This is a genomic window from Xenorhabdus bharatensis (genome assembly GCF_037996705.1).
Lineage (GTDB): Bacteria > Pseudomonadota > Gammaproteobacteria > Enterobacterales > Enterobacteriaceae > Xenorhabdus > Xenorhabdus bharatensis.
This window is the reverse complement of sequence record NZ_JBBMXG010000018.1, coordinates 1-57,671: the sequence shown is the minus strand read 5'-3', so window position 1 is coordinate 57,671 and position 57,671 is coordinate 1. Positions and strand designations below refer to the sequence as shown.

Sequence of the window (57,671 nt, the reverse complement as noted above, 5' to 3'; positions counted from 1 at the left end):
AGTAATGCACCCGCCAGTGTCGGACCACATTCAGCCCAGACAGAGTTTACCTGACGTTTGCCAAGCTGCATCATCAACAGCACTAAATCAACACCTGTACCGTGTACCGGCAGTAATATTTTTTCTATGTTATCAGGCCATTGCTGTTCATTTTTATCAGCACTATCTGCGCTATCTGAACCCTCTATGTTAGCGTGTGCTAACCAACATTGACCGGTTTGTTGAACTACCTGATGCTGCGGTGTTACCCGGTTTTTACTATCCACAATGATGCGAACAGGCTGACGTAAAGATTCCTGCGGATAGGCCGCCTGTGTTTCTGCATCCAACTCATTCCAGCGGACTGTCAGTGACGGATCGTCTGCCAATACCGTCGCACTGGAGCTCAGGATGGCACTGCATTGTGCTCGCAGTTTCTGTACATCCTGCCGGGCGGCTGGTGAGGTGATCCACTTACTTTCACCTGATGCCAGTGCGGTACGCCCATCCAGTGATGCTCCCAGCTTCAGTTGCAGATAAGGAAACCCAGTGCGCATACGCTTGAGGAATCCTTTATTCAGCATTTCGGCCTGTTCCATCATCACGCCATGCTCAACCGAAATACCTGCCTGCTGCAATTTATATAAACCGCGTCCCGCTACCTGTGGATTCGGATCCTGCATTGCCACTACAACGCGGCTGATACCTGCTGCAATCAGAGCATCAGAACAAGGAGGGGTTTTACCGTGATGGCTGCATGGCTCAAGAGTCACATAAGCGGTTGCACCTTGTGCTTTTTCACCGGCCATACGAAGCGCATGAACTTCGGCATGGGGTTCACCGGCGCGTAAATGAAAACCTTCCCCGACTATCTGGTCATCTTTAACGATCACACAACCGACATTCGGATTCGGGGATGTGGTAAAACGCCCCTGATACGCCAATTCCAGCGCACGGGACATATATGTTTCATCAAGAGTCATATAGCAGCCTCTAGTCTTGTAGTCTGGCGATCTCTTCGCCAAATTCCCGGATATCTTCAAAACTACGGTAGACGGATGCAAAACGGATATAAGCTACTTTATCGAGCTTTTTCAGTGCATCCATCACAAAATTTCCAATCATTTTAGACGGGATTTCACGTTCTCCCGTTGCCCTAACCTGAGATTTAATGTGGCTAATGGCTATTTCCACATCATCGGAGCTGACAGGGCGCTTTTCCAGTGCTTTCTGCATACCACGACGCAATTTTTCTTCGTCGAAAGGCTCCCGAACATCATCACTTTTAATCACTCTGGGCATGACCAGTTCTGCAATTTCAAACGTGGTGAATCGTTCATGACATTCGAGACACTGACGGCGGCGGCGCACTTGTGAGCCATCCCCTACCAGACGGGAATCAATAACTTTTGTATCAACGGCTGCGCAAAATGGGCAATGCATATTGTTTCCTGACAGTTAACCGAACAGGAAGACAGTTTAACCTGAAGTGATAATGAAAAACACCCTGTAAGTGAGCACTCACAGGGCGTTTAAATTAGACTGCTTATGTTATTAAAAGCTATGTAATAACATACAGAAACATAATTAAGGAAGAATGGACGGCTGATCTGCCCCTTCTTTCTCTACTTTCTGCACAATCATATGCTCACGCTTCATACCCAGCTTTAACGCCAGTGCAGAAGCAACATAGATGGAAGATGCCGTACCAATGGAAACCCCGATTAACATCGCCAGTGAGAAGCCTTTCAGCATTTCGCCACCGAAGATATAAAGCATCACTACCACCAACAATGTTGTTGCAGAAGTCATGATCGTACGGCTCAGAGTCTGAGTCAGAGAAACGTTCGTAATTTCATACGACGTACCACGACGTATCTTACGGAAGTTCTCACGTATACGATCCGAAACCACAATACTGTCATTCAGTGAATAACCGATAACAGACATCAACGATGCGACAATAGTCAGGTCAATTTCAATGTGGAATAACGACAATACGCCCAAGGTAATGATGACGTCATGAGCCAGTGCGATAACAGCCCCTAGCGCCAGACGCCATTCGAAACGGAACCCGACATAAATCAGGATACAGATTAGCGCCACCAACAGAGCCATTGCCCCGGTCTGTGCTAATTCGCTACCCACGCTTGGGCCTACAAATTCAACTCGTTTAACAACCGCGTCTTTATCTATATCCGCGTTAATGACCGAGATGATTTTATTACCCAGTTCCTGACCCGCGTTACCTGTTGCCGGAGGCATACGAACCATCACATCACGGCTGCTGCCGAAGTTTTGCAGAAGTGGATCAGCAAAACCATTTTTCGCCAGACTCTCACGCATCTTGTCCAGATCTGCGGGCTTGCTCAGGTTGATTTCAATTACCGTACCGCCGGTAAAATCAAGCCCCCAGTTAAACCCACGCGTTGCCATCATAGCGATGGAAGCGACCAACAGCAGCAATGAAATAGTAAAAGCAACGTTGTCCCAGCGCATAAAGTCAATGACTTTACGCCCATAGTTTAATTGTTCAACAGTATAATCCTGTGCCACAACGTGCTCCTTAAATTGACAGCTTATTGATGCGCTTACCACCATACAGCAAGTTCACGATTGCACGTGTTCCTACAATGGCAGTGAACATTGATGTCGCGACACCAATACTGGTTGTGATTGCAAAGCCCTTGATGGAGCCTGTTCCCACAGCATACAAGATCACAGCGGTAATCAGCGTCGTCAGGTTGGCGTCGATAATACTGGAAAACGCACCTTTATAACCTTCATGTATCGCCTGCTGTACCGTACGCCCGTTACGTAGCTCTTCTTTAATTCGCTCGTTTATCAAAACGTTCGCATCGACGGCAACGGCCAGAGTCAGTACGATCCCTGCAATACCCGGCATCGTAAGTGTCGCCCCCGGCAGCAGAGACATAACACCGACAACCAGGACTAAGTTCGCCAACAGAGCGCTACTCGCGATCAGTCCGAATTTACGGTAGTAAACCACCATGAACAGTACGGAGGAAATCAGCCCCCACAAACAGGCTTCAAGCCCCTGTTCGATGTTCTGCAAACCAAGAGTTGGCCCGATTGTACGCTCTTCAACAATCTGAATGGGTGCAATCAGCGCACCTGCGCGCAACAATAACGATAGCTGACGGGCTTCGTTCGGGTTACTAATCCCTGTAATACGGAAACTATTCCCCAGACGAGACTGAATAGTCGCAACGTTGATGACTTCTTCATGTTTAGCCAAAAGCGCACGACCGTTAGCATCTTTCTTACCGCTGTCTTTATACTCCACAAACAGGGTAGCCATCGGCTTCTGTAAGTTATCTTTGGTGAAGTTAGACATCGCAGTACCACCGGCACTATCCAGTGAGATATTGACCTGCGGATAACCGTTCTCGTCAGTGCTTGAGGTTGAATCGGTAATATGGTCGCCTGTCAGGATCACGCGCTTATACAGCACCACAGGATTGCCATCGCGGGTATATTTCAGCTCTGAATCGCCCGGAATACGGCCCGATACAATGGCACTCTGATCGACATTGGTGTTGACCAGACGGAATTCCAGTGTTGCCGTTGCACCAAGGATTTCTTTCGCGCGGGCGGTATCCTGAATACCCGGTAACTCAACAACAATACGATCCGCACCCTGACGCTGTACCAGAGGCTCAGCAACGCCTAACTGGTTAACACGATTACGCAGGATGGTGATGTTCTGCTGAACGGCATAAGAGCGGGCTTCGCGCAGACGCTCATCCGTCATAACCACTTTCAGTGTACTGTTATTACCTGTAGAGAATACAAGGTCACGGTGACGAGGTTCGAGATAGTCTTCTGCTTTAGAACGGGCATCATTATCACGGAAACGGATTTCTACGCCGTAATTTTCTGCCTTGCGGATAGTGGAATAAGCAATGCCCTGTTCACGCAGTTCGGAACGCAGGCTATCAATATTCTGTTCCTGAAGCTTACTCAGGGCGGTGTCCATATCAACTTCCATCAGGAAGTGAACCCCACCACGCAAATCCAGCCCCAGTTTCATCGGCTCTGCGCCGATTTTACTTAACCAGACGGGTGTCGCAGGCGCAAGGTTTAATGCCACGACATATTGTTCGCCCAAAGCCGAAACCAGTGCTTCACGGGCGCGGAGCTGAACATCAGTACTATTGAAACGAGCAAGGATTGCCCCATTTTCCAGCGCAATGGACTTACTCTGAATATGATCTTTATCTAAAACATTACGGACTTGGTCCAGCGTTTTTTCACTGGCGGCGATACCTCGCGCGCCAGTGATTTGTACAGCCGGATCCTCACCATAAAGGTTGGGAAGTGCATAAAGCAGACCGATGAGGATCGCAGCGATCAGCATCAGATACTTCCACAAAGGATAACGGTTCAACACGGCAGTTCCCTTCGGGAAAATCGGAAAATTAAATAGCTTTCATCGTACCTTTCGGCAGAATGGCAGCAACGAAATCACGCTTGACAGTTATTTCTGTGGTGTCATTCAGGGCAATAACAACGTAACCCGTTTCAGACACTTTAGAGACACGACCAACCAAACCACCAGAAGTCAGCACTTCATCTCCTTTGGAGATGGAATCCATCAGTTTTTTATGTTCTTTGGTGCGTTTTTGTTGTGGACGCAGGATCATGAAATAGAAAATCAGGCCGAAAACAACCAGCATGATAATCAGAGAATATGGGCTTCCCTGAGCTTGTGCTGGCGCACCAGCAGCTGCCGCAGCTTCAGAAATAAAAAAACTCATCAAATATCCCTCATTGTTATCGAAAACACTTATTTTGCGAAAAAACAGTTTACAAACAAACAGATTACGAAAATTGGTTATCGAAAAAATTGCTATCGAAAATCGACAGTGGCTCGATCAAAAACCAGCCCAATATGCTACACACATTGAGGCTGGTTAGTCACGCCAAATTATACATTTAACGGTGGAACGGGTTTACCGATCCGCTGATAAAACGCTTCAACAAACTGTTCCAGTCTGTCTTCTTCAATGGCTTGACGAATTCCAGCCATCAGACGCTGATAATACCTTAAATTATGTATCGTATTCAGCCTTGCACCAAGAATTTCGTTACAACGATCAAGGTGATGCAGATACGCACGGCTATAATTCCGGCAAGTATAGCAGTCACAATGCTCATCTAATGGCGATGTGTCTTCTTTGTGTTTCGCATTGCGGATCTTGATCACACCTTCCGTCACAAAAAGATGGCCATTTCGGGCATTACGGGTCGGCATAACGCAGTCAAACATATCAATACCGCGACGAACACCTTCAACCAGATCTTCCGGCTTACCAACACCCATTAAATAGCGTGGCTTATCCTGTGGAATTTGTGGGCAGACATGTTCCAAAATGCGATGCATGTCTTCTTTTGGTTCGCCCACAGCCAGACCACCAACGGCGTAACCGTCAAAACCAATTTCCACCAGCCCTTTAACAGAGACATCACGCAAATCTTCGTAGACACTGCCCTGAATGATACCAAACAGTGCATTTTTATTGCCCAGCTCATCAAAACGCTGGCGGCTGCGGGCTGCCCAACGCAGTGACATTTCCATAGAACGTTTGGCATAATCCCAGTCCGCTGGGTATGGCGTACATTCATCAAAAATCATAACGATATCGGAACCCAGATCATGCTGGATTTCCATTGATTTTTCCGGGCTGAGGAAAACAGGCGTTCCATTGATAGGATTGCGGAAATGAACACCTTCTTCCTTAATCTTACGCATAGCCCCGAGGCTGAAGACCTGAAAACCGCCGGAATCAGTCAGAATTGGGCCGTGCCACTGCATAAAATCATGCAAATCGCCATGCAGCTTCATAATTTCCTGACCCGGACGCAACCAAAGATGGAAAGTATTTCCCAGCAGGATTTGTGCTCCTGTATCTTTAACCTCTTCCGGTGTCATACCTTTAACTGTGCCGTAAGTTCCCACAGGCATAAAGGCAGGAGTTTCCACGACACCACGATCAAAAATCAGACGGCCACGGCGGGCATGCCCATCCGTTTTTTGTAACTCAAATTTCACTTAACCTCCAGACATCAGAAAAACAGTCTGATGTTTGACATAAAATGATGCATTCTAAACACTAATGACGCCACTGTACACGCCAGCCTTGTGATATACGGTATGTCAATATTTGCCAATTTTTGCGTCATTCTTACTTCTTTGCGACATAATTTTGTCACCGTTGACACATCATTAAAAAAATTTGAAAACTTTTATGCACCAAGTCTGCCCCAGCTTTTAGCTAATCCACTGAGATAGTGTCGGTTCAAAGAATTTGAAAAAAGTCGCATTAAGCGGCTTATCTGAATTGATTGGTTTTAATCCAATGCCAATTGGATCGGTCTGCATTCACAAAGTACCACCAACTTTTCTAATAAAAAGCATCCATCAACTAAAGACCAATTTTTCACTAACCCCATCAGTTATTTGATAAATTTCATTAATTACCCGCCTGTCATTGTATGTCATCCTGCAACAAAACATACAACCTATCAAATATCGTTTAAGACAGTTATTTCAGTATCGATGAACCACGTTATTGATATTCACTGGCGAAGCAGTATTCCAACGCCTTTATGTTACTTGGCAATGTGTATTGTTGATTAAATGAGGGAATAACTATGCAAGATAAAAAGCCTGATATCCTTGTTTCAGAAGAAAGTCACCTCGCTGTCGTTACAACGCCGGAATATGTTAAAAAAACGATTGCAGAACACGCTCAAAGCCGAAACCACCCAGATGCTACGCTACAAGATAAAGGTTTTACTATTCTGAGTAATGATACTGGCAGTGATAGCGAGACGATGGCGGCAACACCAAAAGCGGTTAAAACGGCTTATGATTTGGCGAATACGGCAAACAATAACGCTAATGATGCGAACAATGCGGCTAATAGCGCAAATGATAATGCTAATACTCGCTTAGCAAAGGATCAGAACGGGGCTGACATACCGGATAAGAAAGAATTTGTTAAAAACCTTGGAATAGAAACAATCATGGAAGGATTATCTTTGCCTGCTGGTGTTCCGGTACCTTGGCCAACAGCAACACCACCGGAAGGGTGGCTGATATGTAACGGTGACTCATTTGATACCGCAAGATATCCGCAACTTGCACTTGCTTATCCATCGGGTGTGCTACCCGATTTACGAGGAGAGTTTATTCGCGGTTGGGATAATAGCCGAGGAGTGGATACTGGCCGACATTTGCTTTCTCATCAAGCAGCCGATATTGCGCCACATAACCACAGAATTCACCGCATGTGGTCTAGATCCACTGCCGGAGCTGAGAATTTAGGGACAGGGAACGCCATTTTTAATAGCGTTCAAAAAAACATTAACTATGGTGCTGATCCCAGAGGATTAGGCATTGCCATAGGAATGGGGTCTGGTGGTTATGGTTATATGGATAATGCGGTGGCTAACTCAACAGGAAAAGAAACTCGCCCCCGTAACATAGCCTTTAATTATATAGTCAGAGCTGCTTAATTATGAGTCACCATTTAACCCGCAATTTTCTGCGGGTTAATCAATAGACTGATGCAATGTTTAAAATCGTTCAAACCAGCGGAACTGGAGTTACGCTATTTTTTCTTCAGCCACCCTCTCTTGTGCAGCCATTGAGTTGCGATTAATAAACATCGCATCACCATAACTAAAGAAGCGATACTTTTCAGTTACCGCTTCTTTGTAAGCGCTCATGGTATTTTTATAACCCGCAAATGCAGAAACCAGCATGATCAGAGTGGATTCCGGCAAATGGAAATTGGTAATCAGGGTGTCCACAACCTGATATTCAAATCCCGGATAGATAAAAATTTGGGTATCATCAAAAAACGGCGCAATAAGCCCATCCTGACAAGCTCGGGCAGCACTCTCCAATGAACGGACGGATGTTGTCCCCACCGCCACAACTTTATTGCCACGGGACTTACATGCCAGTACTGCATCAACAACATTCTGCGGCACTTCTGCATATTCAGCATGCATGATATGGTCTTCGATGGTATCTACACGGACTGGCTGAAAAGTTCCCGCCCCGACATGCAACGTGACAAACGCCATTTCGACACCTTTTTCACGTAAGGCAGCCAAAAGCGGCTCATCAAAGTGTAACCCGGCCGTCGGTGCAGCAACTGCGCCCGGACGCTCATTGTATACCGTCTGGTATAATTCCTTATCTGATTCTTCATCAGGACGGGCAATATAAGGCGGCAATGGCATATGACCAATTTCATCCAGAATGGTCAATACATCACGCTCATCATCGAAGCGAATTTCAAATAAAGCATCGTGGCGGGCCAGCATGGTAGCCTTCACGATCTGATTACTACCAGATGCTTTATCTTCACCGAGGATCAGTTCAGCGCCCTCTTTTGGCGCCTTGGATGCACGAACGTGAGCGAGTACTCGCTTATCATCCAACATCCTTTCGACCAAAACTTCTAATTTGCCACCTGTTGCCTTACGACCAAACAGGCGGGCAGGAATAACCCGGGTGTTATTGAAAACCAGCAGATCCCCTGCTTCCAGTTTATTCAGCACATCAGTAAAAATACCGTGAGTCAGCTCCCCCGTTTCCCCATTAAGAGAGAGCAAGCGGCAGCCACTGCGCTGTGGTTGGGGATAATGAGCAATTAACTCTTCTGGCAGTTCAAATGTAAAATCAGCGACACGCATTTTATCAGTATCATTCAAAAAAACAGGCGGACTAGTCTAGTGCTGCACGGGCAAGGGTGCAAGAAAGAAGCATATTAGTTTAACTATTTGCGTTATACTCTCACCATGAATTTTCTCGCACACCTCCATTTGGCCACATTATCAGAAAGCTCTCTGCTAGGTAATTTAATGGCGGATTTTGTCCGTGGAGCCCCGGAAGGCCGGTTCGCTCCTGATGTTGTCTCGGGCATTCGTCTTCATCGCAGGATAGACAGCCTGACAGATAGTCATCCACTGGTCATCGAAGCCCGGACTCTCTTTCGTAGCGAATATCGCCGCGTAGCCCCTATAACCCTTGATATCATCTGGGATCATTTTCTATCCAAGCACTGGAATAAACTCGAAAAGAATTACTCCTTATCTGAGTTTATTCAGCTAGCACGCAATCAAATAGAGCCCCATCTCAGTGTTACGCCTGAAAAATTTCAGGAATTGAATCAATATCTCTGGTCACAAAATCTGCTTATCCGTTACGCTGATCTGACCTGTATTGCCAACGTGCTACAGGGTATGGCGCGAAGACGCCCTAAATTATCTGCACTGGCAGGTTCTTATCAGGATATCGAGAGGCATTACTCTGATTTTGAAACACTATTCTGGCAGTTTTACCCGCAAATGATGGATCTGGTGACCAACAACAGCCTACCCGGGCAGGAAATTTCGTCAGAACCTTGCACTTTTTCCAAATAGCTTTATCTTATGGTAGGCCAAAAGGAATTAAAAATAGTTTATTAATAGGTAAAACCTATTATATCAATTGGTAATTTATCCTTTATTGCTATAACTTAATTCCTTATGCTGTAACCCGTTTCTACAAACACCTACAGAATTTTTAGGAGTCAATTATGGTTTTAGTAACCCGCCAAGCCCCTGATTTTACAGCCTCTGCGGTTCTCGGTAACGGCGAAATCGTTAATAACTTCAACCTGAAAAAACACCTGAATGGTCGTCCAGCTGTTATCTTCTTCTGGCCAATGGACTTCACTTTCGTTTGTCCTTCTGAGCTGATTGCTTTCGACCATCGTTATGAAGAATTCCAAAAACGTGGTTTTGAAGTTATTGGCGTTTCTTTCGACTCTGAGTTCGTTCACAACGCATGGCGTAAAACTCCAATCAGCGAAGGCGGTATTGGCGAAGTTAAATACCCAATGGTTGCTGACATCAAACGTGACATCATGAAAGCATACGGCATTGAGCATCCAGAAGCAGGTGTTGCTCTGCGTGGTTCTTTCCTGATCGACAAAAACGGTGTTGTTCGTCATCAGGTTGTTAACGACCTGCCACTGGGCCGTAACATTGACGAAATGCTGCGTATGGTTGACGCGCTGCAATTCCACGAAGAACACGGCGAAGTTTGCCCTGCACAGTGGGCAAAAGGCCAAGAAGGTATGGGCGCTTCCCCTGAAGGCGTAGCAAAATACCTGACTAAAAATGCTGACAAACTGTAATCTTCGTCAGTATTCAATCCTTTAATAGCATCACATTGTTAATGGATTCTATAAACCAGCCGCATTGTCGGCTGGTTTTTTTATTTACCGCCGCAAAGTTACTTCAAATCCGAAGTATACAAATAAAGATTCATTATTAAATATTCCGAATTATTGACTGACACACAGAAAATCATCTTTCAAAAATCCTGAGCTTCCGATAATGTTATGTCACAAATAATTAACATAACCTTATAATCTTTTGGGTCTTCCCCTACCGCCCAAAAATCAGGAGGAAAGTATGTCCAAAACATGGAAAATTCCGTTCATCGTCGCCTCGCTATTCGTCTCATCCTCTCTTTACGCAGCCACCGGACTTGCAGTTGAAGCCAAGCAAGGCATGGTCGTCAGCGCACAACATCTGGCATCGCAGGTGGGCGTTGATATTCTCAAAATGGGAGGTAACGCTATTGATGCCGCTGTAGCTGTAGGCTACGCGGAAGCAGTCGTTAACCCCTGCTGCGGTAATATCGGTGGTGGTGGTTTTATGACCATACATTTGGCAGATGGTACAGATAAATTTATTAATTTCCGTGAAACCGCACCTGCGGCGGCTAGTGCCGATATGTATCTGGACAAAGACGGAAATGTGATCAAAGGCGCCAGCCTGTATGGGTACTACGCTGTTGGTGTACCGGGAACCGTTATGGGGCTGGATACCGCCCTGCAAAAATACGGCACATTAACCCGCGAGCAAGTCATGGCTCCGGCCATTAAGCTGGCGCGCGAAGGTTATACCCTGACCCGTGGTGATACCGATATCATGGATACTACAGTCAAACGTTTTGCTCAGGACCCGGAAGCTGCCCGAATTTTCCTGCGTAAAGACGGCACTCCATTCCAGCCCGGAGACAAATTAATTCAGACTGACTTAGCCAACACGCTGGAAATGATTGCCAAACAAGGGCCGGATGTTTTCTACCACGGTAAAATTCCTCAACTCATTGAGGAAACTTCAAAAAAATCAGGTGGGATCATCACAGCAGCTGATTTTGCCAATTATACGATTACCGAAACAACGCCCGTTACCTGTAGCTATCGCGGTTATAAATTTATCTCAGCCCCTCCTCCCAGTTCCGGTGGGGTCACGCTGTGTGAAATACTGAACATTGTTGAAGGTTATGACCTGAAATCGATGGGGTTCAACTCAGCAGCCTATATTCACACACTGACTGAAGCCATGCGCCATGCTTACATAGATAGAAACACCTATCTTGGTGATCCTGCATTTATTAAAAACCCACTTGATCGCCTGCTAAGCAAAAGTTATGCAGAATCCATCCGCAAAGAGATCCAGCCAAACAAAGCGACACCATCCAAGTTGGTACAACCCGGTATTGGCCCACATGAAAAACCAGAAACAACGCATTATTCTGTTGTAGATAAAGACGGTAACGCGGTATCGACAACTTATACCATTAATGGACGCTTTGGCGCTGTCGTTATTGCACCGGGAACCGGCTTTTTCCTCAATGATGAAATGGACGATTTCACGACGAAAATTGGCGCGAAGAACATGTATGGTCTGGTTCAGGGAGCAACCAACTCCATTGCCCCCGGTAAGCGCCCACTATCATCAATGAGCCCGACATTAGTGACCAAAGATAATAAAATTTTTCTGGTTTTAGGTTCTCCGGGTGGTTCAAGAATTATCTCCATTACTTTACAGGCTGCGCTGAATATCATTGACTTTGATATGCCACCACAAGAAGCCGTGAACAGCCCGCGTATTCATCACCAATGGCTGCCAGATGAAGTCTATTATGAGCAACGTGGTCTTTCGAAAGATACCTTAAATCTGCTGGAAAAAATGGGCTATAAAATGGTGGAGCAGACGCCATGGGGTGCAACTGAATTAATCATGATTGGTTTACCGGGTGCGGCGGGAGTTTCTCCGGTCAACTCATCAGGCAATGACTCTGCTGTTTCAGGCAAGGTTCGCGAAGGATATATCTATGGCGCCAATGATGTGCGGCGACCAGCCGGTGCAGCCATCGGCTATTAAGCACAATTCCTTCAGCTAAAAAATGCAGTTAAAAATAAGGGTGGGCATCAAATGCCCACCCTTATTTATTTTAGCTATTTTTCAAAATAGCCCAGATAGTGTATTAGCTAGGCATAAGGCCATGTACTAAAATCACCCCAATACATAATGGCCCGACATATCGCCATATAAACAGTAAACACTGGCGGCTCCGCGATGGCATATTCTCAGGTATTAAAGCATTAGCCTTATGTGACCAACCAAATACGAGGCAAATGACAATCCCGAACAGTGGCATCAGAACATTGGAAGTAATGAAATCCAGCATGTCAAAGATGGTTTTTCCACCTAATGTAACGTGACTTAGCGGGCCAAAAGATAAGGAAACCGGGATCCCCATTAACATAATCGATGCCGTAACGACTAAGCTTGCTTTACGACGCCGCCATTTAAAACGGCTCTGAACATAAGCAACAATATGCTCAAGTAATGAAATTGCTGAAGTCAGTGCAGCCATCAATAATAACAAAAAGAACGTGACGGCTAAGATTGAACCACCGGGCAGACTCGCAAAATAAATTGGCATTGTCATAAACGTTAACCCGGGGCCTGCATTGGGTTGTAAACCCGCCGCAGCCAACGCAGGAAAAATCATCAGACCAGCCAATACACAGACCAAACAAGAGAGGATAACAACCCAGATACTCGACCTACAAATACCTTTATTACTCGGTAAGTAGGAGCTATAAGTAATGTGGATACCCAAACCGATAGAGAGTGAGAAGAATGCTAACCCTAATGCATCTAAAACACCTTTTCCGGTCAAGCTGTGGAAGTCTGGGTATAAGAATAATTTTAGACCTTCTGATGAACCGGGTAAGCGGATACCGACAATAATCAGCATGATCATGATAAAAAATAGCATTGGCATCATGACCTTAACTGCTTTTTCCAAACCTCTTTGCACACCAGAGAGTACTACGTAACACGTCAGCCCTGAAAATACCAGATGTGCAATTATCGGCCACCATGGGTCACTGATAAAATTGGTGAAAATAGAGGTCAGTTGAGAGGTATCTGTAATATTTAACTGGCCTGTGCCCGCCATCACGGTATAGCCGATAGTCCAGCCACCAACAACACTGTAGAAGCTATAGATACACCATGAACTCAGTACACCTATAAAGCCAACCCATCCCCAGTGTTTACCAAGTAATTTTTTAAACGCATTAACAGCCACTTCACTCGTGCTACTACCCAGTATGTTTTCAGCTAACAGGACGGCTAATCCAATCACAAAGCTAAACAATAAAAATACAATCAGAAATGCACCACCACCATTTGTGGCTGAAACATAAGAGAATTTCCAAATGGCACCAATGCCAACAGCAGATCCGGTTGCTGCTAATATATGCCCCAAACGGGAAGTCCATTGTTGACTCATGCTAACCCCCGAACAGATACGGTGCCAGCACATGTATCCAGTTCCACAGCAGTCAGCAAAAGAGCCGCATCAGCGTTCCAAACTTGCTCACCTGCTTGCAGGTTAACCATAGACGTGGACATAATATATTCTGCCCCGCGGGATGGGGCAAAGGTCATAAAACCTGATGCCCAAATATCTTTAGATGATGAACAGTATGTCATAATAATTGTTAACTTATTGTTTTATATTCAATTACAGATAAGATGGTAACCAATGCAGTTAATTGAGTTCCACTCGCGAAACTGGACCCTGATCCAACAATCAGTGGTAGCATCATATTCACTAATCTCCGCAAGCTACAAAATGATAGTGCTAAAAACAGCCAGAATCGCCAATAACTACCTCTAGATAAAGTGCCACTCATCCAAACAGCGTTTAAGTGTCTCCATTATCTCGTCGATATTATTGTGTAATGAGCCTGTTAGTATCTCATTTATGCTCTGAATCTTCTTAATCCAGAATAGATATGACGGAGCAGTGGATTGCCGTAGATAATGCCACGATACACAGCCGGGTGCTACGTTTAGTGTTTTCACTTAACCTAATAGCCCCACGCTCGTTGCGATCAATTAAAACAGTGTAAACTCCACCACTTTCAGCACACCTCATGCCAGAAGCCATCAGAAGAAAACATCTCAATTCGTTAAAATAACTACCGATATATTACTTCGATACCTGAATATATATAATTTTTCGTTAAGACCAAAAATATGATAAGTATTATCACATTAATATTAAGGAAATTGACTCAAAACATATCATCGGAGTATACGTATAAAACCACCGGAATAATGACCCTGATTGAGCAGGCTCAGCGCCCTATCAAATCCGCTCAAGACAACCTTAACTAGCACGCTATTAATGCTATAAAACCTAAAATTGTCAATTCATTTCTCATATCGAACTATATTTGATAACTGTTTAATTTATATTGAAACCATGAATGATTTATCTATTTCGAAAAAATGATTCGCGTTAATTATCCCATAATGTTATCCAGCTCCATTTTTACACTCACCAAATAACTTTCAGAAAAATCGACAATAATTACTTTTCTTTCTAACTTCTGACTTACATTATCTTGGCGATTTATAATATCGCTTATCAAGTGAATCAAAGTTATATTTACTGTTCAATAACGCAATTATCTTTTAAAAAATAATAGATAACCCATAAAGGTAAAAAGCGGCACAAATTCGTGCCGCTTATCGTTTCTAAAAATAAAATTAACGAATAATAACCGCTTCTATTTCTGCTATACCTCGTGCTTTGGCATTTTTCTTTCTGCCACAATAAGGTCATAAATAGCAAAAATACCTACAGACGACAAAGTCGGAATTAGCCATGCCAGCCCTTGGTCTGCCAAGGGGAGATGTGTCGCCCATTCCGGCAAGAAATGAACAAGATAATTTGAAGCCTTAGCCGCATCCAGTATCCCAAACAGCAGACTCACCAGCATAGCCGGAGCCAGTATCCGGGAAAAGTTATTCCACAAACCACTTGTGAAACTCAATAGTACTAACACAATACAAGGTGGATAAATTGCTGTAAGCACCGGAATTGAAAACGTAATCAAATGGCTCAACCCCAGATTGGAAACCAGCATGGAGAAAAAAGCCAATAATAAAACCAGCGCACGATACGACAATGGCAGGTAACGGCTGAAGAACTCGGCACAAGAGCAAGTTAAGCCAATCGCAGTCGTCATACAGGCCATAAAAATCAATACAGCAAGCAGAAAACTGCCATAGTTGCCAAAAGTATTCTGAACGTAAGCGTGTAAGATCACTGCGCCATTCTCAGCATTAGGTACTAATGCACCGCTACCTTCACCCAATTTGAAAAAAGAGAGGTAGGCCAGCGTAAGAAAAAGCCCTGCGATTAAACCTGCATATATGGTGTAGCGAGTCAGTAATGACGAGGACTCAACCCCTCTGGAACGTACAGTATTCACAATCACAATACCAAAAACCATGGCTCCCAGAGTATCCATAGTCAGGTAACCATTCACAAAACCATTTGAGAATGGCATTTCCTGATAAGTCCCTGTCGCCGGAATCGGATCACCTGCCGGCCACAATATAGCTGCAATCCCCAGAATAACTAATGCAGACATCTTAATAGGCGCGAGTATACGCCCAACATTATCCAATAATTTACCGGGATAAAGTGATATCAGGATCATCAACAGGAAATAAATGACGCTGTAAATGAAAAGCGGAAGTTTGCCGCCTCCTGTTATTGGCGCAATACCGACTTCAAAAGAAACCGTTGCCGTTCTCGGTGTAGCAAACAAGGGGCCAACTGCCAAATAACAGACAGTCGCTAGTATCAAACCTGCCGTTTTCCCCATGGGAGAGCTCAGCGCTTCAATACCGCCTCCGACTTTTGCTAGCGCAATAACAGTGATAACAGGCAGGCCAACAGCGGTAAGCAAAAAGCCAGCAGCTGCAATCCAAACATTCTCTCCGGCCTGTAAGCCAACCATAGGCGGAAAGATAATATTTCCTGCCCCGACGAATAAGGCAAAGGTCATAAAGCCTAATGCCAAAATATCTTTAGATGATAAACGATGTGCCATAGTGATTGATAATATATTATTGTTTAAAATTACACATGAAATGATAAGTGCTATAGACGCAGTTACGGAATGTAAATAAAACAACCGCTGTAAGCACCGAATTTTTCATTGGTAAACTGAATTTTCACTTTAATTCTGAAAGGAGCCTACGCTCAGTGATAAGCGTATGCTACCCAATCAGAGTAACAACCAGAATCGCCAACAAACAAGCATAAGTAAAGCGTTTATGTCGCAAAAAGGCAAGTAGCAAACCAAAAAGCAGAATAATATTCTAAATTAAATTTCAAACATGGTGGTTACTATTATCTATAATTGAATGCTTAATATATGATTTTTATTTTCCCGTTATTTTTTACTAATAAGTCTGAATTTACAAAAAACACTTTCTAATAATTATTAAATTGATCAGCGTTTTTTTCATTAAGAGTAAAACTCCATTTTATATTAACTAATAGGCACAATTATTTTAGTGAAAAAATGAACAACAAAAACGCCACAGCATAAATCCATGCTGTGGCGTTTCATTTCCTTACTACTTAAAAAGCATCAAAATAGAATAATCAGCTTTGTCCCTGCTGCATTTCATGCTTTGGGAGTTTGGCTTCTCCCGCAATGCGATCATAAAAAGCAAATACAACCACTGACAGCAGAGTTGGTATTAACCATGCCAGACCTTTATCTGCCAAAGGCAGGTGAGTAGCCCACTCTGGCAGCAAATGTGACAAATAATGAGATGATTTTATCGCATCCAAAATCCCAAATATCAGGCTTACCAACATAGCAGGGGCCAGAATACGGGTAAAATTATGCCACCAGCGAATAGTAAAGCTCAGCAATATCAGGGCAATACAAGGCGGATAAATTGCTGTAAGTACCGGTATTGAAAACGTAATCAGATGGCTCAGCCCCAGATTGGAAACCAACATGGAAAAGAGACCCAACAGTAAGACCAGAGTGCGATAAGAAAGTGACAAATAACGGCTGAAAAATTCAGCACAGGCACAAGTTAAGCCAATCGCCGTTACCATACACGCAATAAAGATCAGTATCGCAAGGAAGAAACTGCCATAGTTGCCAAAGATATTCTGAACATAGGCATGCAGAATAGCCGCACCATTGTCAGCCGTTGGTACTAAGTCGCCACTTCCCTCTCCCAGTTTGAACAAAGAAAGGTAAACCAGAGTCAGACAAAGCCCAGCAATCAAACCTGCCCACATCGTATAACGCGTCAGTAATGAAGAAGACTCCACCCCTCTAGAACGTGCAGCATTGACAATAACAATACCAAATACCATCGCCGCCAGAGTATCCATTGTCAGATAGCCATTCACGAAACCATTTGAAAATGGAATCTCCTGATAAGTCTCAACGGCAGTAATAGGATGCCCCGCAGGCCAGAGTACCGCAGCCCCTCCAAGAATCACCAATGCCGCTATTTTGATTGGTGCCAGCACATGCCCGACGCTATCCAGTAATTTGCCCGGATAAAGTGAAACCAAAATCACCAGCAAAAAATAAATGACACTATAGATAAAAAGTGGAAGGTCTCCTGAACCTGTTAACGGAGCGATACCCACTTCGAAAGAAACTGTTGCTGTTCTCGGCGTTGCAAATAACGGACCGACAGCCAAATAGCAGATCGTTGCCAGTATTAAACCCGCTGTTTTACCGATAGGAGAACTCAGCGCTTCAATACCGCCCCCGACTTTCGCCAGCGCGATAACAGTAATAACAGGCAAGCCTACAGCCGTAAGTAAAAAGCCCGCAGCAGCGATCCAAACATTCTCACCCGCCTGTAAGCCAACCATAGGCGGGAAAATGATATTTCCCGCACCAACAAACAGGGCAAAGGTCATAAAGCCTAATGCCCAAATATCTTTAGATGATAAACGATATGTCATAATGATTGTTACATTATTGTTGCTAAAAGAATTGCATATACAATAGGAAACATTGCAAGCACTTGAATTTTCACTGGCGAAACTGGATCCTGATGAAACAGTCAGTGATCAGTATCATATTTACTGATACTTGTAAGATACAAAATGATAATGGTAATAACAGGTAGAATCGCCAACAACTGCCCACAAGTAAAACTTTTATAGCGTTAAAAGGCAAGTAACAAACCGAAAAGCAGAGCAATATTTCAAACTAATTTTAAAATTAGTGATTATTATCATCTATCATTGAATACACCCTATATGATTTGCACTTTTTTTGCCCACATTGGCTAATAAATCATTTTTTTGCCTGTATTATTACCATTAAATTTTATTAACCCTATGATTTTTTAATCAGTTTCTATATTAGGAGTAATAAGCTGCTGAGATAATAAAAAGCTGAATACAGAGCCTTTGCCGACCGTACTTGTGATATCAAGGTGTGTATTGTAGTGATGTAAGGCATGTTTCACGATCGCCAGCCCTAACCCGCTTCCACCAACTCTTCTCGAGCGCGCGCGATCAACGCGATAAAAACGCTCTGTCAGTCGCGGCAAATGCTCAGGACTGATCCCTGCTCCATTATCCTCGACTTTAAACACAGCCCCATGAATTGTTCTCAACCAGCTAACCTCTATGCGGGTTCCTTTTTCGGTATGGTTAATAGCGTTATGGATAAGATTCGACATTGCACTTCTGAGCTGTTCTTCATTTCCGAGCACATGTAATGTTTTATCGACATTAAACACAATATCGTACTGTTTACCTGCCAATGTCTGTACTTCCTGCTCTAATAAAGCCAGCACAGCCGGAACATCGGCCATATGGTGCATGTCTACCTTTGGGCCGATTTCAATTCTGGAAAGATGCAATAACTGGCTGACCAGACAATCCATTCTTTGCACCTGCTCCTGCATAGTACTCACTACTTTCTGGTTTGCTTTCCCGCTGATCTCCTGATCCTGCATCATTTCCAGATATCCCTGTAGCACTGTTAACGGTGTTTTCAGTTCATGACTGGCATTTGCGAAAAAATCACGGCGGGAGTTTTCCAGCCGCCTTTTTTGCGTGATGTCACGTGCAATCATCAATAATTGACTTTCCGAGTAAGGCATCAACTGAAATTCCACAATATGACCATTATTTAATTCAAGAGAGAGAGGAGAGGTAAAATCCCCCGCTATCATATAACGGCTGAAATCAGGGTAGCGAAGAAGATTGAAAATAGACTGTCGATTATCTTCCGGCCAGCGAAACCCTAATAAATGCTGGGCCAGACGATTACACCAAAAAATATTTCCTTCCTCTGTCATCATGACCAAGGCATCCGGCAATGATTCGGCACCACTGCGGAACCGTTTAATTAATAATGCCAGTTCCCTGCGCCGCTTGCGATTACGTTGCTGTAACTGGTAAATACCATAGAAAACCGGCTCCCATCCTCCCCTGCCTGCCGGAGGCAACATACTGTGATCAAGCCAGAGCCAGTCAGATAACTTCAGTAAGTTATAGCCATGCCATACTAATGCCATAAGTAAGGTAATAACCAGCAACCACGCCAGTTGACCGACAAAAAAAGACAAAATAACTGCAGGCAGGCAGAAAATAAACAGCCCCAGTGCCAGCTTCCTCCAGGATAATCTCTCAAGCACTTAACTCTCTCCAGTACATGTTTGCTGTCTTTCAAGTTGCTTCATTATCTATCCGCTTCTCAAATTAAATTTATGCAGATGAGCCAAAAAACCGGCCAGAAAGATTAATAACGAGTAGAAAAGCGATACCCTGTGCCACGAACAGTCTGTACCATTTTATCGTGCCCACCTATTTCGAGCGCTTTGCGCAAACGGCGGATATGTACATCTACTGTGCGATCCTCCACATAAACATTTGCTCCCCACACATAGTTGAGCAACTGCTCGCGACTATAAACACGCTCCGGATGCGTCATGAAAAAATGAAGAAGTTTGAATTCGGTTGGTCCCATATCAACACTCTGCCCCTGACTGGAAACACGATGGGATGTGGAATCCAGCATCAACCCTTCTATATTGATAATATCTTCTGCTGCCATTGGGGAAATACGCCGCAATACAGCTTTAACGCGGGCAATTAACTCTCTGGGGGAAAATGGCTTGGTAATATAATCATCGGCCCCAACATCAAACCCACGCACTCGATCTTCTTCTTCTCCCCGTGCGGTCACCATCATGACAGGAATATCTTTTGTGGTGTTATTGCGCTTCATCTGTTTAATAATTTGAATTCCTGAACCACCGGGTAACATCCAGTCCAGCAGGACTAAATCAGGATAAGGCTCAGATAAACACCCGACGGCAGTGTCATAATCTTCTGCTTCAACAGGCTCATATCCATTCTGTTCCAGAACAAAACAGACCATTTCACGAATTGGGGCTTCATCTTCAACAACCAAAATACGTCTAACCATGGTTAATCCTGTCAGTATGATTGAAGTCAGCAAAATTCACAGTGAACTATTGTGAGTCAATTTTATTACAGTTTTATGAAATAGATTTCATCTTAATCATAAAACTGTAACCAACATTACGGAGAATTTATCAGCCAATGACTCTATTTCATTGCCGTTGCGAGGCCGCTCGAAAATCTGTGAATCAGATTATAATTACCCACGACATCCGAAGAACACTCATTATAATTAACATCTGAACAGGGTAGGCTGGACGCAGGGACAGCGTAAAGCAGTAACACAGGTAAGATAGGCAGAGCAAAAATATGCGGATTATTCATACGTCAGACTGGCATCTCGGGCAATATTTCTTTACCAAAAACCGTGCAGCAGAGCATCAGCACTTCTTACAGTGGCTTATCAGGCAAATAAATGAACATCAGGTTGATGCCCTGATTATTGCCGGAGATGTTTTCGATACAGGTTCTCCCCCCAGCTATGCCCGGGAACTGTACAACAGATTTGTGGTGGATTTACAATCCACTGGCTGCCAGCTTGTCATTCTTGGGGGAAACCACGACTCCGTCGCAACACTCAATGAATCAAAAACCCTGTTTTCTTATCTGAATACCACTGTTATTGCCTGTGCTGAAACTGATACCCAACAGCAAATTAAGGTATTGAATAACAGAAATGGTCAGGCTGGAGCGATTCTGTGTGCCATTCCTTATCTGCGTCCACGAGATATTATGTTCAGCAAAGCAGGTCAATCAGCCATACAGAAACAACAAGCTTTACAGGATGCCATCGCTGAACACTACCACCAGCTCTACCAACAGGCATGCAGCTTGCGGGAGCAACTTGGTCAAGCTCTACCGATTATCGCAACCGGTCATCTAACCACAGTTGGAGCCTCCACGACTGACTCAGTCCGAGATATTTATATTGGCACATTGGACGCATTTCCGGCGCAAGCATTCCCTCCTGCGGACTATATTGCTCTGGGACATATTCACCGCCCGCAGTCGGTCAATAAAACTGAGCATATCCGTTATAGCGGTTCTCCTATTCCTTTGAGTTTTGATGAAGTCGGGCAAGAAAAAAGTGTCTGTCTGGCGGATTTTCAGGAAGGTAAATTCAGTCACCTCACCCTGTTACCTATTCCGAATTATCAGCCAATGCAACTCATTCGGGGTAACCTGCAACAAATAGAAGCGCAATTACAAACTTTTCGTGACTATCAGGGAGATCGTCCTGTCTGGCTGGATATTGAAGTCGCAACGCAGGATTATCTGCATGACATCCAGAAACGTATTCAAGCTATGGCTACGGATTTACCTGTAGAAATTATTCTGTTGCGCCGCAGCAAAATTGCTCGTCAAATCTCATTATCAGAGACAAATAAAGAGACGCTGACAGAATTAAGCGTATCCGAAGTTTTCGAACGGCGACTAGCGATGGCGGAAATTGACGATCAGCCACAAAAACAACGCCTGACGACTCTGTTCAGGCAAACACTGGATGATATTACTCAGCAACGTACACAAAAATAACAATCAGGAATAACGGTCAGGATGCAGTATGAAAATTCTTAGTTTACGGTTGAAAAATATTAATTCTCTACAAGGCGAATGGAAAATTGATTTCACAGCAGAGCCTTTTGCCAGCAATGGATTATTTGCCATTACCGGCCCAACCGGAGCGGGAAAAACCACGCTGTTGGATGCCATCTGCCTTGCCTTATATCACGAGACTCCACGGCTCAGCACGATTTCAGCCAATCAGAACGAATTAATGACCCGCCATACCGCAGAATGTCTGTCAGAAGTCGAATTTGAAGTCAAAGGAGTGGCTTATCGGGCATTCTGGAGTCAGCGGCGTGCCCGCAATCAGGCTGAGGGAAAACTCCAGCCACCAAAAGGAGAATTAGCAGATAAAAAAACTGGCAAAATTCTGGCTGACAAAATTCCTGATAAAAAAGAAAAAATTGCTGAAATAACGGGTCTTGATTTTAAACGATTTACTAAATCCATACTCCTGTCACAAGGGGATTTTGCAGCATTCTTAAACGCCGATGATAAAGATCGTGCTGATTTATTGGAAGAACTTACCGGTACAGAAATTTATGGCATTCTGTCACAGGAGATTTATCAACGCCATAAAGAAGCCCAGTCCGAATTGAATATTCAGCAGGCAAAAGCATCTTCAATTGAATTATTAACGTCAGAGCAACTGGAAGAGTATCACAATCAACAGCAACAGCTGATTGCCGCAGAAATCCAACTTGGTCAGCAGCTAAAAGATTTACAGGTTACTGAACAGTGGCTTGTACGGCAGCATGAACTGGAACAGTCACTAACGAACCATAAGTTATCACTGCAACAGACTGAACAGGCTATACAGGATTCCGCCCCTCAGTTGCAACAATTGACCGCCAGCGAACCGGCTGAAAAAATCCGACCATTGTGGGATGCATACAATCGTGCTTTAACCGAACAACAACGCCTTGATGAGCAAAGCAGAAAAATTCAATCAGAGCTGCAACAACAGATTGCTTTACTGCAACCCGCTCAACAAAAACAGCTTAATTTGGAACAGGCTCAAAAAGAATATCAACAGCATCATATACAGCAGGAAAAATTGATCTCAGAGCAGGTTACACCACTCGATCATAAGATTGCTATTCAGTCCAAGGATCTGCTCACACTGGAAAAAGAAGCCTCTGTGCAGGATCAGGAGCTAGCTGAAATATCAGCTCAGTATCAACTGGCTGAAAACCAGCACACTTCGCTGAATAAAGAACAGAAAGTGTTGGAGACATACAATGAAGAACATCCTCATTTCCGCACTCTCGACAGACAGTTACCAGAATGGAAACAACTCTTTTCCCATCAGAAAGAAAAGCAGGAACAGGTAATCAGGTTCAGGCAAAAACAACAGCAAGTGACTACTGAGCTTGCCCATATAACTGAAAATCTGAACAGCTTAAAGACAGAGCTGGAAAAACAGGCAGCACATTGCCAGCCATTACAGGATTTGCTTGAACTTGCAGAAAAAAAACTGTTGAGTTTACAAACCGAATACTCTTCCGAGCAACTACAAAAACAGTTATCAGATTACCAATCACAACTCAGCTCACAAAACCAGCTGGAAATTTTTCTGCCCCAGATCGAGCAAATACAGGCAACGATCTCAACCAATCAGGCGCAATTTGCACAAACTCAAGCGTTACTGAAACCTTTACCTGAGCAGTTAAACACCATTGAGTTACAACTGACAGAAACACAACAACACCATCAGGATTTAACCGCCCGAATTCGTCTGGAACAACGTATTATCAGTCTGGAACAGGAGCGTAATCAGCTAAAAGAGGGAGAGGCCTGCCCGCTTTGTGGATCGAGTCAGCACCCTTTAATCAGCGAATACCAGAACATCACCCTACCAAAATCAGAAGAACGGCTGAAAGTGCTTAGCCAAAAAATAGAACAGCTACAGGGAGAGCGTTCTGCGTTACAACAAAAGCAACTATTCCAGCAACAACAGGGGGAACAATTACAGCAATCCATAGAACATCTCACATCTCAGTTGGCAGAAATTACTAAACAATGGCAATACCATCGTCAACAACTGCAAGCACCTGAATTACCAATGGAAGCTGAACCTGTCAGGCATTTTATTGCCCTGCGCCAGTCCGCCTATACCCAATCCCAAAAACAATATGAAACACTGACGCAAGCTGAAAAACAGTACCAAATTGCAGAAAAAACGCTCTCAACTCACCGAGAACAGTACAAATCAGATGAACAAAAATCAGCATTGGAAAAAGTCAGGCAAGAGTCATATCAGAGGCAATTGAAGGAAAATACGGCTGAACTCCATCAGGCAGAAACAGAATATGCCACAACAACAGAGCAATTAATCAATACATTGCACGATACGCCGTTTACACTGCCGGAACCGCAGGAAGTGGGGAATTGGTTACAACAACGTGAAACTGAATTGAAAAACTATCACAGCTCCCGCGAAAAATGGCAGCAATTGCAGCAGGAACAGGCCGTCCTGCAAAGCAAACTAAGTGAATTGGAAAAACAAAAAAGCAGAATAATCAATAAACAACAAATATTGGCTGAACAGCAACAACAGCAGAAACAGGTATTACAACAAACCCAGCAGGAACGTTATCAATTATTTGGCGAACAGTCCGTCAACACCGTTCGTCAGGAATTGCAACAAAAAGCGAGCGAACTGGATAACGCCTGCAAACAAGCCACTGCTGATCGACAACAGTTACAGAATCAGGTAAATCAATTAACAGGTGCTGCCGGTGAAATCACACGAAGCTGCCATATTGCCGAAGCTGCATACAAACAGGCATCTGACACCTTCCAGCAAGGCCTGCAACAACAAGAGATTCCTAATCAGGCCACTTTTGAACGTGCTTTACTGGCGCCGGAACAACGGGAAAGCCTGCAACAGCTACAGGAACAGCTTGCCAAACAGAACCTACAAGCTAAAACACGGTGCCACGAATCTGAAATCCTGTTACAGCGCCACAGGGAAAAATCGCCGTTACTGTTGGAACAGTTTGAACCATCACAATTAGCTGAGTTGTTAAGTCATACCTCTAATGAATTAAGACAAAATAACCAGCAGCAAGGTGAAGTCAAAAACCGGCTCACCAGTGATGCCAACAGCAGGCATCAGCAACAGGAATTGTTGGATAAAATAGCACTTTCTCAACAGAATTATGATGACTGGAGCTATCTCAATAACCTGCTCGGCTCGGCGGATGGCGCTAAATTCCGGCGTTTTGCACAGGGCTTGACACTGGATCATTTGGTGCATCTGGCGAATGGCCGGTTAGAAAAATTGCATGGCCGTTACTACCTGCAACGCAAACGTCAAAACAAAGATGATGTCGGCCTTGAATTACAAGTGGTTGATATGTGGCAAGCCGATGCTATTCGCGATACCAAAACGCTTTCCGGCGGCGAAAGCTTTCTTGTCAGCCTAGCGCTGGCATTAGCCCTGTCTGATCTGGTGAGCAACAAAACCCAAATAGAATCCCTGTTTCTTGATGAAGGCTTTGGTACGCTGGATGCTGAAACGCTCGATATCGCACTGGATGCACTCGATCACCTTAATGCAACCGGAAAAACCATCGGCGTTATCAGCCATGTTGAGGCCATGAAAGAGCGGATCCCTGTGCAGATCAAAGTGGAAAAGATGAATGGATTAGGGATCAGTAAACTGGAGTCAGAATTCAGGGTTCGTTGATATGTATTAGCTCACACACGATCTTGATCTATAATGCCGCTCCTTTTGCAACATATTCAGAACAACATGGAAAGATTTATTGAAAACACAATGTATGCCTCCCGTTGGCTACTTGCACCCGTTTATTTTGGTTTATCACTGGCTTTATTTGCACTAGCTATAAAATTCTTTCAGGAAATCATACATGTCCTGCCACATATTTTTTCCATTGCTGAATCAGAGTTGATCCTGACTTTGCTTTCTCTGATTGATATGGCTCTGGTTGGCGGGTTGTTGGTGATGGTCATGTTCTCCGGTTATGAAAACTTTGTTTCAACACTAGATATCGAAGAGCACAAAGAGAAATTAAACTGGTTAGGGAAAATGGACGCCACTTCACTTAAAAATAAAGTTGCGGCTTCCATTGTTGCCATTTCATCCATTCATCTGCTACGTGTCTTTATGGATGCCCGGAATGTGCCAGACAGTAAATTAATGTGGTATGTGATTATCCACCTCACTTTTGTGGTATCAGCATTTGTGATGGGATATCTGGATAAACTCACACGCCATCATCATTAGAACGAAATCTTATATCCAATGGATTTCGAATTGCATCGCGGCGGCAAGGGAGAGAGTCCCCAGGAGCATAGCTAACTATGTGACTGGGGTGAACGAGCGCAGCCAACAAAGAGGCAGCTTGAAAGACGAAGGGTATACCCGCCTTAATGCCAGCTCAATATTATTCGCTGGCATTAAGGGACTCGGTTCTTTTTCGTGAATTGCCATTCACGGTTTCTTTCTGTAATTCGTCGATAAACCGATCTACGAACATTTCAACTATCTCACTTCTGCTCGTTCCGAGCCGATTAGACAGCCCGTCTATTTTTCGGATGACAGACATCCGCAATGACAGAGAAACCGGTTTCTTCTTTTCCTTATCAAGGAAAACGTGGCTGGTGGCTTCCTTTAACTCAAAGTTATTATGCTGAGTGAGCAGCTCTTCAATCCTGCGCACCTCTTTTCTGGTCAATAATCCTTTATCGACTAGTTGGTAAGTATTTCCCATTTTGCTAAACCGGATATCAGCACGATAGTGATCCCTTAGTTCCCTTAAAGTACGCGTCAAAGTTGGACCAGAACAACTGAGTGCCTCGATCACTTTTACCTTGCTGACAGGTCTTTCATGGGAAAGCAGCAAAGTTAATTTAAAATTTCTGAGTTGTTTGGGGCTAAGTAACATCGTTTTCAATTACCAAGTCAGGAATACAATAACTTCCTAATATATAAACACAACATCCAGCATAGCTTCTCATGCCGGTAAATCAATATTAAAGCTAGTTAAAAAACCCATAATTTTCAGTTTCACTTCCTGAACAGACACCATTGTATTTCGCCCGTTCCAGAATATTTTCAGCCCAGCGCCAGTGTGTTGCCGGTTCACACATTGCGCCCTGAAACTTAAATACCGCCTGCTTTTCATTCAGGATTTGTAAGGCATCAGCATAATCATGGTCATTCACCATCAATGCCTTATGGATGTGTTCTATTTGCCGTGGGTGAATAGCCGTTTTCCCGACAAACCCATGAGCTATATCCAATACAAGTTCTTTCTCAAGTAACTCCAAATTATCGATATGCTCACAAACGGGAGCTGTTAAATAAAAACCACGGGAACCAAAAACAGCCACCAGCATTTTTATCACATATCCCATTGGGCCATCATATAGCGTGAGTTCACGCGAACGACGTATTGAAATAAGGTTCATCAAATCATTACCACCAACACGTAATGCGATGATCCGATCGCAGAAAGGGTGAGATTTTAGCTTATCGGCCAAATAATTCATTTGCTGCACATCAAAAACATCTTCAGTTTCCAGTGTCGGCATAACACCAAGATGCGTTGAAGCAATAATATCCCACCATTCAAGTAATGATGATTGCGTGAATTTAGGCAATACCAGACCAGTGACCAGACTAAGATCAACTGTATTAACCAGATAGCGTCCCATTGATTCATTCCGTGGACGGATAAAAATCAATGGATAATGACCAGTATGAGCGGCTGAACCCTTAGCCGCAGCCAATGTTTGTAATACAGATTCGAGGTTTTCGATAGCGCCGGGAATATCCTCTTCTATGACTGAGTCCTCCAGACAAATCACCAAAGAGCGTAATCCCACGAATTTATTACACAGGATAATTTCCGGAATATCTGAGCGGGTCGCTGGCATATAAAGAGTCGCGCCAAGTTGGTTTGCGAAAAGGTTCTGTTTCATCGGATCACCTTTTTTATGCTACTTTTTTGATAATCGTGACTGCCCGATATTGACCAATCAAATTACCCACTTCTGTAATGGCAACATTTTTCTGCTGCGCCAGATACACCAGCAAAGCAACATCAGGATCACTTTTAGAACGGACAAGTATCTGTTCAGGAACACGCCTCAGGACAGCACGCGTTGCTTCCGCAATTCCCGGTTTGATACGATTAATGCTATTGACCTTATATAAATCAGCAAGAGTGGAAATAACTTTCTTACTTAATTGCAGCAAAACCTTTTTTTCCTGAGGTTGCCAATCAGCCGCAGGTATGGTCTCCAAATCCAGACGACCTCGGCATTCAGCAATGGTATCGACCAGCATTCTGCTGCATTCAAACGCACTCAGATGATCACATTTCACACATCCATGCAACCCATTTTCACTCCAGATTGAACGCGATATTAACCCTGATACCGGTGCCCCCATGATTCCAAAGGGAATTAGCCAATCATCATCACTGGCCGCCAGCCATGAACATCCACACGGATCGGCCAGTACGACCAAACGGGGAATACCTGAATAACCCGGTCGTCCAGCTAATGAACGGGATAATTCTGCTGTAATCGCACCTTTACCTGTCCAGCCATCAACAAATACCAGACCAGCCGTCCCATGCTGCTGCTCTATATACGAGAGCGCCGTATCATCAATGCCACGATCCCGTATAATACTGATCCCATAGTGATACGAACGTTGCCCCATATCCCGTAAAACCTGATGCAGCATCACCCCCAGAGGAACACCCGCCCTGACTAAGCTCACCAGCACAATAGGTGTATCGCCAAAACGTGATATCAGAACCTTGGCAAGCATAACAACTTCAGTCGCCAGTCTGGTCGCCCCGACTTTTAGCGCTTTATCAAACAGTTCAAGGTGATAAGAAGTCGGTTCTGGCTCCTGACTCAACATCTCAGAATAATGACGGGCACCAGACTGAATTAACTGTTCTTTAATCTCAACCGGGGTCATTTCAAGCTGAACCGGCTTTAATAGGAAATGAACATCGCCGCTGGCGTAAGAGCCAGAAAAAGGTGAAAAACTATTCATTTATTTAGGATCCCGCATTCCGAATAAAGAGTCCGTTAATGTGTCAGCAAATTGACTGCGTTGAGGGATCGCAAGCCAGTCGCACCATGTCATAAACCGATGATCACTTAAGCTATCCCCCATGCCAATCACAGGAAATACACCTCTCTCATCGCGCAGCCTTTGCAAAAGATGATGAGTTGCCAATCCTTTATCAACACATTTAGGTAGAAAAGCGAGATTGTTATTGTTGTAGTGAAAATAAAAATCGTCGGCATCAAATATATTACTCATCGCTTGAGTCATTGCTGTAAGCAGCGTATTAAGCTCTCCTGCCCGATCATGCCTATCACACTTCAACGAAATATAAACAGGAACATCACCATATTCATAGTTAATGCGTGACCACGCAGAAAAACCGCCGGCAGCGATCAGGCTGTTCCCCAGACATGCCAATTCCAGCAATTTATCCCGATAAGGCTTAAGCGCAGCCAGCATATGTGATTGCCACACCGGATCTGCCTGCCCTTGCGCTGTAAGAAGTACCGCACCATGAGTGGCAATGCGCCATGAAGTGAACGGAAGCTGTACCCGGCTAAGCTGCTCTGTATTTCTGGCTGTCACAGGAATCACTTCCGCATTCGCCAATAACCAGTCAACCAGCATAGCCTGCTGTTCTGTCATATAACCATGAGGAGCCAGCTGCCTGTCAACAGTAGCTACGCGAAGCGAAGCCGTATCCGGCAGATCATTTATTTTCCGGCGGGTTTGAAATAACGTATCGTCAAGATCAGTAAAAAATACAGGCTTAATCATAAGTCACAATCTCTATCACTGGAGCAACAAGAGATAATTGTGACATCAGATCCGGATCAACTGCGGCTTTAGGGGTTTCAAGGCAGAGTAGGACACGATCAAACTGCTGGTGCGCTACGTTATAAAGAAAATTTGGGATCCCCAGACCGTAATTATCCGTAAATGCCATCACAGACTGAATAGCGTGCCCGCAGGAAATAGGAGAACGGGTTGTCGAACCAAATTTCACGGCCGCCCCTTCTTGTTCAAGACGTTCTGCCAGCAAAAATGGTTGCCAGACAAACTCGTTGGAACCCAGCACCAAGACTTTTTCACCAACATTAGCCGGGATCTCAGCACCCAAATCATATTGAATATCCTCCAGCCCCAAGCGCCCCCAGTTCTGCGTACCGATAATATCGGCTTTTCCCCGTGCCGTGACATTCACCGCAGGCATAACCGGCACAGGCGCTGCACTATCCGCATCCCATTGCCACTCACCTTCTATCAGGGAAATGACCGAGACAGGGAGCGGACAGCGTTTTATGATGCTTTGCCCACTCCAGTCTGTCAGAGTCACGGTAATGATATGTTCAATATGTTCCAACCCGGCACGGTGCAGTGCTTCAAACAGATTGAGAAAAGTATTGCCAGTCGTCGCTTCATCATCAATCAGAACCAGTGTACGGGCATCGCTTACCCGCTGGCGCAAATATTCTTCTTTCGGCCAGTAGATCAGATGATCGGTTGCATGACTATGATTTTCCTTAAACTCGCACAACACATCACCTTCAACCGGATGGCGTGTGGATGTCAGAAATATCGGAGAAGTGGCTTTATGCCGGGTTTCCTGAAAAACCCCCGCCGCCAACCCAACCGCCGTTTCTGCCATCCCGATATACAGCACCGGCCCGGGGAGATTAACCGGGAATTTCTCTGACAACTGCTGATAAACGGTGCGCATAATAGACGGACTAACCGGAATATGACGCCCTAACACTTTGCTGACAAATAAGAATGCCCTTTTAGGATTACGTCGTTCAGCAATATCAAACAAGGTTTCCAGAGGAATTCCATCACACTCAGCTGTCACAGTTAAAGTGCCAGTGTTTAACCGTTTTTGATAGCTTTGTTTTTGATAGCTTGTTTTTGGGTAACTTTGTTTTTTATTAACCGGAGATGGGTGATGCTGAAGATGATTACACGCTGTCATACAGAAGCCTTTTAAAAGAATTTCAGCAAGTTCAGGAAATGAGGCAAAAACAGTAGTGATTCTTTCATAAAACAAATTTCCCTTTCATAAACCAAATTTTTTTATCCAGACAACGCCCATTGCTAAATAGACATTAGCCAAATTTGTTACGTTCGTTTTCCAGTTCAAATTCGGTGAAATATGCACCGGAGTCTAGAGCTTGGCCATACTTAATGTCAATCATAATATGATTTTTTAGATCAGAATTTGTTTGACTTTTCTCCACGGAAAAGAAATTATAAAACACGAAGCCAGATTGTTCTCTATCATACAGTTAACAGATAGTTACAATTTGTGAGGATCATAATATGACAGGATTTCAGCCACCTATCTGGTCATATTATGATTTTCTCCATAAGTGAAATTATCGCAATTCACTGATAGCGATTCACGATAAAAAACAAATCACTTATAAAACAATTCACCGATAAATAAGAGGTGTTATTAATGGTTTCATTGAGTAAAAATCAGTCCGTTTCGCTAACCAAGCAGAGCACTTCGCTGGCTAAAATTGATTTTGGTCTGGGATGGGATCCGGTAGCCCAAAAAAAAGGTTTCCTGTCACGTTTGTTCGGCGGAGACAGTAATGAAATTGATCTGGATGCCAGCTGCATTCTGCTCGATACATCCGGCAATTCCATTGATATTGTCTGGTTCGGTCAGCTTAAATCCGAATGTGGCTCAGTAAGGCACAGTGGCGACAATATGACAGGAGAAGGCGACGGGGATGATGAAGTCATCAGCGTCGATTTGGTTAAACTGCCTGCCAATGTGGAATACCTTGCTTTTACTGTTAATAGTTTCCGCGGTCAAACCTTCAACGATGTTGAAAATGCGTTCTGTCGTGTTGTTGATCAGAGCGGTAAAGAGCTGGCGCGCTACCAGTTAAACGAACAGGGTGCTCATACCGGCATTATTATCTCTTCCCTGCGCCGTAATAACGGTATGTGGGATTTCACCGCACATGGTGTTCCCTGCCGTGGGCGTACCATTGATGATATGTATCCACAAATCGTTGAAACGGTGGTGCGCTGATGAATCTGACTCCGGGGGGAAATGCCCCCGTCCCCAATCAAATGCTGACCATAAAGGTGCTATCAGGTTCAGCAGTCGATGTCTCCGCTTTCCGTCTCTATGCTGATGGTAAGGTGCAGGGCGACCCGGATATGGTCTTTTATGGTCAGCCGAATAATGACGATAACACCATTCGCCTATCCGGCGGTAATACCAATACTGCGTTTTCCGTTAACCTGCCCGCTCTTCGGCAAGAAGTCCAGAAAGTTGCCTTCACCGCAACCTGCGACGGCAACCAGACTATCTCCAGCCTTCGCAGCCTTTCCATTCAGGTCGAACTGAACGGGAGCGTGATTCTACAGGGCCACGTTGAAGTTCAGGGACGCACAGAAGCCGCGTTGATTCTCGGTGAACTTTATCGCCGTAACGGTGAATGGAAGTTTCGTTTCATTGCTCAGGGTTTTAATGGCGGCCTTAAACCTCTGGCAGAACATTTTGGTGTCGATATTGTTGATGATGCGCCAGCGCCGCCATCAACTCCGGCTCCTGAACCGAAAAGCGTCAATCTGAGCAAGGTTTCTCTGACGAAAGAAAAACCCGCTATCAGCCTGAGTAAACGTGACAATTTCGGTGAAATCCGCGTCAATCTTAACTGGAATCAGGGAGCAGCGCCTGCCAGCCGTGGCATGTTCCAGAACCTGTTTAATACCAATAAAGGGATAGATCTGGATCTCGGTGCCTTTGTCCGGCTCCGTGATGGCAGCCGTGACGTGATACAAGCATTAGGGAACGGTTTCGGTGCTTATCATAGCGAGCCTTATGTCCAGTTACAGGGGGATGATCGTACAGGCAGTGTGACTGATGGCGAATGGCTCCATATCAATGGCCTTGAGTGGAAAAATATCCGCGAAGTTCTGATCTATGCCTTTATCTACGAAGGTGTACCGAGCTGGAACAATACGGATGGTATTGTCACGATTTACGTCAATGGCCAGCCTCCGATTGAAACCCGTCTGACAGAAGGGCATAACCGCAAAAACATGTGCGCCATTGCTCGTCTTGTTAATGACAACGGCGCCATTCAGGTAGAGCGTATCAACCAGTATTTTAGTGGTCATAAAGAGATGGACCAAGCTTTTGGCTGGGGCTTTCGCTGGACATCGGGCAGTAAATAAGACGTTTAATACATACGCGTTATACAAACTAACGGAGGGACTTATGTCCTTTTTAAACAAAATCAAATCGGCATTCAGTGCCGGTCGCGAAGAGCTGACCAATCAGGTTGGCCGTTTCAAAAACAAAAAATTCATGGAAGGAACTGTCGCTGTGTGTGCACACGTAGCAATGGCAAGTAACGGCGTCAGTTCTGAAGAAAAACAGAAAATGGTCGGGTTCATCAAAAGTTCTCCGGAACTGAAAGTCTTCGATACAACTGAAATTATCGAATTCTTCAACAAGCTGGTCAGCAGCTATGAATTTGATGCGGATATCGGCAAAGGTGAAGCGATGAAATATATCATGGCACTGAAGCAGCAGCCGGAAGCAGCACAGCTCGCTTTACGTGTCGGGATTGCAGTTGCCAAAAGTGATGGTGACTTTGATAACGATGAAAAAAATGCTGCCAGAGAAATATGCACAGCCTTAGGCTTTGTACCGGCAGATTTCGATCTGTAATCGCGGATAATTAAGAGGCTTACTTCATGGTATCCACGCACATTGGTTTTCCGATGGAAACCGTTGCTGTATTTATTATTCTGTCGGTTGGTGCGCTCTTTATCGACCTCTTTATGCATCGTCATGATAAGCCGATTTCGCTGCGCAGTGCCGCTCTTTGGTCTGTCTTCTGGGTTGCTGTTGCTTTTGTTTTCGCGGGATTCCTGTTTGTCCATCACGGTGCCGAAGTCGCAAGTCTGTTTATCACCGGTTATGCACTAGAGAAGGTGCTTTCCGTCGATAACCTGTTTGTCATTATGGCCATTTTTTCTTGGTTCGCTGTCCCGGATCGTTATCGCCACCGCGTTCTTTATTGGGGCATAATCGGTGCCATTGTCTTCCGTGGTATTTTTGTTGCTATCGGGGCAAGCTTACTGACACTGGGGCCGTGGGTTGAAATGGTTTTTGCTGTCATCGTGGGCTGGACAGCCGTCATGATGCTGAAAAGTGGTGACAATGATGATGAAATTGAAGACTACTCACAACACCTAGCCTACCGTTTGGTGAAGCGTTTCTTCCCCATCTGGCCGAAACTGCGCGGTCATGATTTCATGCTCACCCAGAAAGAAGTCGATGCAGAACTGGCAAAACCAGAAAATGCTGATGTGGCTATTGGTCGTAAAACCGGTGGTCATCAAACTGACAGTAAAAAAGCAGGAAGTATCGGTAAAGCGGCTCTTTATGCCACGCCACTGATGCTGTGTCTGGCGGTGGTTGAGCTTTCTGATGTCATGTTTGCTTTTGACTCTGTTCCTGCGGTTATTGCTGTCAGCCGTGAGCCATTGATCGTTTACAGTGCCATGATGTTCGCCATTTTAGGTCTGCGTACACTCTACTTTGTACTTGAAGCACTGAAAAAATATCTCGTTCATCTGGAAAAAGCCGTTATCGTCCTGCTGTTCTTTATTGCTATCAAATTAGGGCTTAACGCATCTGAACATATGTTCCACCACGGTTATTCTATTTCGGCGACAACCAGCCTGTTTGTCGTACTCGGGGTACTGGCTGCCGGTATTATTGCCAGCCTGATGTTCCCTGAAAAAGAAAAAACAAACTAAATACATACATAAATGAGGAAAAAATAATGGGTGTATCTCTTTCTAAAGGCGGTAACGTTTCTCTGACCAAAGAAGCGCCAACAATGAAAAATGTTCTGATCGGTCTCGGCTGGGATGCCCGCGCGACTGACGGACAGGATTTTGACCTTGATGCTTCAGCGTTCCTGCTGGCAGCAAACGGTAAAGTACGCGGTGATGCTGATTTCATTTTCTACAACAACCTGAAATCTTCTGATGGTTCTATCATGCACACTGGCGATAACCGCACCGGTGAAGGGGATGGTGATGATGAATCACTGAAAATCAAACTGGATCAGATCCCTGCTGATATCGATAAAGTCGTTTTTGTTGTCACCATTCATGATGCTCAGACTCGCCGTCAGAGCTTCGGACAGGTTTCAGGTGCTTTCATTCGTCTGGTTAACGATGACACACAAGCTGAAGTTGCCCGTTATGATCTGACTGAAGATGCTTCGACTGAAACCGCAATGCTGTTCGGTGAACTGTACCGCCACAATAGTGAGTGGAAATTCCGTGCAGTAGGTCAGGGCTATGCGGGTGGCCTGGCATCCGTTTGTGCTCAATATGGCATTAACGCAGCTTAATTCATTTTAATTAAGTGATTTAACAAAACCCTGCCTGATAATCTAGGCAGGGTTTTTATTTCCTGAATAAGATTAACGTTTCTCACAACATCATTTTCTCACCACTTAAAGTACTGCTAAAGTATTACGAAATATCCAAATGACACAAGGAACGTCCAATGAGTCTTCATGTTTTATTTCGCCACACTGATATCCCCGAGTTAACCCTCAGTGGCAACAAACTCGCTGATGCCGGGTTTATTTCTGATTCACTCTTTCACATATCCCAGCATTCAAATGGAATCATTCTTTCTCTGCTTGCTCCCGAGACTGATCTCACTAATCTGATCCTCGAAATTGAAAACAAGCCGGAACAGGGAATAGATAATATTCGTGAAAATGGTGAACTCTATCTTGCCGGCGACTGGCTAACTGATAGCCAATTGATAGAGCAACCCATTAATATTGAAATAACGTTCGGGAAAATAATTCTTAAACCTAAGCAATAATGTCAAACTTTTTGTCGCAACCTACCTGATAACTCAACCGGAAAAATACGCCATTCTCTCCGGTTGAGTTCTTAGTTCAAAAAAGCGATAGTTACTTTCCTCCCGCCAAATCCATAAAATTACCCGTTACATACGATGCATCGTCAGATAGCAACCATGCAATAGCTGCTGCAACTTCTTCAGGCTGCCCGCCTCTTTTCATCGGCAGAGAATCTTTAATTCTGTCAACCCTGTTCGGTTCACCACCATCAGCATGTATTTCGGTATAAATTAACCCGGGGCGAACGGTATTTACCCTTATTCCCTGCGCCGCAACTTCCAGAGATAACCCCGTCGTCAATGTATCTACGGCTCCTTTTGAAGCAGCATAATCGATATATTCATAGGGAGCCCCCAACCTTGCCGCTGCTGATGAAACATTAACAATCGCCCCACCCTGACCACCATGCCGGAAAGCCATTCTTTTGACAGCCTCTCTGGCACACAGAAAATAGCCCGTGATATTGGTGGCAAATATCGCATTTAAGCGCTCAACGGTTAACTGCTCAATGGTCGTCTGAGCCATTAAAATCCCCGCATTATTCACCAGCCCGGTAATATACCCCAGTGCCTTTTCCGTCTGCTGAAACAGAGCGATAACCTGCTTTTCATCGGTTACATCCATCTGAACAGCCAGTGCCGATTGCCCCTGACTTTGGATCATGTCCACAACTTCCTGTGCCCGCTCTCTACGAGTGCGATAACTAATGCAAACATGATGCCCTTTCTTTGCCAGATCAAGCGCAGTTGCTTTACCAATACCACGGGAACCACCCGTAATAATTGTGACTTTCTGCATGGGGCTATCTTCCTTATTATTTATGTTGAGTTTATTAATGCTTAATGACAAAAAGATCTTTCGTAGCTGTAAATCCCGATATATCAGCATAATAGCCACCAATATAAGGTTTTACTAATACCGCAGTCACAGCGTAATAAACAGGTGCAATAGGAACATCTTTTGTCAAAACATCAACAGCCTGTTGAAAGTCAGCCTGATTATTGGTTGCTCCTGCTTTTTCCAGCGAATTATCAAACTCTTTATTTGAATAAAATGAAGTGTTATTACTTTGGTTAGTACTAAACATATTTAAAAAGGATACAGGATTATTATAATCCCCAATCCATCCTCCCCTGACAACATCAAACTTACCCTGATGTTCATTATCCAGCATGACTTTCCATTCTTCGGCCTGTAAACTAACAATGGCACCGAGATTCTTTTTCCACATGGAAGCAGCGGCAATAGCAATTTTTTTATGGCTTTCGGAAGTATTATAAACCAGATTAAATTTAAGTGGATTATTCTGATTAAAACCGACTTCATTTAATAATTCTCTGGCCTTTTTATTTCGTTGCTCTTGTGTCCACACAGCATATTCCGGTAATTTAAATTTAAATCCGCCAATCCCCGGTGGCAGTATGGTATAAGCAGGTAACTGGCCCTGAGCAACAACCCTATTAGCAATAATATCCCGATCCAACGATAAATTTAACGCCTGCCTGACTCTTACATCATTAAACGGATATTTTTTATTATTAAAATCATAATAATATGTACTCAGAAGTGGTGTGATATGAATCTGACCACCTATTTTTCTCTTTAATGAAGCAAAGTCTTCTAACGGGATCGTAAATGTTATATCAATTTCTCCAGATAAATAACGATTTAGCTCTGATTTATTTGACATTATAGGTAGATACGTGACTTTATTAATTACCGTATTTTTATCATCCCAGTAATAGTGATTTCTGACCCCCACTACTTTTTCATTAACATGCCATTCAGATAATTTAAATGCTCCACTGGAAACAAAGTGCTCTGTCTGTATCCATTTATCGCCATATTTTGTCACGGCTTTTTCACTAATCGGGTACAGAACCGGAGAGGCTAACATTTGTAGAAAATAACCAACCGGTTTCTCCAATTTCACCTCAACCGTCACATCGTCCAGCGCTTTAACCCCCAATTCTTCCGCTTTTTTCTGACCATTCAGAATAGCTTGTGCATTGACAACGGAAGCATCAACAAGGTAGCTGCCATAAGGAGACACTGTTGCTGGCTCAACTAATCGTCTCCAACTGAAAACAACATCATGTGCGGTGATAGGTGTGCCATCAGACCATTTAATCCCTTTTCTTAAATGAAATACCCACGTTTTGTTACCTTGTGTTTCCCAGCTTTCAGCCAGTCTAGGTTCAATTTTATTGTTTTTATCCGTTCCGACTAATCCTTCAAAAAAGTCATTGATGATATTTAGTGAAACATTATCTTCAGCTTTATCAACATCAAGTGATGCAGGCTCTGCACCATTATTACGAATAACTTCCTGTTTTTCACTCAATTGTATACCGGGTGGAATAACGGCGGCATAAGATGAAGTAATACTAAAAAATATCATAGTCATAGCATAAATTAATATTTCTATTCCTCTATTAATTATTTTATTTAACATGTTATTTTCCTCTAGTAGCGTGATATCACCTTTATTATTAAGTAGAAAAATTTATCTATATTTAACAGATTTATATCCTCTGAGCTTCAAGATTAAACCAACAAACCTGTAACCTTTACAAGATCAAATATACACTCTTAACAACTATCCAATAAATAATTTATTGAAATAACAGCCAATGAAAATTAATTAAAATCATAAAGATAACTAAAACCCAAAAAATATCACAGTAAAAATTAACAAGTTAAAAAATCAGTTTATTTTTTGAAAATATTTCTCCCCATACTACACTTTTTAATATGTCCAGATTTAAATTTTCATGCGTGAGAATTTATACGTTCAATAATTTCTTATTTTCAAATACTGAGAACCACTGTAAATCATAAAAAAATAAACCATTTCATGTTAGTTCATTGAAATAACACACAGAGGTAAAAACCATGAATAATCAATTAATCATGCAACATAGATTAGAAGTCATAAAATATTTTCGCGAAAGGCTGGAAGACAAGTCTAACAAAGAGATTATTAATCAGATTGAAGAGAATTTACTTAATTCCTCTCTGAAATACTATACCGGCACAGCGACTATGAAAAGTTCTATAATTTATACAGAACTTAAAATAGAGATTGAGACTGGAAATAAATTTAATGGAGACGCTTTTGGGGTTATATCATTTGGAGGCGGAATATATTACGGAGCAGTGTTCACAGAAGATCTTGATACACTCCTGAAGGAAGTAGATAGTTTTGCTATTGTCTCAACTTCCTTTGGAATGGTTATATCGTTTTTCAATTCATCTTATTATCAAGTGGGATATTTTGAAGCAATAGGAGTAGGAACAACAGTTGGTGGTGCTGCTGGCCCAGGTAGTTGGTCTTAATATGTGAATTCAAAAATTATATTAAAACATCATTAATTATAAAAAACCAAAACATTCTATATTTTTTATTTTCAAGTTGCTCCTTTATAGGAGCAACTTAATCTCATTCAAAACTAAACTCTTTATTTTTCAATATCAATGATATAAAGATCTTTAGTAGATACATAACCCATCGGGGTAACATAAAATCCCCCAACATAAGGCTTAACCATTTTTGAGTTGACATAATAATAAATAGGAATGATAGGTGAATCTGTAGTTATAATATCCAACCCTTTCTGCTGGTATAATACATTATTAGTCTCACTCGCTTTTTTAACGGCTTCATCATAATCACTATTCTCATATAAAGCAGTGTTTTTAACCTGCCCTGACATAAACATATTCAGAAAACTCATCGGGCTATTATAATCAGCAATCCATGCCCTTCTGATAACCTCAAATTTACCTTGGTGCATATTATCCAGCATCACTTTCCATTCCTGATTCTGCAAAGTAACCTCTACACCCAGACTCTTTTTCCACATTGAACTAACTGCAATAGCAATTTTTTGGTGTGATTCATGAGTATTGTAAAGCAAATTAAATTTCAATGGATTGTCTTTATTGAACCCTGCTTCATTCAGGAGCACTTTGGCTTTTTCAATACGCTGTTCCTGAGTCCATGAAGCATAATCAGGCCCTGAAAATTCGAAACCACCTGTATTAGGTGGAACAAGGGTATAAGCGGCTTTTTGCCCCTGTCTTAATACCTTATAGGCGATTACATCTCTGTCTATTGCTAGATTTAATGCCTGCCTGACTTTAATATTATCAAAAGGTGGTTTTTTGTTATTAAATTCATAGAAATAAGTGCCAACTTTAGGAGATGTATACACCTGCTCTCCCATTTTTTCCTTTACCGATTCAAAAGACTCCAGTGGAATGGTGCCAGTAAAATCCACTTCACCAGCCAGATAACGGCTTAACGCAGATTTTTCAGAAGCAATAACAAGATAATGTACTTTATCTATAACGGTGTTTTTATCATCCCAATAGTGGGGATTTCTGACTCCTACGATTTTTTCATTCACCTTCCATTCAGACAGTTTAAATGGCCCATTACCCACAAAATTACCCGGTCTTGTCCATTTATCCCCATGTTTTTCAATGGCATTTTTATTCACAGGCACCATAACGGTATGCGTTAATGCCTGTAAAAAATCACCCATTGGTTTATCCAGACGTACTTCCAAGGTCATATCATCTAATGCTTTTACCCCAAGTTCTTCGCCTTTCCTCTTGCCTGTAAGCACATCATTAGCATTGATAATACTGATATTTTCAAGATAGCTGCCATAGGGAGATACAATGTCAGGCTCAACCAAACGTCGCCAACTAAAGACAAAATCATGAGCTGTAATAGGTGTTCCATCAGACCACTTAATTCCTTTTCTCAGATGAAAAACCCATGTTTTATTATCACTGGTTTCCCAGCGCTCAGCCAATCTTGGTTCAATATTTCCCTGCCTATCGATATAAACTAATCCCTCAAAAAAATCATGAATAATATCAAACTCGACATCACTGGAGACTTTATGCACATCCAATGAGGCAGGCTCTGATAAACTATTACGTACAATTTCCTGCTTAGCCGCCAGTTTTGTTCCTTCCGGCACAACAGCGGCGTAAGATAATGAAAAATTTCCAAATATTGCTGCAATAACACAAGAGAGTATGCTAATTTTTTTCTTTACTACTAAATTAGTCACCATTTTTTGTATAGACATAATAAAGCTCTCCATAATTATATTATTACTTACACATTCGTCATTATATCTTTCTGTAAAAACCTGACTTATCTGCCATCTAAAAAAACTTCAATACTTATTCTTACGTTACATATTTGGCATATCTTCTGACGCCAATATCAAAAAACAATTTAGCCACAATGATTAAAATTAATGTGATGGCTGACTGAATAAAAAACCACTTCACACTCATTATCCCATTTGCTACCGAAGCGGGAACGCCGGTTATAAATAAACAGGGAAGCACAAACATCAGAATAATACGTATCAGGCCGTGGAATGATTGCTCTGGTCTGACTAACACCTTAAAGCAAGGGTTAGAATATTTAATACTGACTAAAGCTGATGTCCAGAATATACTCGTTCTTATGATCCATGTGATCGCTGTCAGGACTAAAACCCCCTCAAACACCATGATTAAATGCAAAAACATGTATAAAACATCAGTATTTAAATAAATATGAACAGCAAAAAACAAGACTAAAGATAAAAATGACAATAAAAAATGTTCAAATGCGATGCCTGTTGCAACATAAAGAAATTGAGTATTTATCGGCAATACCAAATGTGGATCTAATTTTAATGACTTAACTTTATTTGTCAGTAAAAAACTTCCTCTTCCGAATAAAAAAAGATAAAAATTATCTACCAGACATACAGTAGTAAAAAAGATAAGAACGAAGTCATTAGACAAAATATAATCAGAAGATTTTGATCCTAAAATGGCATACCAGAAAAAACCCTGCGCCACATAAAAATTAAAATTAATAAAAGCCGCCATCCAAAAATTAAAAGGGCTTTTTTTAGCTTCTGATAAACTATTTTTAAACCCCATAAATATAATATTAAGCATTGCCATTATACCCTTGATTATACTTTATCATATAACGCCAGATGACGCTGAAAATGATCATCAGGAAGAACATTACCAATAAACCACTCATTATAAAGTAAAGAGAGATTGAATTTGTTGCAATTTTCACAGGAACGTAAGTAATATACTGAAAAGGAATATAATTAAAAAACATTTTTATGGTGTCATTAAATACATCTAATGGTATTACGGCACCTGATAATGCCCATGATAACGTATCCTTTACCATAATAAAGGAGTAAGCACCTCTGAACTTAAAAGCCATACAAGATAATATCATTGTTAAATATAAGTTAATGAATAAACCTATACATAACGCAACCAACAGCCATAAAAGATTTGGCAAGTTACCCTGATACCAGATGATGAAAATAACCAATGGAGACATAACAAACATTCTGGCTAACATCTGCCCAAAAGCATACTCAGAATAATACAGCAATATTGACTTTGGCATGATAATTAACCTATCAATACTACCATCTTCAATATTGAATGCTAACCTCTCCGGAAACCCTGAAATACTTGTTAACTGAAAAATCATCACTGACCATAATATATAAGTGATTATCTCATTACGTGTGTAATGAGCAAAATCACTTGAACTTGTCATTGTACTCCAAAAGGATAATTCAACAGCATACAGTGTTATTATAAGAAAGTAGTAGCCTAATATAATATTCTTAGCTCTGATGGTTTCTATAAAAGAGAATTTAGCAATCACAAGAATAACCTCTCTAAATATATTGCATTCTTTTCCTTGGAATCACACTCATTCAGGTTTACTCTTGATACTTCGCCCTCTTTCAGAAAGATAATATCCTTACAAATATCAGCTATATCTATCATATTATGTGAAGTAATAAGTATTTTACTCTCATTGTTATCAGCATAATCTTTTAAAATACTACGTAATAAAATCTGTGATTCTATATCAAGGCCAATTGTTGGCTCATCCAAAATAAGAAGCTTTGGCTTATTCAACATATGTATTAATAAATTAGACTTAACAGACTGGCCTAAAGAACACGTTTTTGCTGGTTTCCTTGCAATATTTCTAAGGTTCATTACCTCTATCATGTTTTCAACATGATCTTTATCATAACTACGTTTATATATTTTTGAAAAAAGTTCTATATTCTCATAGAGAGATAACTCCTCCCAGAGCATTGACCTATTTCCAAAAAGAACACCAAGGTTAGATAAAAGCTTTGCGGGACGCCCATGCGGAGAGGTGCCAAACACGGTAATATCACCAGAGTTTGGTGTTAAAATTCCTGTAATTAATTTTATTAATGTTGTTTTACCTGCTCCATTTTTCCCCAGCAACCCAATAATTCTCTCATCATTAAATATTTCAATACTTAGGCTTTCAAATAATTTCACCTCAGTCTCATTTGATTTAAATAAATTCTTAAAAAATCCATTCTGGATTTCCCTGTTTCGATAGCTAAAATATAAATTATTTATTTTTATCATATCAATTTACTAATTGTAGTCAGAAATATACATGCCCACTAAATATGTGTGCTCTCTATCCTTCATAACTCAGTAAAAACTTATCAAAATTTCAGCCCTGCTGGTTGTTTTATAATTCTTGATAACATCTGATGTCAATATTTATTTATTATTGCTATCTGGCCTCATTACATACGTGTGATACTATTTATCACAATATTTTATTGTGACCATTATCATCATAATTAACTGATTTAATAAGTGTTTATATTTTAATTTAGAGAAAAATAATTCCGCATATAATAATAAATAATGAAATTAATTCATGATGAAAAATAAAACATGAATTTGTAATGAACTAATAAAAAGAAATAACACATCTAAAATACAACAAAAACGAATCTAAAAAAATATAATATCTGGCATCAGACATATAAATTCATGTTAAATTTCATGGCTAAGTTATAATTTAATTCAAAAAATAATTATTCCATACAGGGATTATTAAATTAACAAAAACACAACATTTGTTTTCAAAAATACAAGATACATCACAATTATCATGTTTGACTAGCTCATACCCCCGTGATTAAAGATATGAGCAGTCATTTTATTAATCCGTATTTAATGCTTAATCACATACATGTCTTTTGTCAGATAGTAGCCTCGAGGATCAACATAAACACCACCAAGATAAGGTTTAATCATTTTATGATTTACAGCCGAATAAATAGGAATAATTGGGGCATCCTCAGTAATAATATCTAGCGCTTTTTGATAACCCGCTTTATCATTTGTTTTTCCTGATTCCATGACTATTTCATCAAATTGTTTATTTGAATAATATGATGAATTTTGTGTGTGGTCTGTAGTGAATATATTGAAATATGTCATCGGGCTATCATAGTCTGCAATCCAGCCATATCTGACAAGATCATATTTACCCTGATATTTATTATCGAGCACTACTTTCCATTCTTGATTTTGTAGGGTTGCCTCAACACCCAGATTTTTTTTCCACATTGAGCTGAGAGCAATAGCCACTTTCTTATGAGCTTCAAGCGTGTTATACAATAGGGTAAATTTAAGTGGATTGTTCTGGTTAAATCCGGCTTCCTTTAATAATGCTCTGGCTTTTTCAACCCGTTGTTCCTGCGTCCAATCAGCAAAATCCGGTTGTTTAAAATCAAAACCACCGATACCCGCAGGCAGGAGAGTATAAATAGGCTTTTGCCCCTGCCCTAACACTTTATCAGCGATAACATCTCTGTCTATTGCCAGATTTAATGCCTGCCTGACCCGAATATCAGTAAACGGTGCTTTTCCGTTATTAATTTCATAATAATAAGCTCCCAGTCTGGGAGAAACATGCACCTGTTCCGGATATTTTTGCTTTAATGATGCAAACGAATCCTGTGGAATTGTCAGCGTGATATCAATTTCACCTGCCAGATAACGGTTCAAATCAGATTTAGCTGATTCTAAAGCAAGATAAGTGACTTTATTAATAACAACATTTTTATTATCCCAATAATAGGGATTTCTGATACCAACTATTTTCTCATTGACTATCCATTCAGATAATTTGAATGCGCCACTACTAACAAAGTGTTCAGGCTGTATCCATTTATCACCATATTTTCTGACCACTTTTTCGCTGACAGGAACCATGATAGGGTGAGCCAGTCTCTGTATAAAATCCCCGATAGGTTTATCTAACTTCACTTCGAACGTATAATTATCCAATGCTTTTATGCCTAATTCATTGGCACTCTTTGTGCCTTTAAGCACATCTTTAGCATTCATTACCGCAGCATCAATAAGATAGTTTCCATAAGGTGAGCCAACTGCCGGATCAAGTAAACGCTGCCAGCTAAAAACCACATCATGGGCAGTGATAGAAGAACCATCAGACCATCTAGCGTCCTGTCTTAAACGAAAGACCCAGTTTTGATTATCCTGAGTTTCCCAGCTAGTTGCTAATAAGGGAGCAATATTACCTTGTTTGTCGGTATACACCAGATTATCGAAAAAATCATGAATAATATTAAAATCAGTATCACTTTCAACTTTATGTACATCCAATGAAACTGGCTCTGCACCATTATTACGTACCACTTCCTGCTTTTCCGCCAATTGTGTTCCGGGGGGAATAATGGCTGCATGGGATACAGTGACTACACCGGCTAATATTATTGCAGTCAAACAGGATAATTGTTTTATGGCTCTATTTTTAATATTTTTTATTTTCATTGTTTTAACCCTGCAAATGGGATGAGAGCCTATTAAGACTCTCTATCTGTTTATTAATGTTTTATGACATAAAGATCTTTCGTTGAAATATATTCCATGGGAGTAGGATGAAAACCACCAATATAAGGTTTTACCATCTTATTACTCACGTAGTAATAAATAGGAATAACAGGTGTGTCATTGGTTATGATATCCATTGCATTTTGATAATGTTTTATGTCGTTAGTTTCCCCTGATTTAAGGACCATTTGATCAAAATCACTATTTTCATAGAGCTGGATATTATTACTATTACCTGTTACGAAAATATCCAGAAATGACATCGGGCTATTATAATCTGCTACCCATGCATACCTGACTATATCAAATTTACCCTGATGCATATTATCCAGCATGACTTTCCATTCCTGATTTTGCAGTACAGCATTCACATCAAGATTTTTTTTCCACATTGAACTGACTGCTATCGCTATTTTTTTATGAGTTTCTCTTGTGTTATAAAGCAAATCAATTTTTAGTGGATTATTTTTATTGAATCCGGCTTCATTTAATAATTCTCTGGCTTTTTTAATCCGCTGTTCTTGTGTCCATCCTGCATATTCAGGTGGAGTTAAATTTAACCCACCAATATTAGGAGGAAGGACATTATAAGCCGGTAACTGCCCCTGCCCCAAAACCTTATCGGCAATAACATCTCTGTCAATGGCTAAACTTAATGCTAACCTGACCCTGACATCATTGAATGGCGGTTTCTTGTTATTAAAAGCATAATAATAAGTGGATAGCATAGGCGTAATATGCATCTGATCGGGAATTTCTTTTTTTAATGATGCAAAGGCATCTAATGCGATTGTTTTAGTTATATCAATTTCACCTGCAAGGTAACGGTTCAGATCGGCTTTTTCAGATACGATGGTGACATAAGTCACTTTATTAATGACTGTGTTTTTATCATCCCAATATTGAGGATTTCTGACCCCAACGACCTTCTCATTCACTGTCCACTCAGACAGTTTAAACGCACCGCTACCAACGAATGTTTCTGGCTGTGTCCACCTATCACCATATTTATTGACTGTTTTTTCACTGATAGGAACCATAACCGGATGAGTTAACATTTGTAAGAAATACGCGACTGGCTTATCCAATTTCACTTCCAATGTAGCATCATCCAGCGCTTTTACCCCAAGCTCTTCGGCTTTTTTCTTACCCAGTAATACATCATTCGCATTTGTCACATGAGCGGTTGCAAGATAACTACCATAAGGAGAACCCATTGTCGGCTCAAGTAAACGCCGCCAGCTGAATACCACATCATGAGCGGTAATCGGTGTGCCATCAGACCATTTAATACCTTTTCTTAAATGGAAAACCCATGTCTGGTTATCCTTCGTTTCCCAGCGCTCCGCCAATCTGGGTTCGATATTACCTTTTTTGTCGGTATAGACCAAACCATCAAACAAATCATGAATGATATCTAACTCAGTATTACTTTCTACTTTATGTACATCCAATGAAGCAGGAAATGAGCCATTATTACGCACGATTTCCTGTTTTTCTGCCAACTCTGTGCCGGGTGGCACAACCGCCGCCTGAGCAGAAAAACTAATACTGCCTAATGCAATGGCTATTGAACAGGTTAATACTTTCGATGTTGTATTTTTTATCATTCCAGAAATTATTTTCTGCATCGTTTGGTTACCCCCATTATTATATTTTTACTTTCTTTACGTTAACGATTTTAATTAGATATTTAATTTAGAAATAGCCTGTTATAAGCAGGCTATCTCCATTGAAAATTAATGTTTAATAATATAAAGATCTTTTGTCACAATATGCCCCAATGGGCTGACAAACAGGCCACCGACATGAGGCTTAACTAATTTAACACGAACAAAATAATAAACTGGAATGGCAGGTGAATCATGGGTAATAATATCAAGTGCTTTTTGATAGATTGCTTGCTCATTAGTTTCATCTGCCTTTAATACTAACTTATCAAATTCTGGATTACTGTATTTTGTTATATTATTTGTGTTTCCTGTCATGAAAATTTCCAGAAAGGTAAATGGGCTATTATAATCTGCCTGCCAAGCATATCTGCCAACTTCAAAGTTACCCTGATACAGCGATTCTGTCTGCGATTTACTTTCCTGATTTTCCAGAATAGCATCAACACCGAGGTTCTTTTTCCATATTGAACTGGCAGCAATAGCAAGTCTTTTATGAGCATCAGAAGTGTTATATAAAAGTTTAAATTTCAGTGGATTACCTTCATTAAAACCCGCTTCATTTAATAACGCTTTAGCTTTTTCAACGCGCTGCTCCTGCGTCCACGAAGCATAATCAGGATGTTTTAATTCCATCCCTCCACTACCCGGAGAAACTACATGATAAGCTGGTTTTTGGCCTTGCCCTAGCACCCTGCCAGCAATTACATCCCTGTCCAACGCTAAAGTCAGAGCCTGTCTGACCCGCACATCGTTAAATGGGGGTTTTTGCGTATTGAAAAGATAATAAGAAACACTCATTATCGGTTTAATATGGAATTGATCACCCAGTTCTTTTTGTAATTTAGAAAAGAAATCTGTTGGCCCACCATTAGAAATATCAAGTTCTCCTGCCAGATAGCGATTAAGATCCGCCTTATAATCAGATATTGGCAAGTAAGTAACTTTATTAATTATGGTATTTTTATTATCCCAATAATGAGGATTTCTGACACCAACAATTTTCTCATTCACGACCCACTCAGAAAGTGTAAAAGGCCCGTTACTGACAAAAAATTGTGGCTGTGTCCATTTGTTACCATGTTTTGTAACAACCTTTTCATTAAGTGGAGACATCACCGCATGTGCCAACATTTGCAAAAGGCCTGCTTTTGGCTTTTCCAGTGTGACTTCTAAGGTTGTATCATTCAGGGCCTTAATACCAAGTTCTTCTGGTTTTTTCTTACCGGATAATACAGCCTGTGCATTGATAACATTAGCCTGAACCAGATAACTCCCATAAGGAGAAACAGTATCCGGCGTCACCAACCGCCGCCAAGTGAACACCACATCATGGGCAGTTACCGGTGAACCGTCTGACCACTTCGCCTCTTTTCTTAAATAAAAAACCCATGTTTTATTATCTTTAGTTTCCCAACGTTCGGCTAAAGCAGGAATAATTTTTTCTTCTTTGTCGGTATCCACTAGACGTTCAAAGAGATCCACTAAAATATCAAATTCACTGCTACTGTCTGATTTATGCGGATCCAAAGAAGCGGGTTCGGCAAAGTTATTACGGGTGATTTCTTGCTTTTCGGCTAATTGGGTTCCGGCAGGGACTACAGCAGCGTAAGAATATGTGGCACTTCCCAGTATAAGACTTACAGAACAGGTTAATACTCTGGCAATTTTATTTTTTATTAGCCTCGCCATCATTTTTTGCATATTAGCGCTCTCCATAACTGTTTTTATTATTTATTCAATGTCTCATTTATTATTACTACCTTAATTATTATTACGTTATAAATATTACGCTTATAAGTAATATATTCACTTAATTTGAAAAGATTAAAAATATAAGTGCAATGCATAACAATTAGCATTGCACTTATTATTTAAAACAGCAGAAAGATTACAGTACCTGTTTGATGGTGATTTTATCTACAGTAATTTTTTGTATTTACAATCACCATCACATTATTGGCTACTTATATCCGTGATCCTGTCTTTTTTCGGGTAAGCAATCGGTGATTTCTCGGCAAAATATTTCACCACCGCATCCACATCAGGAACACTGTATACCGGATCGGTGCCTTCTTTAAATACGGAGAAATTACTGCCTCCGGTTGCCAGATATTCGTTAGCCGCTACACGGTACTTGGCTTTCATATCAACTGGCTTACCATTAATTTTCATGGAGCTGGCGATCACACGCTGCCCTGCCGGTTTTGAGCTATCCCACGAGTATTCAAGAGTATGGGATACCGCCATCACACTTGGGCGCGTACGATCCCACTGTTGTTCCAACGCACGCTTGATCTGTTCACCGGTCAGCGTCTTAGTCACCATCACATTAGAGAAAGGCTGCACGGTATAAATCGCGTTATAAGTGACATCCCCTGCATCCATTGGCGCACGGATACCGCCATTATTGACGAAGGCAATCACGGCACCGCCACTCTCTTTTGCCGTTGTGGCATACAGGTGTGCATCAGCGATCACTTTACCCAACGCAGATTCACCACCGGATGTCGGTTTCTTATTCAGATCACTTTCCAGTTTCCCGATCACGCGATTTGCCAAAGGTGTCGCTATTTTTTCGTAAGAAGATAATAACTCCGTTACTTTCGGGTCTTTGCCATATTTATAGTTATCAACCCAAATATTTTTTGCTTTGAAATCAACAACGTCTTTGGTTGTTTTATCCAGTTTCAGATCCAGCTTAGTGAGCAAAGCACCATTAGCCTGAGCAGAAGTGACAGATTTACCGTTAATCACGCAGTTATAAGCCTGATGAGTATGGCCGCTGATCACGAAATCCACTTCTTGATCCAACTGATTGACGATATCGATGATTTTTCCGGTTATGCCATTACAGGCATTAACATCAACACCACCAGCGTCACGTCTTTGCATTGCACCTTCATGGATCAGTATCCCAATGGCTTTTACACCCTTTTTCTGCAATTCGGGCACCAGTGCATTGATGGTTTTAACTTCATTGGAAAAGCTCAGACCTGCCGTTCCCTGAGGCGTTACAATTGCCGGTGTGCCTTCCAGTGTCAGGCCAATAAAGGCCACCGGAATCCCTTCAAATTCTTTGATGACATATTCCGGGAATAAGGTTTTACCTGTTTCATTGACTGTGACGTTAGCCGACAGGTACTGAAACCCAGCGCCTTTAAATGGTGCTGGCCCCTGACAACCTGTTACCGGATGGCAGCCACCATTCTGTTTACGCAACAGCTCCGTTTTACCTTTATCAAATTCGTGATTCCCGACCGAAGTGGCTTCCAGACCGGCAAGGGTCAGAGCTTCAATACTGGGTTCATCGTGGAACATTGAGGAGAGCAACGGGCTGGCTCCAATTAAATCACCGGCGGCAACCACGATATTATTCGGGTTATCCTGTTTCAGCTCTTTAATCAGCGTTGCCATATGTTCGATACCGCCGGACTGATTTTTAGGTGCCTTCAACGCGCCATGGAAATCATTCAGACCCAGAACTCGTACATCCACGATATTTGATGATTCATGAGCCGGCTGGGTTGCACACCCTGCCAGCAATGCTGTGCCAATCACAATCGGAAGTAATTTATATTTATAATTCATCTCATTATCTCTTTAAATCAGCTATCAAAGTGTAACCGTCATCTTTCAGGTTACAGCCCAAAGCTGCAACCTGAAACTTATAGGCAGTACAATTAAGCGTTATTTTTTATCAGTCAGATCAATTTGATAAATGGCAAACCCGACATCATCATTTTTCAGGTATTTCACCGGATATTGGGCATGTTCTTTAATAAATTTCGCTGCTTTTTCTGATGGAGATGTTTCAAAACGGATATCCAGTTGCTTATCTGTCTTGATTGGCAGGAATGACCAGTTATTTTCTGCCTGTGTTGATACCACACCCTGCTCTTTGGTTGTTCTGGAAATATAAGCTGCCAGAACGGAGCGGTTTTCATCCGGTGAAGCAAATGCGATATGATCTTCTCCGGTTCCGGCAAATTTACCGCCGTAACCACGGTAGTTATTGGTGGCAATCAGGAAGGTGGCTTTTGGATCGATAGGCTTACCCTGATAGGTAACATCCTTGATACGGTTCGCACCTTTATTGATCAGCTGGCAATCTGTGTCGTATTTTGCGGGTTGAGTCAGATCCACCTTATAATTGACGCCACTAATGGTGTCGAAATTATAAGTACGGAAACCATCCCAGTTCAGTAATTCCTGTGGCTTGGTCGAGTTCGGATCGATCTGGTTATACATACCCACTGAACATTCCAGCCATTCAGTAACATCAGCACCACTCGCTTTGACCACAACTAAGGTGTTCGGGTAGAGATACAGGTCTGCGGCATTACGGAATGACAGATCGCCTTTTTCTACTTCAACGAAGTCAGCGGGAGCATTTTTACGTCCACCCGCTTTGAATGGTGCTGCGGCTCCCAGAACCGGTAAGTCAGCCAGATCAGGATCGCCTTTGATAAAGCGTTTGGTGTAATCAACCTGAGCGTCATTGACGATCTGAACCGTCGGATCACTCTGGATCAGGGCAAGGTAACTGTACATATTGGCAGAGGCTTTACCAATGTGCTTACCGACAAAATCGCGGGTTCCCTGATTAGCTTTATCGATAATCGCTGCCAGCTTATCATCACGCTCAACCAGTGCTTTCTTGTGGGCTTTATCGTAGATAGGGCGCGCTTCCGCTTTGGCAGATTCCACTTTCCATTCACCACCATCGTTATTGATAACCATATCAACAACGCCCAGATGATCTCCCCATTGTCCCGGCATTACCGCAGGAATGCCATTGACCGTGCCGTTAGCCACATCGACACCTTTAATCCCGGCATACTCTTTATTTGGGAAAACACCGTGGGAATGACCGAACATGATGGCATTAATGCCGGAAACTTCGCTCAGGTAGTAAACCGAGTTTTCCGCCATCGCTTTATAGGGTTCCTGCGAGAAGCCGGAGTGCGGAATGGCAATAATCAGATCGGCACCTGCTTTTTTCATTTCAGGTACGAATTTTTTTGCCGTTTCGGTGATATCGTTGACAACAACTTTGCCATCCAGATTCGCTTTATCCCAGATACTGATCTGCGGCGGAACAAAACCGATATAACCGATCTTAATCGTGTGCTCTTTACCTTCCCGATCTTTAACCGGAGTATCAACAATAATATAAGGGGTAAAGTAATTTTTACCGGTTTCGGCATCCATAATATTGGCGTTGACATAAGGGAACTCGGCCCCCGCTATCGCCTGTTTCAGGTAATCCAGACCAAAATTGAACTCATGGTTACCAAAGTTACCGACGGTATAACCCATGGTGTTCATAAGCTGGTGAGCCGGGTGAACTTCACCCTGTTTCAGCCCTTTTGCCGCCATATAATCTGCCATCGGGCTACCCTGAATCAGGTCGCCGTTATCAACCAGAATGGCATTGGTCACTTCAGATTTAGCAGCTTTAATCAGGCTTGCAGTACGAACCAAACCAAACTGTTCAGTCGGTTTATCCTTAAAGTAATCGAAATCAATCAGGTTGCTGTGAACATCTGATGTTTCCATCACCCGTAAATCAACAGTCGCTGCATTGACATTAAATGCCACCAACATTGCCAGTGCTGAAATTTTCAACCCATGCTTCAACATGTTATACCCCTTTGTAGAGAGGAGAACCGGTAAAGGCTCTCCCATAACATTTTTCTTAGAAAGAATTTATTCAATTAAAAAAACAAACGTGCGCCGGTTTCCAGAATGGTCTGTTTCTTATCTCTGTAAACCGGGTTGTCACTGCGGGCATCATCGTATGCCGCTTCAACAAACAGACGTATGCTATTGTACTGAGAAACTGAAAAACGTTTATCTAAACCAACGGTGTAAGTCTGTTTTTTATAGTTGAATGTGTTGGAATCACCGTCACGCAGGTAATAACCTGCATACATGCCGCTTTCAATTTTATCCCAGTGCCATTTCGCACCCAGGCCATACAGGTTTGCTTTCCAATTTCCTTTGACGGAATTGGAACTGAGTTTACGGTTTTCGCCTTCCTGATAAATCATGCCTGAATTGCGGGAGCGTGCCTGACCGTAGTCCACACCAACAGAAAATTGACGTCCGGGGAAATAATATTCCATACCAAAAGCCAGTAAGCTGTCTTGCGGAGAGACGTCAGAAACTTTACGCTCGCCACCCGTTATTTTTCGGTGTGCTTCTCCCGTTGCCGCAGAGTAACCAGCATCAAATTTCAGGCCAAACTTTGATTCATAGAAACCAACAACAGAATAGGCGTGGCGCAAATCACCATGTTGGCGATCTTTATCTGAACCGGATTTACCGCTGTAGGTAGCAGCAAGCTTAAAGCCTTCATAACTGTTGGTCTGGATAAAAATCGTTTGTGGCAGGCGGGTCACGAAATTGTTTTTACCTACTCCGTCATTGCTGTAGCCTGTTGCACGGCTCAGAACATCACTGAAATAAAATACGCCTGTGTTGCCATAGCCATAGCTGGATTTTTTTACCCAATCAATAGGAATATAAGTCCGGCCTAATTGAATCTGACCATAATCACGATGGGATGCGCCGATATAACCAACACGGTTGTACATTTCAAAACTGGTTTTAGCATTATCGCTATTTGATCTTTGAGTATCTGAACCCCATTCCATTTTACCAAATACGCGAATATCTCTGGTTAATTGATGACTACCACCAATACCAATGCGGCTGCCATCGTCACGAATATTGATATCGCGATCCTGACTGGTGGTTTTTGCCTTCAGACGAAACTGCCCAATCAAATCGACTTTGGTTCCCTTGTCATTGTAAACCGTAACAGCACCAGCGCTGCCAGAAATAACCAATAATCCAATTAATGCCGCCAATGGCTTCATGCTTTTCATAATAAGACACCCACAAAGATTAATTTTTAGGTAATACGTCCCGCTATCACGAACTGTGCGCAATATATTCAGGGCAATAAAAACCCGTCACTATTTTCGTGAAAATAAAAGACGCGTTTAAAAAATGATAGAATCAGTATTATTGATTATTATTCCTAATGAAATTCCCTCGTTATAATATTTATAACATGCCATATTGAACCAGCAATAAGATTAAAAAATGAAAGTGAAAAATAAAAAAGAGGAGAATTAAATCTCCAATATCATGTTGTACTACATTGATGTATTAAGTTCGCGTGCTGTATTCAGCCCATTACACGTATTTATAATAACTAAAGAAAACAATGTTTTTCGTGAAGAGGTGCACACTAATTAAAACAGGTTAGAAAAAGATTACACTAATGTGTGAGATGAATCATAAAACAACCTTTTATCGTTTAAATATCATCATCACAGACTATTTTTGCCACAGCACAAAAAATATATTCTTTATATTAATTTTTATTATTCACAATTGAATAAATCGCTTTTTTTATAATCCATAAAAACCCCATAAAATTAAAGTCAATGAATATATTTAATCAACATCAGGGAAAATATATTTCTATTATTATACAAAATATATGATTAATAATACGCATTGATTGCACTTTTATTTTTGTTATTACCCGTAACATAGAAATACAACTCATGCATTAAATTGAAAATTTAACTTAAGTCAGGTTAAGGTAAATTTAATTTTTCCAAACGCAGGCAGCCAAAGACAAAAAAGAAATGTCTTATACATTATGTTTATTCATCAAACGAAATGGTATGCCCTTCATCTTTCAGAGAAAATAAAGGGCAATCATACAGAATATGCAGCTACTTATGAGAATCAGGCCATAACCACGCAGCCCCGCGAACCCCACTGGAATCGCCATGCAGCGCTTTTTTGATAGGTGTTGCACACTCGCCACCAAACACCCATTCGTTGACTAAGCCGGGCAGAGTCTGATAAAGGCGATCAACATTACTCATACCGCCACCCAATACAATAACGTCGGGATCAAGTAAGTTAACGACCTGTGCCAGTGCCTTCGCCAGACGCCTCTCATAACGCTGGATAGCCAGTTCTGCGATTTTATCCCCTTGTGCCACTGCCTCCATGATTTCATGGCCTTTTTTATGTACACCACTGGCACGGAAATAATCCCTCATAAAGCCGGTTCCCGATACAAACATCTCGGTACAACCGGGTTTACCACAGAAACAGCGCACCTCTTCCTGATATGCACGGTCTTCATCGTTCATCCACGGCAACGGGTTATGGCCCCACTCCCCAGCCAGACCATTGCCACCCGCATGGACTCTGCCATCAAATGCCAGACCCGAGCCACAGCCAGTCCCGACAATAACCGCAAATACCATTTGTTTACCTGCTGCCGCGCCATCAGTCGCTTCTGATACAGCCAGACAGTTCGCATCATTAGCCACCCGGACTTCACGCCCTAACAGGGCAGAAATATCTCTGTCCAAGACCTGATCATTCAGCCAGACAGAATTGGCATTTTTAACTTTTCCGGTAAAAGGTGAAATTGCACCCGGAATACCAATACCAATTGTTCCTCTCTGGCCAGTTGCCTGTTCAGCATCTGCTATCAAACCGGCAATCGCAGCCAAAGTCTGCGGGTAGTCGTTGCGAGGAGTATCGACCCGCTTACGAAACAGCTCTTTTCCCTGATCGCCCAATGCGATCACTTCAATCTTGGTTCCACCAAGATCAATACCTATACGCATAGCTTACCTTTTTCTCTGTGGTTAACCGTTAGCTGAATTTTTCAGCCTAACTGGATCGTGTTGTTACAGGATCATTGCCTGAGCAGCATTAACAATCAAGAACTATAACGTCACTTTGTTTTAGGAATTGGGCGTTTGTTTTCAGAATTGTGTATAACCAACAAAAAGAAAACCTACAAAATGACGAGTATGAATTTCTAGGGCTTCACCACATGATTCGCTATCATGCACAGCTACGCTTTTCAAATAACGTTTATATGACGTTTGTCACAATGCATAAATATGGGGTAACTGCATGTTATGGTTCAAAAATTTAATGATTTACCGTTTAAACCGAGAAATATCGCTTTCTGCGGATGAACTGGAAAAACAATTAAGCCCATTGGCATTCACCCCATGTGGCAGTCAGGATATGATGAAAACAGGCTGGGTTCCGCCAATGGGTGCTCATGGTGAAGCACTAACGCATGCAGCAGGTAATCAGATCCTGATCTGTGCACGCAAAGAAGAAAAAATGTTGCCTTCTCCGGTCATTAAACAGGAACTTCAGGCCAAAATTGCCCGTCTGGAAGGAGAGCAACACCGGAAATTAAAAAAAACCGAGAAAGACTCACTGAAAGATGAAGTGATTCATACTTTATTACCAAGGGCATTCAGCCGATTCAGCCAGACTTATATCTGGATAGATACTGTTAACCATCTGATTATTATCGACTCCGCCAGTGCCAAACGCGCTGAGGATAATCTGGCATTACTCAGAAAAACACTGGGTTCATTGCCTGTTGTTCCTCTGACGTTCGCTGATCCGATTGAACTGACATTAACTGAATGGGTTCGCTCAGGGGATCTGCCTGCGGGTTATGCTCTGATGGATGAAGCCGAATTGAAAGCCATTCTGGAAGAAGGTGGGGTTATCCGTTGTAAAAAACAGGAGTTGGTCTCTGACGAAATAGCAACACACATTGAATCCGGGAAATATGTCACCAAACTGGCGCTGGACTGGGAAGAGCGGATTCAGTTCATGCTGTCAGATGATGGTTCTTATAAACGTATAAAGTTCAGTGAAACATTACGTGACCAAAATGACGATATTGATCGCGAAGATGTCGCCCAACGATTTGATGCCGACTTTACCCTGATGACGGGTGAGTTAAGTGCGCTGATAAAAAATACGATTGATGCTCTGGGTGGTGAAGCAGAAAGGTAATATAACCCCAATTCCGCTTAAGCTATTGCTGAAATATCTTCTTCTGAGTAGAAAATTTTCAGTGATGGCTTTTTCTCTTTAAGGCAGTAAGCAACCAATCCCGTTAAAATCGT

General features: G+C 42.2%; 46 protein-coding genes and 1 pseudogene (1 of these 47 running past the window's edge). 15 read left to right on the top strand and 32 right to left on the bottom strand.

The annotated features are described in order from the left end of the window. The 6 genes from ribD to tgt form a co-directional block, all read right to left on the bottom strand. Positions 1-962, bottom strand: partial view of a bifunctional diaminohydroxyphosphoribosylaminopyrimidine deaminase/5-amino-6-(5-phosphoribosylamino)uracil reductase RibD gene (ribD, locus tag AAC855_RS16290; protein ID WP_340610981.1) — the 5' portion only. 178 nt of this gene lie to the left of the window's left edge; 962 of the gene's 1,140 nt are visible here — the first part of the coding sequence; its start codon is at positions 960-962; its stop codon lies beyond the left edge, outside the window. Between the two features lie 10 nt (positions 963-972). Continuing rightward, positions 973-1,422, bottom strand: coding sequence for a transcriptional regulator NrdR (gene nrdR, locus AAC855_RS16285; protein WP_340610980.1), 450 nt, complete (start codon positions 1,420-1,422; stop codon positions 973-975). Between the two features lie 144 nt (positions 1,423-1,566). Further along, positions 1,567-2,535, bottom strand: coding sequence for a protein translocase subunit SecF (secF, locus tag AAC855_RS16280; RefSeq protein ID WP_099108729.1), 969 nt, complete (start codon positions 2,533-2,535; stop codon positions 1,567-1,569). Positions 2,536-2,545: 10 nt separating this feature from the next. Then, positions 2,546-4,393 (bottom strand): protein translocase subunit SecD, encoded by a 1,848-nt coding sequence (gene secD, locus AAC855_RS16275; protein ID WP_340610978.1) that lies wholly within the window; start codon positions 4,391-4,393, stop codon positions 2,546-2,548. 28 nt (positions 4,394-4,421) lie between these two features. Next, a complete protein-coding gene (yajC, locus tag AAC855_RS16270) occupies positions 4,422-4,760 on the bottom strand; it encodes a preprotein translocase subunit YajC (protein ID WP_092549041.1) in 339 nt (112 codons plus the stop codon). 170 nt (positions 4,761-4,930) lie between these two features. Next, positions 4,931-6,055: a tRNA guanosine(34) transglycosylase Tgt gene (gene tgt, locus AAC855_RS16265; protein WP_340610977.1), complete on the bottom strand. Its 1,125-nt coding sequence runs from the start codon at positions 6,053-6,055 to the stop codon at positions 4,931-4,933. A gap of 602 nt (positions 6,056-6,657) precedes the next feature. On the opposite strand from tgt, the gene AAC855_RS16260 reads away from it, so the two are divergent. Continuing rightward, positions 6,658-7,524: a phage tail protein gene (locus tag AAC855_RS16260; RefSeq protein ID WP_340610976.1), complete on the top strand. Its 867-nt coding sequence runs from the start codon at positions 6,658-6,660 to the stop codon at positions 7,522-7,524. Between the two features lie 90 nt (positions 7,525-7,614). Here the strand turns inward: AAC855_RS16260 and queA are convergent, their stop codons facing one another. Then, entirely contained in the window at positions 7,615-8,715 is a 1,101-nt protein-coding gene (queA, locus tag AAC855_RS16255) for a tRNA preQ1(34) S-adenosylmethionine ribosyltransferase-isomerase QueA (protein ID WP_340610975.1), read from the bottom strand. A 105-nt stretch (positions 8,716-8,820) separates the two neighbouring features. Between queA and AAC855_RS16250 the strand changes: the two genes are divergently transcribed. The 3 genes from AAC855_RS16250 (at position 8,821) to ggt (ending at position 12,246) form a co-directional block, all read left to right on the top strand. Continuing rightward, complete coding sequence (locus tag AAC855_RS16250) at positions 8,821-9,444, top strand: acyl carrier protein phosphodiesterase (protein WP_340610973.1); 624 nt, start codon at positions 8,821-8,823, stop codon at positions 9,442-9,444. Positions 9,445-9,599: 155 nt separating this feature from the next. Continuing rightward, on the top strand, positions 9,600-10,202 hold the full coding sequence (locus AAC855_RS16245) for a peroxiredoxin C (RefSeq protein ID WP_340610971.1): 603 nt from the start codon (positions 9,600-9,602) through the stop codon (positions 10,200-10,202). Positions 10,203-10,482: 280 nt separating this feature from the next. Continuing rightward, a complete protein-coding gene (ggt, locus tag AAC855_RS16240) occupies positions 10,483-12,246 on the top strand; it encodes a gamma-glutamyltransferase (RefSeq protein ID WP_340610969.1) in 1,764 nt (587 codons plus the stop codon). Positions 12,247-12,349: 103 nt separating this feature from the next. Here ggt and AAC855_RS16235 read toward each other — a convergent pair whose 3' ends face one another. The 6 genes from AAC855_RS16235 to phoB form a co-directional block, all read right to left on the bottom strand. Then, a complete protein-coding gene (locus AAC855_RS16235) occupies positions 12,350-13,669 on the bottom strand; it encodes a sodium-dependent transporter (RefSeq protein ID WP_340610967.1) in 1,320 nt (439 codons plus the stop codon). Next, positions 13,666-13,791: a hypothetical protein gene (locus AAC855_RS16230; protein WP_340610965.1), complete on the bottom strand. Its 126-nt coding sequence runs from the start codon at positions 13,789-13,791 to the stop codon at positions 13,666-13,668. The genes AAC855_RS16235 and AAC855_RS16230 overlap by 4 nt, the downstream gene beginning before the upstream one ends. A 1,175-nt stretch (positions 13,792-14,966) precedes the next feature. Then, positions 14,967-16,292: a branched-chain amino acid transport system II carrier protein gene (gene brnQ / locus AAC855_RS16225; RefSeq protein ID WP_340610963.1), complete on the bottom strand. Its 1,326-nt coding sequence runs from the start codon at positions 16,290-16,292 to the stop codon at positions 14,967-14,969. A 560-nt stretch (positions 16,293-16,852) separates the two neighbouring features. Beyond that, on the bottom strand, positions 16,853-18,193 hold the full coding sequence (gene brnQ / locus AAC855_RS16220) for a branched-chain amino acid transport system II carrier protein (protein WP_340610962.1): 1,341 nt from the start codon (positions 18,191-18,193) through the stop codon (positions 16,853-16,855). A gap of 389 nt (positions 18,194-18,582) precedes the next feature. Next, positions 18,583-19,884 carry a phosphate regulon sensor histidine kinase PhoR gene (gene phoR, locus AAC855_RS16215; RefSeq protein ID WP_340610960.1) on the bottom strand — a complete coding sequence of 434 codons (1,302 nt, stop codon included), beginning with the start codon at positions 19,882-19,884 and terminating at the stop codon, positions 18,583-18,585. A 104-nt stretch (positions 19,885-19,988) separates the two neighbouring features. Next, positions 19,989-20,678, bottom strand: a complete 690-nt coding sequence (phoB, locus tag AAC855_RS16210) for a phosphate regulon transcriptional regulator PhoB (RefSeq protein WP_340610959.1) — start codon at positions 20,676-20,678, stop codon at positions 19,989-19,991. 305 nt (positions 20,679-20,983) lie between these two features. Here phoB and sbcD point away from each other — a divergent pair, with 305 nt between their 5' ends. The 3 genes from sbcD (at position 20,984) to AAC855_RS16195 (ending at position 26,495) form a co-directional block, all read left to right on the top strand. Further along, positions 20,984-22,210, top strand: coding sequence for an exonuclease subunit SbcD (gene sbcD, locus AAC855_RS16205; protein ID WP_340610957.1), 1,227 nt, complete (start codon positions 20,984-20,986; stop codon positions 22,208-22,210). A 28-nt stretch (positions 22,211-22,238) separates the two neighbouring features. Beyond that, a complete protein-coding gene (locus AAC855_RS16200; RefSeq protein ID WP_340610954.1) occupies positions 22,239-25,934 on the top strand; it encodes an AAA family ATPase in 3,696 nt (1,231 codons plus the stop codon). Positions 25,935-26,000: 66 nt separating this feature from the next. Further along, a complete protein-coding gene (locus AAC855_RS16195; protein ID WP_099108879.1) occupies positions 26,001-26,495 on the top strand; it encodes a TIGR00645 family protein in 495 nt (164 codons plus the stop codon). 160 nt (positions 26,496-26,655) lie between these two features. Here the strand turns inward: AAC855_RS16195 and AAC855_RS16190 are convergent, their stop codons facing one another. From AAC855_RS16190 to AAC855_RS16170, 5 genes are all read right to left on the bottom strand, one after another. Next, a complete protein-coding gene (locus AAC855_RS16190) occupies positions 26,656-27,156 on the bottom strand; it encodes a tellurium resistance protein TerW (protein WP_340610953.1) in 501 nt (166 codons plus the stop codon). Positions 27,157-27,250: 94 nt separating this feature from the next. Beyond that, a complete protein-coding gene (locus AAC855_RS16185) occupies positions 27,251-28,195 on the bottom strand; it encodes an HpcH/HpaI aldolase/citrate lyase family protein (RefSeq protein WP_340610952.1) in 945 nt (314 codons plus the stop codon). Between the two features lie 13 nt (positions 28,196-28,208). Then, complete coding sequence (locus AAC855_RS16180; protein ID WP_340610951.1) at positions 28,209-29,288, bottom strand: cysteine protease StiP family protein; 1,080 nt, start codon at positions 29,286-29,288, stop codon at positions 28,209-28,211. Further along, positions 29,289-30,083 (bottom strand): HAD family hydrolase, encoded by a 795-nt coding sequence (locus AAC855_RS16175; protein ID WP_340610950.1) that lies wholly within the window; start codon positions 30,081-30,083, stop codon positions 29,289-29,291. Next, positions 30,076-31,275 (bottom strand): phosphoribosyltransferase domain-containing protein, encoded by a 1,200-nt coding sequence (locus AAC855_RS16170; RefSeq protein WP_340610949.1) that lies wholly within the window; start codon positions 31,273-31,275, stop codon positions 30,076-30,078. Before AAC855_RS16170 ends, AAC855_RS16175 begins: the two co-directional genes overlap by 8 nt. 486 nt (positions 31,276-31,761) lie before the next feature. On the opposite strand from AAC855_RS16170, the gene AAC855_RS16165 reads away from it, so the two are divergent. The 6 genes from AAC855_RS16165 to AAC855_RS16140 all read left to right on the top strand — a co-directional run bounded on the left by AAC855_RS16165 (position 31,762) and on the right by AAC855_RS16140 (position 36,192). Continuing rightward, positions 31,762-32,349, top strand: a complete 588-nt coding sequence (locus AAC855_RS16165; RefSeq protein ID WP_340610947.1) for a TerD family protein — start codon at positions 31,762-31,764, stop codon at positions 32,347-32,349. Continuing rightward, complete coding sequence (locus AAC855_RS16160; RefSeq protein ID WP_340610945.1) at positions 32,349-33,503, top strand: TerD family protein; 1,155 nt, start codon at positions 32,349-32,351, stop codon at positions 33,501-33,503. The genes AAC855_RS16165 and AAC855_RS16160 overlap by 1 nt, the downstream gene beginning before the upstream one ends. Before the next feature lie 43 nt (positions 33,504-33,546). Further along, a complete protein-coding gene (locus AAC855_RS16155; RefSeq protein ID WP_099108752.1) occupies positions 33,547-34,002 on the top strand; it encodes a tellurite resistance TerB family protein in 456 nt (151 codons plus the stop codon). A 26-nt stretch (positions 34,003-34,028) separates the two neighbouring features. Then, positions 34,029-35,099, top strand: a complete 1,071-nt coding sequence (locus AAC855_RS16150; protein WP_340610943.1) for a TerC/Alx family metal homeostasis membrane protein — start codon at positions 34,029-34,031, stop codon at positions 35,097-35,099. Between the two features lie 26 nt (positions 35,100-35,125). After that, positions 35,126-35,704: a TerD family protein gene (locus tag AAC855_RS16145; protein ID WP_340610941.1), complete on the top strand. Its 579-nt coding sequence runs from the start codon at positions 35,126-35,128 to the stop codon at positions 35,702-35,704. A gap of 158 nt (positions 35,705-35,862) precedes the next feature. Further along, positions 35,863-36,192 carry a SymE family type I addiction module toxin gene (locus tag AAC855_RS16140; RefSeq protein ID WP_340610939.1) on the top strand — a complete coding sequence of 110 codons (330 nt, stop codon included), beginning with the start codon at positions 35,863-35,865 and terminating at the stop codon, positions 36,190-36,192. 91 nt (positions 36,193-36,283) lie between these two features. Here the strand turns inward: AAC855_RS16140 and AAC855_RS16135 are convergent, their stop codons facing one another. Continuing rightward, on the bottom strand, positions 36,284-37,030 hold the full coding sequence (locus tag AAC855_RS16135) for an SDR family oxidoreductase (protein WP_340610937.1): 747 nt from the start codon (positions 37,028-37,030) through the stop codon (positions 36,284-36,286). 34 nt (positions 37,031-37,064) lie between these two features. Continuing rightward, positions 37,065-38,687: an ABC transporter substrate-binding protein gene (locus AAC855_RS16130; RefSeq protein WP_340610936.1), complete on the bottom strand. Its 1,623-nt coding sequence runs from the start codon at positions 38,685-38,687 to the stop codon at positions 37,065-37,067. A gap of 440 nt (positions 38,688-39,127) precedes the next feature. Here AAC855_RS16130 and AAC855_RS16125 point away from each other — a divergent pair, with 440 nt between their 5' ends. Beyond that, complete coding sequence (locus AAC855_RS16125; RefSeq protein WP_340610934.1) at positions 39,128-39,571, top strand: VapA/VapB family virulence-associated protein; 444 nt, start codon at positions 39,128-39,130, stop codon at positions 39,569-39,571. 122 nt (positions 39,572-39,693) lie between these two features. On the opposite strand, the gene AAC855_RS16120 is transcribed toward AAC855_RS16125, so the two are convergent. From AAC855_RS16120 to mak, 11 genes are all read right to left on the bottom strand, one after another. Beyond that, positions 39,694-41,340 carry a peptide ABC transporter substrate-binding protein gene (locus AAC855_RS16120; RefSeq protein ID WP_340610933.1) on the bottom strand — a complete coding sequence of 549 codons (1,647 nt, stop codon included), beginning with the start codon at positions 41,338-41,340 and terminating at the stop codon, positions 39,694-39,696. A gap of 103 nt (positions 41,341-41,443) precedes the next feature. Beyond that, positions 41,444-42,220 (bottom strand): ABC-2 family transporter protein, encoded by a 777-nt coding sequence (locus AAC855_RS16115; protein WP_340610931.1) that lies wholly within the window; start codon positions 42,218-42,220, stop codon positions 41,444-41,446. Further along, positions 42,207-42,959 carry an ABC-2 family transporter protein gene (locus AAC855_RS16110; protein ID WP_340610930.1) on the bottom strand — a complete coding sequence of 251 codons (753 nt, stop codon included), beginning with the start codon at positions 42,957-42,959 and terminating at the stop codon, positions 42,207-42,209. The genes AAC855_RS16115 and AAC855_RS16110 overlap by 14 nt, the downstream gene beginning before the upstream one ends. Then, positions 42,956-43,714, bottom strand: a complete 759-nt coding sequence (locus tag AAC855_RS16105) for an ATP-binding cassette domain-containing protein (RefSeq protein ID WP_340610928.1) — start codon at positions 43,712-43,714, stop codon at positions 42,956-42,958. Before AAC855_RS16105 ends, AAC855_RS16110 begins: the two co-directional genes overlap by 4 nt. A 603-nt stretch (positions 43,715-44,317) precedes the next feature. After that, positions 44,318-45,946, bottom strand: a complete 1,629-nt coding sequence (locus AAC855_RS16100) for an ABC transporter substrate-binding protein (protein WP_340610926.1) — start codon at positions 45,944-45,946, stop codon at positions 44,318-44,320. 53 nt (positions 45,947-45,999) lie between these two features. Continuing rightward, a complete protein-coding gene (locus tag AAC855_RS16095) occupies positions 46,000-47,637 on the bottom strand; it encodes an ABC transporter substrate-binding protein (protein WP_340610925.1) in 1,638 nt (545 codons plus the stop codon). A gap of 108 nt (positions 47,638-47,745) precedes the next feature. After that, on the bottom strand, positions 47,746-49,380 hold the full coding sequence (locus tag AAC855_RS16090) for an ABC transporter substrate-binding protein (RefSeq protein WP_340610923.1): 1,635 nt from the start codon (positions 49,378-49,380) through the stop codon (positions 47,746-47,748). A gap of 252 nt (positions 49,381-49,632) precedes the next feature. Beyond that, positions 49,633-51,267, bottom strand: coding sequence for a bifunctional metallophosphatase/5'-nucleotidase (locus tag AAC855_RS16085; protein ID WP_340610922.1), 1,635 nt, complete (start codon positions 51,265-51,267; stop codon positions 49,633-49,635). A 99-nt stretch (positions 51,268-51,366) separates the two neighbouring features. After that, positions 51,367-53,322: a bifunctional 2',3'-cyclic-nucleotide 2'-phosphodiesterase/3'-nucleotidase gene (locus AAC855_RS16080; RefSeq protein WP_340610921.1), complete on the bottom strand. Its 1,956-nt coding sequence runs from the start codon at positions 53,320-53,322 to the stop codon at positions 51,367-51,369. Positions 53,323-53,396: 74 nt separating this feature from the next. After that, positions 53,397-54,572 carry a porin gene (locus AAC855_RS16075; protein ID WP_340610920.1) on the bottom strand — a complete coding sequence of 392 codons (1,176 nt, stop codon included), beginning with the start codon at positions 54,570-54,572 and terminating at the stop codon, positions 53,397-53,399. An 864-nt stretch (positions 54,573-55,436) separates the two neighbouring features. Beyond that, positions 55,437-56,351: a fructokinase gene (mak, locus tag AAC855_RS16070; RefSeq protein WP_340610919.1), complete on the bottom strand. Its 915-nt coding sequence runs from the start codon at positions 56,349-56,351 to the stop codon at positions 55,437-55,439. A gap of 295 nt (positions 56,352-56,646) precedes the next feature. Between mak and rdgC the strand changes: the two genes are divergently transcribed. Beyond that, positions 56,647-57,558, top strand: a complete 912-nt coding sequence (gene rdgC / locus AAC855_RS16065) for a recombination-associated protein RdgC (RefSeq protein ID WP_340610917.1) — start codon at positions 56,647-56,649, stop codon at positions 57,556-57,558. Between the two features lie 17 nt (positions 57,559-57,575). Here the strand turns inward: rdgC and AAC855_RS16060 are convergent. After that, positions 57,576-57,671 (bottom strand): annotated as a pseudogene (locus AAC855_RS16060) (IS982 family transposase); the annotation flags it as partial.

What these genes read in the sequence shown, in the direction of transcription:
- nrdR (WP_340610980.1), bottom strand. Translation starts at nt 1,422, where the DNA reads ATGCATTGCCCATTTTGCGCAGCCGTTGATACAAAAGTTATTGATTCC.
- yajC (WP_092549041.1), bottom strand. Translation starts at nt 4,760, where the DNA reads ATGAGTTTTTTTATTTCTGAAGCTGCGGCAGCTGCTGGTGCGCCAGCA.
- AAC855_RS16260 (WP_340610976.1), top strand. Translation starts at nt 6,658, where the DNA reads ATGCAAGATAAAAAGCCTGATATCCTTGTTTCAGAAGAAAGTCACCTC.
- queA (WP_340610975.1), bottom strand. Translation starts at nt 8,715, where the DNA reads ATGCGTGTCGCTGATTTTACATTTGAACTGCCAGAAGAGTTAATTGCT.
- AAC855_RS16250 (WP_340610973.1), top strand. Translation starts at nt 8,821, where the DNA reads ATGAATTTTCTCGCACACCTCCATTTGGCCACATTATCAGAAAGCTCT.
- AAC855_RS16245 (WP_340610971.1), top strand. Translation starts at nt 9,600, where the DNA reads ATGGTTTTAGTAACCCGCCAAGCCCCTGATTTTACAGCCTCTGCGGTT.
- ggt (WP_340610969.1), top strand. Translation starts at nt 10,483, where the DNA reads ATGTCCAAAACATGGAAAATTCCGTTCATCGTCGCCTCGCTATTCGTC.
- AAC855_RS16235 (WP_340610967.1), bottom strand. Translation starts at nt 13,669, where the DNA reads ATGAGTCAACAATGGACTTCCCGTTTGGGGCATATATTAGCAGCAACC.
- AAC855_RS16230 (WP_340610965.1), bottom strand. Translation starts at nt 13,791, where the DNA reads ATGTCCACGTCTATGGTTAACCTGCAAGCAGGTGAGCAAGTTTGGAAC.
- brnQ (WP_340610963.1), bottom strand. Translation starts at nt 16,292, where the DNA reads ATGGCACATCGTTTATCATCTAAAGATATTTTGGCATTAGGCTTTATG.
- brnQ (WP_340610962.1), bottom strand. Translation starts at nt 18,193, where the DNA reads ATGACATATCGTTTATCATCTAAAGATATTTGGGCATTAGGCTTTATG.
- phoB (WP_340610959.1), bottom strand. Translation starts at nt 20,678, where the DNA reads ATGGTTAGACGTATTTTGGTTGTTGAAGATGAAGCCCCAATTCGTGAA.
- sbcD (WP_340610957.1), top strand. Translation starts at nt 20,984, where the DNA reads ATGCGGATTATTCATACGTCAGACTGGCATCTCGGGCAATATTTCTTT.
- AAC855_RS16200 (WP_340610954.1), top strand. Translation starts at nt 22,239, where the DNA reads ATGAAAATTCTTAGTTTACGGTTGAAAAATATTAATTCTCTACAAGGC.
- AAC855_RS16195 (WP_099108879.1), top strand. Translation starts at nt 26,001, where the DNA reads ATGGAAAGATTTATTGAAAACACAATGTATGCCTCCCGTTGGCTACTT.
- AAC855_RS16190 (WP_340610953.1), bottom strand. Translation starts at nt 27,156, where the DNA reads ATGTTACTTAGCCCCAAACAACTCAGAAATTTTAAATTAACTTTGCTG.
- AAC855_RS16185 (WP_340610952.1), bottom strand. Translation starts at nt 28,195, where the DNA reads ATGAAACAGAACCTTTTCGCAAACCAACTTGGCGCGACTCTTTATATG.
- AAC855_RS16180 (WP_340610951.1), bottom strand. Translation starts at nt 29,288, where the DNA reads ATGAATAGTTTTTCACCTTTTTCTGGCTCTTACGCCAGCGGCGATGTT.
- AAC855_RS16175 (WP_340610950.1), bottom strand. Translation starts at nt 30,083, where the DNA reads ATGATTAAGCCTGTATTTTTTACTGATCTTGACGATACGTTATTTCAA.
- AAC855_RS16170 (WP_340610949.1), bottom strand. Translation starts at nt 31,275, where the DNA reads ATGACAGCGTGTAATCATCTTCAGCATCACCCATCTCCGGTTAATAAA.
- AAC855_RS16165 (WP_340610947.1), top strand. Translation starts at nt 31,762, where the DNA reads ATGGTTTCATTGAGTAAAAATCAGTCCGTTTCGCTAACCAAGCAGAGC.
- AAC855_RS16160 (WP_340610945.1), top strand. Translation starts at nt 32,349, where the DNA reads ATGAATCTGACTCCGGGGGGAAATGCCCCCGTCCCCAATCAAATGCTG.
- AAC855_RS16155 (WP_099108752.1), top strand. Translation starts at nt 33,547, where the DNA reads ATGTCCTTTTTAAACAAAATCAAATCGGCATTCAGTGCCGGTCGCGAA.
- AAC855_RS16150 (WP_340610943.1), top strand. Translation starts at nt 34,029, where the DNA reads ATGGTATCCACGCACATTGGTTTTCCGATGGAAACCGTTGCTGTATTT.
- AAC855_RS16145 (WP_340610941.1), top strand. Translation starts at nt 35,126, where the DNA reads ATGGGTGTATCTCTTTCTAAAGGCGGTAACGTTTCTCTGACCAAAGAA.
- AAC855_RS16140 (WP_340610939.1), top strand. Translation starts at nt 35,863, where the DNA reads ATGAGTCTTCATGTTTTATTTCGCCACACTGATATCCCCGAGTTAACC.
- AAC855_RS16135 (WP_340610937.1), bottom strand. Translation starts at nt 37,030, where the DNA reads ATGCAGAAAGTCACAATTATTACGGGTGGTTCCCGTGGTATTGGTAAA.
- AAC855_RS16130 (WP_340610936.1), bottom strand. Translation starts at nt 38,687, where the DNA reads ATGTTAAATAAAATAATTAATAGAGGAATAGAAATATTAATTTATGCT.
- AAC855_RS16125 (WP_340610934.1), top strand. Translation starts at nt 39,128, where the DNA reads ATGAATAATCAATTAATCATGCAACATAGATTAGAAGTCATAAAATAT.
- AAC855_RS16120 (WP_340610933.1), bottom strand. Translation starts at nt 41,340, where the DNA reads ATGTCTATACAAAAAATGGTGACTAATTTAGTAGTAAAGAAAAAAATT.
- AAC855_RS16115 (WP_340610931.1), bottom strand. Translation starts at nt 42,220, where the DNA reads ATGGCAATGCTTAATATTATATTTATGGGGTTTAAAAATAGTTTATCA.
- AAC855_RS16105 (WP_340610928.1), bottom strand. Translation starts at nt 43,714, where the DNA reads ATGATAAAAATAAATAATTTATATTTTAGCTATCGAAACAGGGAAATC.
- AAC855_RS16100 (WP_340610926.1), bottom strand. Translation starts at nt 45,946, where the DNA reads ATGAAAATAAAAAATATTAAAAATAGAGCCATAAAACAATTATCCTGT.
- AAC855_RS16095 (WP_340610925.1), bottom strand. Translation starts at nt 47,637, where the DNA reads ATGCAGAAAATAATTTCTGGAATGATAAAAAATACAACATCGAAAGTA.
- AAC855_RS16090 (WP_340610923.1), bottom strand. Translation starts at nt 49,380, where the DNA reads ATGCAAAAAATGATGGCGAGGCTAATAAAAAATAAAATTGCCAGAGTA.
- AAC855_RS16085 (WP_340610922.1), bottom strand. Translation starts at nt 51,267, where the DNA reads ATGAATTATAAATATAAATTACTTCCGATTGTGATTGGCACAGCATTG.
- AAC855_RS16080 (WP_340610921.1), bottom strand. Translation starts at nt 53,322, where the DNA reads ATGTTGAAGCATGGGTTGAAAATTTCAGCACTGGCAATGTTGGTGGCA.
- AAC855_RS16075 (WP_340610920.1), bottom strand. Translation starts at nt 54,572, where the DNA reads ATGAAAAGCATGAAGCCATTGGCGGCATTAATTGGATTATTGGTTATT.
- mak (WP_340610919.1), bottom strand. Translation starts at nt 56,351, where the DNA reads ATGCGTATAGGTATTGATCTTGGTGGAACCAAGATTGAAGTGATCGCA.
- rdgC (WP_340610917.1), top strand. Translation starts at nt 56,647, where the DNA reads ATGTTATGGTTCAAAAATTTAATGATTTACCGTTTAAACCGAGAAATA.